Source organism: Prevotella pectinovora (assembly GCF_000834015.1).
GTDB classification, from domain to species: domain Bacteria; phylum Bacteroidota; class Bacteroidia; order Bacteroidales; family Bacteroidaceae; genus Prevotella; species Prevotella pectinovora.
The window spans coordinates 57,672-115,342 of sequence record NZ_JXQI01000021.1; the positions used below are offsets into that span (position 1 = coordinate 57,672).

At 49.8% G+C, this 57,671-nt stretch carries 46 protein-coding genes (2 of these 46 cut by a window edge); 21 read left to right on the top strand and 25 right to left on the bottom strand.

What is annotated here, in order from left to right; genetic code table 11:
- The 5 genes from ST42_RS02265 to ST42_RS02285 form a co-directional block, all read right to left on the bottom strand.
- Positions 1-410, bottom strand: partial view of an SRPBCC family protein gene (locus tag ST42_RS02265; RefSeq protein ID WP_044072103.1) — the 5' portion only. The gene continues 4 nt to the left of window position 1, outside the view; 410 of the gene's 414 nt are visible here — the first part of the coding sequence; its start codon is at positions 408-410; its stop codon lies off the left edge, out of view.
- Positions 407-1,042 carry an orotate phosphoribosyltransferase gene (pyrE, locus tag ST42_RS02270; protein ID WP_044072179.1) on the bottom strand — a complete coding sequence of 212 codons (636 nt, stop codon included), beginning with the start codon at positions 1,040-1,042 and terminating at the stop codon, positions 407-409. Before pyrE ends, ST42_RS02265 begins: the two co-directional genes overlap by 4 nt.
- Before the next feature lie 168 nt (positions 1,043-1,210).
- Complete coding sequence (locus ST42_RS02275; RefSeq protein WP_231556888.1) at positions 1,211-2,161, bottom strand: M28 family peptidase; 951 nt, start codon at positions 2,159-2,161, stop codon at positions 1,211-1,213.
- Between the two features lie 50 nt (positions 2,162-2,211).
- Positions 2,212-4,008: a membrane dipeptidase gene (locus ST42_RS02280; protein ID WP_044072104.1), complete on the bottom strand. Its 1,797-nt coding sequence runs from the start codon at positions 4,006-4,008 to the stop codon at positions 2,212-2,214.
- 169 nt (positions 4,009-4,177) lie between these two features.
- Complete coding sequence (locus ST42_RS02285; protein WP_022317159.1) at positions 4,178-4,702, bottom strand: Lrp/AsnC family transcriptional regulator; 525 nt, start codon at positions 4,700-4,702, stop codon at positions 4,178-4,180.
- A 530-nt stretch (positions 4,703-5,232) separates the two neighbouring features.
- Between ST42_RS02285 and ST42_RS02290 the strand changes: the two genes are divergently transcribed.
- Positions 5,233-5,931 carry a peptidylprolyl isomerase gene (locus tag ST42_RS02290; RefSeq protein ID WP_042520282.1) on the top strand — a complete coding sequence of 233 codons (699 nt, stop codon included), beginning with the start codon at positions 5,233-5,235 and terminating at the stop codon, positions 5,929-5,931.
- A gap of 761 nt (positions 5,932-6,692) precedes the next feature.
- Here the strand turns inward: ST42_RS02290 and ST42_RS02295 are convergent.
- The 3 genes from ST42_RS02295 to ST42_RS02305 form a co-directional block, all read right to left on the bottom strand.
- The gene (locus ST42_RS02295) at positions 6,693-7,688 is read right to left on the bottom strand and encodes an FKBP-type peptidyl-prolyl cis-trans isomerase (protein ID WP_044072105.1); all 996 of its coding nucleotides are present in this window, start codon (positions 7,686-7,688) and stop codon (positions 6,693-6,695) included.
- 120 nt (positions 7,689-7,808) lie between these two features.
- Positions 7,809-8,768 carry an FKBP-type peptidyl-prolyl cis-trans isomerase gene (locus tag ST42_RS02300; RefSeq protein ID WP_082028554.1) on the bottom strand — a complete coding sequence of 320 codons (960 nt, stop codon included), beginning with the start codon at positions 8,766-8,768 and terminating at the stop codon, positions 7,809-7,811.
- A 62-nt stretch (positions 8,769-8,830) separates the two neighbouring features.
- On the bottom strand, positions 8,831-9,436 hold the full coding sequence (locus ST42_RS02305) for an FKBP-type peptidyl-prolyl cis-trans isomerase (protein WP_042520280.1): 606 nt from the start codon (positions 9,434-9,436) through the stop codon (positions 8,831-8,833).
- 249 nt (positions 9,437-9,685) lie between these two features.
- Here ST42_RS02305 and ST42_RS02310 point away from each other — a divergent pair, with 249 nt between their 5' ends.
- Positions 9,686-10,390 carry a Sir2 family NAD-dependent protein deacetylase gene (locus ST42_RS02310; protein WP_044072106.1) on the top strand — a complete coding sequence of 235 codons (705 nt, stop codon included), beginning with the start codon at positions 9,686-9,688 and terminating at the stop codon, positions 10,388-10,390.
- Positions 10,391-10,424: 34 nt separating this feature from the next.
- Entirely contained in the window at positions 10,425-12,419 is a 1,995-nt protein-coding gene (locus ST42_RS02315; RefSeq protein ID WP_044072107.1) for an OPT family oligopeptide transporter, read from the top strand.
- A 1,384-nt stretch (positions 12,420-13,803) separates the two neighbouring features.
- Here the strand turns inward: ST42_RS02315 and ST42_RS02320 are convergent.
- The 3 genes from ST42_RS02320 to pckA all read right to left on the bottom strand — a co-directional run bounded on the left by ST42_RS02320 (position 13,804) and on the right by pckA (position 19,729).
- Entirely contained in the window at positions 13,804-14,040 is a 237-nt protein-coding gene (locus tag ST42_RS02320; RefSeq protein WP_044072109.1) for a hypothetical protein, read from the bottom strand.
- A gap of 22 nt (positions 14,041-14,062) precedes the next feature.
- The gene (locus tag ST42_RS02325; protein WP_156139276.1) at positions 14,063-16,888 is read right to left on the bottom strand and encodes a hypothetical protein; all 2,826 of its coding nucleotides are present in this window, start codon (positions 16,886-16,888) and stop codon (positions 14,063-14,065) included.
- 1,227 nt (positions 16,889-18,115) lie between these two features.
- A complete protein-coding gene (gene pckA / locus ST42_RS02335; RefSeq protein ID WP_042520274.1) occupies positions 18,116-19,729 on the bottom strand; it encodes a phosphoenolpyruvate carboxykinase (ATP) in 1,614 nt (537 codons plus the stop codon).
- A gap of 351 nt (positions 19,730-20,080) precedes the next feature.
- Between pckA and upp the strand changes: the two genes are divergently transcribed.
- Both upp and ST42_RS02345 read left to right on the top strand, forming a co-directional pair.
- Positions 20,081-20,740 carry a uracil phosphoribosyltransferase gene (gene upp / locus ST42_RS02340; protein WP_044072113.1) on the top strand — a complete coding sequence of 220 codons (660 nt, stop codon included), beginning with the start codon at positions 20,081-20,083 and terminating at the stop codon, positions 20,738-20,740.
- A gap of 546 nt (positions 20,741-21,286) precedes the next feature.
- Positions 21,287-21,604, top strand: a complete 318-nt coding sequence (locus ST42_RS02345) for a hypothetical protein (protein WP_044072114.1) — start codon at positions 21,287-21,289, stop codon at positions 21,602-21,604.
- 67 nt (positions 21,605-21,671) lie between these two features.
- Here ST42_RS02345 and ST42_RS02350 read toward each other — a convergent pair whose 3' ends face one another.
- Positions 21,672-22,961 (bottom strand): ATP-binding protein, encoded by a 1,290-nt coding sequence (locus ST42_RS02350; protein ID WP_044072116.1) that lies wholly within the window; start codon positions 22,959-22,961, stop codon positions 21,672-21,674.
- A gap of 1,040 nt (positions 22,962-24,001) precedes the next feature.
- Between ST42_RS02350 and ST42_RS02355 the strand changes: the two genes are divergently transcribed.
- The 9 genes from ST42_RS02355 to ST42_RS02395 all read left to right on the top strand — a co-directional run bounded on the left by ST42_RS02355 (position 24,002) and on the right by ST42_RS02395 (position 33,915).
- The gene (locus ST42_RS02355) at positions 24,002-25,450 is read left to right on the top strand and encodes a DUF6242 domain-containing protein (RefSeq protein WP_044072118.1); all 1,449 of its coding nucleotides are present in this window, start codon (positions 24,002-24,004) and stop codon (positions 25,448-25,450) included.
- Positions 25,451-25,651: 201 nt separating this feature from the next.
- Positions 25,652-26,350 carry a type IX secretion system protein PorG gene (gene porG / locus ST42_RS02360; RefSeq protein ID WP_042519267.1) on the top strand — a complete coding sequence of 233 codons (699 nt, stop codon included), beginning with the start codon at positions 25,652-25,654 and terminating at the stop codon, positions 26,348-26,350.
- Complete coding sequence (locus ST42_RS02365; protein WP_042519133.1) at positions 26,343-27,098, top strand: isoprenyl transferase; 756 nt, start codon at positions 26,343-26,345, stop codon at positions 27,096-27,098. Before porG ends, ST42_RS02365 begins: the two co-directional genes overlap by 8 nt.
- A 47-nt stretch (positions 27,099-27,145) precedes the next feature.
- A complete protein-coding gene (locus ST42_RS02370; RefSeq protein WP_042519131.1) occupies positions 27,146-29,767 on the top strand; it encodes a BamA/OMP85 family outer membrane protein in 2,622 nt (873 codons plus the stop codon).
- A gap of 27 nt (positions 29,768-29,794) precedes the next feature.
- A complete protein-coding gene (locus ST42_RS02375) occupies positions 29,795-30,310 on the top strand; it encodes an OmpH family outer membrane protein (protein ID WP_022316701.1) in 516 nt (171 codons plus the stop codon).
- A gap of 112 nt (positions 30,311-30,422) precedes the next feature.
- Entirely contained in the window at positions 30,423-30,923 is a 501-nt protein-coding gene (locus ST42_RS02380) for an OmpH family outer membrane protein (protein WP_042519127.1), read from the top strand.
- Between the two features lie 176 nt (positions 30,924-31,099).
- A complete protein-coding gene (locus ST42_RS02385; RefSeq protein WP_044072120.1) occupies positions 31,100-31,603 on the top strand; it encodes an OmpH family outer membrane protein in 504 nt (167 codons plus the stop codon).
- 79 nt (positions 31,604-31,682) lie between these two features.
- The gene (gene murI / locus ST42_RS02390; protein ID WP_022316704.1) at positions 31,683-32,522 is read left to right on the top strand and encodes a glutamate racemase; all 840 of its coding nucleotides are present in this window, start codon (positions 31,683-31,685) and stop codon (positions 32,520-32,522) included.
- A 214-nt stretch (positions 32,523-32,736) separates the two neighbouring features.
- Positions 32,737-33,915, top strand: coding sequence for an ATP-binding protein (locus ST42_RS02395; protein ID WP_044072122.1), 1,179 nt, complete (start codon positions 32,737-32,739; stop codon positions 33,913-33,915).
- Between the two features lie 27 nt (positions 33,916-33,942).
- Here ST42_RS02395 and ST42_RS02400 read toward each other — a convergent pair whose 3' ends face one another.
- From ST42_RS02400 to ST42_RS02415, 4 genes are all read right to left on the bottom strand, one after another.
- Positions 33,943-36,021, bottom strand: coding sequence for a helix-hairpin-helix domain-containing protein (locus ST42_RS02400; protein WP_231556877.1), 2,079 nt, complete (start codon positions 36,019-36,021; stop codon positions 33,943-33,945).
- Positions 36,022-36,168: 147 nt separating this feature from the next.
- Positions 36,169-39,132, bottom strand: a complete 2,964-nt coding sequence (secDF, locus tag ST42_RS02405; RefSeq protein ID WP_394358833.1) for a protein translocase subunit SecDF — start codon at positions 39,130-39,132, stop codon at positions 36,169-36,171.
- A gap of 258 nt (positions 39,133-39,390) precedes the next feature.
- Complete coding sequence (locus tag ST42_RS02410) at positions 39,391-40,476, bottom strand: endonuclease/exonuclease/phosphatase family protein (protein WP_022316708.1); 1,086 nt, start codon at positions 40,474-40,476, stop codon at positions 39,391-39,393.
- A 4-nt stretch (positions 40,477-40,480) separates the two neighbouring features.
- Positions 40,481-41,440 carry a rhomboid family intramembrane serine protease gene (locus ST42_RS02415; protein ID WP_044072123.1) on the bottom strand — a complete coding sequence of 320 codons (960 nt, stop codon included), beginning with the start codon at positions 41,438-41,440 and terminating at the stop codon, positions 40,481-40,483.
- A gap of 244 nt (positions 41,441-41,684) precedes the next feature.
- Here ST42_RS02415 and ST42_RS02420 point away from each other — a divergent pair, with 244 nt between their 5' ends.
- Positions 41,685-41,957 (top strand): HU family DNA-binding protein, encoded by a 273-nt coding sequence (locus ST42_RS02420; RefSeq protein ID WP_042519121.1) that lies wholly within the window; start codon positions 41,685-41,687, stop codon positions 41,955-41,957.
- A 578-nt stretch (positions 41,958-42,535) separates the two neighbouring features.
- Here the strand turns inward: ST42_RS02420 and ST42_RS02425 are convergent.
- Both ST42_RS02425 and ST42_RS02430 read right to left on the bottom strand, forming a co-directional pair.
- Positions 42,536-43,597, bottom strand: coding sequence for a glycosyltransferase family 9 protein (locus tag ST42_RS02425; protein WP_044072125.1), 1,062 nt, complete (start codon positions 43,595-43,597; stop codon positions 42,536-42,538).
- Between the two features lie 36 nt (positions 43,598-43,633).
- On the bottom strand, positions 43,634-44,242 hold the full coding sequence (locus tag ST42_RS02430) for a DUF4254 domain-containing protein (protein WP_022316712.1): 609 nt from the start codon (positions 44,240-44,242) through the stop codon (positions 43,634-43,636).
- Between the two features lie 118 nt (positions 44,243-44,360).
- On the opposite strand from ST42_RS02430, the gene ST42_RS02435 reads away from it, so the two are divergent.
- The 4 genes from ST42_RS02435 to rnc all read left to right on the top strand — a co-directional run bounded on the left by ST42_RS02435 (position 44,361) and on the right by rnc (position 48,414).
- A complete protein-coding gene (locus ST42_RS02435; protein WP_044065185.1) occupies positions 44,361-45,386 on the top strand; it encodes a 4-phosphoerythronate dehydrogenase in 1,026 nt (341 codons plus the stop codon).
- A 155-nt stretch (positions 45,387-45,541) separates the two neighbouring features.
- On the top strand, positions 45,542-45,778 hold the full coding sequence (locus ST42_RS02440) for an acyl carrier protein (protein ID WP_022316714.1): 237 nt from the start codon (positions 45,542-45,544) through the stop codon (positions 45,776-45,778).
- 361 nt (positions 45,779-46,139) lie between these two features.
- Positions 46,140-47,402 carry a beta-ketoacyl-ACP synthase II gene (gene fabF, locus ST42_RS02450; protein ID WP_022316715.1) on the top strand — a complete coding sequence of 421 codons (1,263 nt, stop codon included), beginning with the start codon at positions 46,140-46,142 and terminating at the stop codon, positions 47,400-47,402.
- Entirely contained in the window at positions 47,395-48,414 is a 1,020-nt protein-coding gene (rnc, locus tag ST42_RS02455; RefSeq protein WP_044065197.1) for a ribonuclease III, read from the top strand. The genes fabF and rnc overlap by 8 nt, the downstream gene beginning before the upstream one ends.
- 614 nt (positions 48,415-49,028) lie before the next feature.
- Here rnc and ST42_RS02460 read toward each other — a convergent pair.
- From ST42_RS02460 to ST42_RS02470, 3 genes are all read right to left on the bottom strand, one after another.
- Complete coding sequence (locus ST42_RS02460) at positions 49,029-50,111, bottom strand: C1 family peptidase (protein WP_231556879.1); 1,083 nt, start codon at positions 50,109-50,111, stop codon at positions 49,029-49,031.
- A 100-nt stretch (positions 50,112-50,211) separates the two neighbouring features.
- Positions 50,212-50,940, bottom strand: a complete 729-nt coding sequence (locus tag ST42_RS02465; protein ID WP_044072127.1) for a tRNA 2-thiocytidine biosynthesis TtcA family protein — start codon at positions 50,938-50,940, stop codon at positions 50,212-50,214.
- A gap of 73 nt (positions 50,941-51,013) precedes the next feature.
- Entirely contained in the window at positions 51,014-51,382 is a 369-nt protein-coding gene (locus tag ST42_RS02470) for a DMT family protein (protein ID WP_022316720.1), read from the bottom strand.
- Positions 51,383-51,682: 300 nt separating this feature from the next.
- Between ST42_RS02470 and ST42_RS02475 the strand changes: the two genes are divergently transcribed.
- Positions 51,683-52,261 (top strand): hypothetical protein, encoded by a 579-nt coding sequence (locus ST42_RS02475; protein WP_022316721.1) that lies wholly within the window; start codon positions 51,683-51,685, stop codon positions 52,259-52,261.
- 11 nt (positions 52,262-52,272) lie between these two features.
- On the top strand, positions 52,273-52,797 hold the full coding sequence (locus ST42_RS02480; protein WP_044072128.1) for a hypothetical protein: 525 nt from the start codon (positions 52,273-52,275) through the stop codon (positions 52,795-52,797).
- Positions 52,798-53,490: 693 nt separating this feature from the next.
- Here ST42_RS02480 and ST42_RS02485 read toward each other — a convergent pair.
- The 4 genes from ST42_RS02485 to ST42_RS02505 form a co-directional block, all read right to left on the bottom strand.
- Positions 53,491-54,045, bottom strand: a complete 555-nt coding sequence (locus ST42_RS02485) for an NADH peroxidase (RefSeq protein ID WP_042519110.1) — start codon at positions 54,043-54,045, stop codon at positions 53,491-53,493.
- A 250-nt stretch (positions 54,046-54,295) separates the two neighbouring features.
- Entirely contained in the window at positions 54,296-55,933 is a 1,638-nt protein-coding gene (locus tag ST42_RS02490; RefSeq protein WP_044072130.1) for an RluA family pseudouridine synthase, read from the bottom strand.
- Positions 55,934-56,053: 120 nt separating this feature from the next.
- Positions 56,054-56,287, bottom strand: a complete 234-nt coding sequence (locus ST42_RS02495) for a DUF4248 domain-containing protein (RefSeq protein ID WP_022316725.1) — start codon at positions 56,285-56,287, stop codon at positions 56,054-56,056.
- A gap of 707 nt (positions 56,288-56,994) precedes the next feature.
- Positions 56,995-57,671, bottom strand: the end of a protein-coding gene (locus ST42_RS02505) for an AAA domain-containing protein (protein WP_044072133.1). The gene runs 1,300 nt beyond the window's last position; only the last 677 of its 1,977 coding nucleotides appear in the window; its start codon lies off the right edge, out of view — the gene reads right to left on this strand; the stop codon is at positions 56,995-56,997.

Sequence of the window (57,671 nt, forward strand, 5' to 3'; positions counted from 1 at the left end):
CTGTTGTATGGTATCATTGCCAACACGTCGGCAATCTTTTCCAGTCCCTCCTGCAGCGGCTTCGACACCATTCCCTTGATAAAGGGGTTGATGTCGGCCTTTATGGTGAGACGCATCTTGCATGCCTCGTCGCCCTCAGGCACCACCTGTATCCACAGGTTGGCGGCAATCGGAGAGTTTGTGGTGGTAAACTTGATGCATTTGGGCTCTTCCCTCTCCACGATTTTCATCGCCACGCTTCCCATCGGAGCACTGATGCTCAGGCTGTCGCGGTCGAAGGAGAGGTCCTTTATCTTGTCCTCAGGCAGTTTGTCGCGCACTTTCTCCAGATTGCTCAGGTCGCTGAGCATGGCATATACGGCGGTCTGAGGGTAGGGGATATGCTTGATGCTGCTTTCAAACTTGCTCATAACTTCATCCAGTTAGCAGGGTCCTTGCGCCATTCGTTGAGCACTTCCACATGCTCTGGCTTGATATATCCTGTCTCCTTTGCCTGCTCCACCACGTGGTCGTAGTCGGTCAGTGTGATGAGCTTCACTCCAGCCTCTTCGAAAGCCTTCTTTGCCACGTCGAAGCCGTAGGTGTAAGAAGCTACCATTCCTACCACCTCGCAGCAGTCCTTGCGTATTGCCTCTACAGCCTTCAGCGATGAACCGCCGGTAGAGATGAGGTCTTCCACTACCACTACCTTCATGCCAGGTTTCAGCTCGCCCTCGATGAGGTTCTCCAGTCCGTGATCCTTTGGTTTGCTGCGCACGTAAACGAACGGCAGGTTGAGCTCGTCAGCCACGAGTGCACCCTGTGCGATGGCGCCGGTAGCCACACCGGCCACGGCCTCTGCCTCAGGGAAGTTCTCGAGCACGGCGTGCACGAGTTCCAGTTTCACGTAGTTGCGGAGGTCCGGATAAGACAGAGTCTTGCGGTTGTCGCAATAGAAAGGAGATTTCCAGCCAGAAGCCCAAGTGAATGGATTCTCTGGTTGCAACTTGATAGCCTTAACCTTCATGAGTTTAGAGGCAAATTCTTTTTTCAGTAAGTCCATGATTATTTCGTTTTTAGTTATGATACTGTTTATTTCTTTTATTCCGATTATTCCTTTATGGTATTGCACTCCTTGTCTTCAGGGCCTTGATGCCCTTTGTCTTCAGAGTATGGAAACTCTTTGTCTTTTAGAGCAATGATACCCTTTGTTCCCTGTGTGTTATACCCTTTATTTCTCTGAGAACAGCACCTGTATCACCGTCTGTCCCACAGCCTTGAGTGAGTTCTTGTCGATGTTGTCCATCGTGTCGGTCACGGTGTGCCATGTGGGTCCGAAGGAACTTTGCTGGCAGTTTGGATAATATGCGATGATGTCGATGGTGGGTATTCTCGCCTTTTCGTTCACCGGTCCGTGGTCGTCGGTGATGTATCCGCCTTCCGCCTTTGGGAACAGCGACTCATATCCTGCCACTTCAGCAGCCTTCCACACTTTGTCCACTATGTTCAGGGCGTATTGCTTCGAGAATCCCTCCTGGTAGAAGCGTGCTCCAGTGCCTCCCACCATGTCGAGCAGGATGCCGAAGCGGGCCTCATATCCCGGTTTGTGCGGATTTTCAGCCCAATACTGTGCACCGAGAGCCCAGGAGTCACCGTTGGTGTCTTGGTTGTCGCTCCACTGTGGCACTCCCCAGTCTTCGGCATCGAAGCATACGAAGTCCACTCCCATCTGTAGCGAGTCTGCCTTCTGTATCAGGCGCGCCACTTCGAGCATCACCGCCACGCCGCTCGCAGCGTCGTTGGCACCCATCACCGGTTTGCGCCAGTTGGTGCTGTCGGGGTCGTTGTCGGCCCATGGTCTGCAGTCCCAGTGGGCGCAGAGCAGTATTCTTGTGGTCAGCTCTGGCTTGTAGCTCGCTATGATGTTGGTGCTCTTGAGCACCGTGCCGTCGAAAGCCTTCAGGTCAGCCTTCTGCTCCGTCACCGTGCATCCGTATTCCCTGAATTTCGCCGCTATCCATTCGCCGCACTTGTCGTGAGCTTCGCTGTTCATCGTTCGTGGTCCGAACTCACACTGTTTTGCACAGAAGGCATAAGCCGAGTCTGCATTGAATGTAGGTCCCACCATGGTCATCGTCTCCGTTTCGGCATCAGCCTTTTTGCTGCTTTTGCATGATGCCATAGTGAGTAGCATTGCCGCCATGGGCAGCAAGATATGTGTTAATCTGAGTTTCATTGTATTCTGCTTTTTTGCACCTCAGCCATCACCCTGAGCCAGTTGCCGCCCCATATCTTTTCTATGTCGGCATGAGAGTAGCGTCGTCTGAGCAGTTGGATGGTGAAGTTTATGAGTTCCGAAGAGTCGGCGATGCCGCAGACCCCTCCGTCGCCGTCGAAGTCTGTTCCTATTCCCACGCTGTCGATGCCCATTATGTCGATGGCATGTTCCAGATGGTCTATGGCGTCGATGATGCTCGCCTCCTGTTCGTCGTTTCTTAGAAATCCGTTGTATAGAGTTATCTGCGCCACGCCACCCTTTCTCGCCAGTGCTTCGAGCTGGTCGTCGGTGAGGTTTCGCGGCACGTCACACAGAGACTTGCAGTTGCTGTGGCTGCATACTATCGGTGTGGCGCTGATGTCGAGGGCGTCGTAGAAACTCTGTTCGCCGGCATGACTGAGGTCCACCATCAGTCCGCAGCGGTTCATCTCCCTTATCACCTGCTCTCCCAGCTGGCTCACTCCGCCGTGAGTGTTCTCCGTGCGTCGTGCGCTGTCGCAGATGTCGTTGTCGCCGTTGTGACACAGGGTGATATACACCACTCCTCGCTTTGCGAAATGCTCCACGTTGCGTATGTCGCCGTTCAGCGCCAGTCCGTTCTCTATGCCGAGCATTATAGATTTGCGTCCGTTGCGCTTGTCGGCATACAGGTCAGCCGGAGTCCTTGCTATCGACACGAACTTGTCGTTTGCCCTCACTATGTCTTCAATCTTGTCGAAGATGAGGTCGGCATATTCCGTTGGTGTCTGTGCCGGCAGCGGTGCTATCTCGGCGAATGTCTCTCCCGGTTTTGGCTGTGGCAGATATGCCGCCATTGTCACGGCGCTTTGTCTGCCGTCTGTCATCTTGTGCAGGTCAACGAGGATGCGGCTGTCTCTCCAGTCGAAGTGTATTCCTTGTGGGAAGAACATCGGTGTGTCGCAATGCGAGTCGATTGTCATCACCTTGTCGTGCAGTCTCTTTGCCTCGTTGAATTCAGCGGCACGTTCCACGAGCCATCTGAAGAGCGGCAGTCCGTCGTCGCCGAGCCATTCCGGATGCCATTGCACACCGAGGATGCTCTTGTGTTCGCTGCTCTCCACAGCCTCTATCACCCCGTCTTCTGCCCATGCCGACGTCTCCATCCTCCTGCCGCAGCTGCCCACGGCCTGGTGGTGGAATGAATTCACGTAGATGCGCTCCCTCTGGAATATGTCGTAGAGCACGGTTCCCGGTTCTATCCTCACCGAGTGAGTGGGTTCGCCGCGCCATTCCGCATCCTGGTCGTGTTTCACCCTTGTCTGGGTCTTCCTTTCGGCATTGTCGGTCCCGCAGGAGTCGATGTCCTGTCTCACCTTTCCTCCCAGTGCCATGGCGAGTGTCTGTATGCCGCGGCAGATGCCGAGCATCGGAATCTGTCTGTTGTAAGCCAGTTCCACGGTGAGCAGTTCCGGCAGGTCGCGGTGTGAGTTTATGCCATGCAGTTGCGGCACCGGCTCCTCTCCACACCAGAGCGGATTGAAGTCGCCGCCGCCGGAGAGCAGCAGTCCGTCGATAGAATCAAGGGTGTTTATTATCACGTCGGTGTCATCGACGGGAGGTATGATTACGGGCACACCGCCAGCCCTCACCACAGCCATATAGTATGGCTCGGCGAGTGTAGCGTTTCCGTTTGCAAAGTTTCCGGTGATTCCTATCACCGGTTTTTTTCGTCCTTCAGGATATCTCTTGTATATCCCATTAAGGTGCGACTGGAAATCAAATGGTTCCACGTCTTGAAAGTATTTTTTTTAGTTGACAAGTAGACGAGTAGATTACTCCTTTTTACTAGACAAGTAGACGAGTAGACAAGGAAATTACCACTTCTTGTCTGTTAACCACTCTTCAGTTTGTCAATCCAATCTCCTCGTCAATTTGTCAACTTGTTAACTTGTCAACTCGTTAATCAATATCATCCTCAACAGATTGAGCCTTGGCTCTTCTGCGAGGTCCCACCTCTCCGAGATCTTTCGGTGCGATAGGAATCTCTCTCTTGATGCTCTGCTCCAGAGAGATGAGCGTCTCTGTAGACACCACTCCCGGAATTTCCTGCATCTGGTTGTTGAGCAGGTCCATGAGCTGTCCGTTGTCCTTGGCATAGAGCTTCACGAGCATTGTGTAAGGACCGGTGGTGAAATGGCACTCCACGATTTCCGGAATATGCTCCAGCTGCTCCACAACAGCCTTATACATGCTACCCTTCTGAAGGGTGATGCCCACATAAGTACAGGTAGAGAAACCGAGGCTCTTCGGGTCTACGTCGAATTTGCTGCCCGTTATCACTCCATCCTCTGTCAGATGCTGCACACGCTGATGGATGGCTGCACGTGAAACGTTACATTCTGCCGCTACGTCTTTGAACGGCATTCTTGCATTCTTAGAAAGGATACTAAGTATCTTTTTGTCAAGTCTGTCTATCTTTTCCATAAGAATAAATTACTATTTGGTTCTAATATTATGTTTTATCTTAAAAATGTGCTTTCTACATGGCATTTATAGCATTTTTCACAACATTTGAGCTATTTGCTATTTGCCAATAAGCAAAATTAGTGGTTTTTTATAAACCGCACAACATTTTGGCGGTTAAAATTAGTTTTTTTGCAACAAATTGGTTGTTTCCCTTCATTTTCCTTTAGGTTCGGCTAATTATTAGCCAATATCGCCTTGTCTCCGCTTTTTTTCTCTTGATATATGATAAGGTGAACGTTATGGTCGATACAGGAGGCGACGTTGCCTTGTAATCCAAAAATAATGACGAATACCTCGGCTATTTGGGAAAAAGGTGTAACTTTGTGGTCGCGGATTATGAAGGATAAGTAAAAACCGGCAAAATGCGCCTTATCAAAACGAAAGACTGCAAGCGGTTTAAATAAGACTCCGTTAAAGGTCTAATTACCGTTTTTATCCCTCATAGTCGGTCATTGACATTCGAAACTTTAAATAATACCTATTGATATATGAAAAATATTCTATTGATTATTTCGCTGTTTGCGATTTGTGTCGGCGTGAAGGGGCAGACAATGAAGGGGGATGTGCGTCCGGAGGTGCTCATCGAGACTACGATGGGAAATATACGGGTGGAACTGTATAACGAGACACCGCTTCATCGTGACAATTTTCTGAAACTCATCAGAGAGGACCATTTCTATGACTCGCTACTGTTTCATCGTGTGATACCCGATTTCATGATCCAGGGCGGCGACCCTTCCAGCAAGAATGCTCCCAAGGGGGCAATGCTCGGCGAGCATTCACTGGGCTACACCTTGCCGGCCGAGATCCGTTTGCCTCAGATTTTCCATAAGCGCGGTGCGTTGGCGGCAGCCCGCGAACCCGATGATGTCAATCCGAAGCATGAGTCGAGCAGTACGCAGTTTTATATCGTCTACGGCAGACGGCAGGGCGAGAAGGGACTGCAGCGGGGACGTGAGAATCTGGAAAAACTCTTCGGCGACAGTATCAGGATGACGAAGGAGATGGAGGATGTGTATACCACCGTGGGCGGCACGCCACATCTCGATGGAGCCTATACGGTGTTCGGTCAGGTGGTAGAAGGTATGGATGTGGTTGACCGCATCCAGCACGTTGAGCGTGATGCCAACGACAGACCGCTGGAGGATGTAAGGATTATCCGTGCCACGATATTGAGGGACAAGTAATACAAGTTGACGAGTAGACAAGTTGATGAGTTGACAATGAGATTCGCCTTTTAAACCTTGCAAACAATGATTGTCAGGTTTGGATATGTCCAAGAGCGTATGGAGGTTAGACAAGAGCCATGATATGATTTGAGACAAAAACCGGGATAAAACTAAGGTTGGTGAGGATATTCAAAACCAAGACCCATTATAACCTCAAACCCATCCTAACCTTCCCAAAGGGAAGGAACAAGTTACTATGCCAATCATTTCAGCCAATGAACTTCAGCCCCCACCTAACCTCCCCCGTAGGGGAGGGACAGTTACCATTGGCAGTATGATTATTGCCTGTTGTAAACGTAAGTTTGCACCACTATAACTATCAGAGTATCAATGGTTTATCGAAGACAGCGGTAACTGTCCCTCCCCTACGGGGGAGGTTAGGTGGGGGCTGATGACAATAACTTGAGAAACTTCCTTGTTCCCTCGTCATATAAATTATCCCGAATCGGTCGTTAGGGCTTGCTTGGATTTTGTTCTTTTAGAAGAGTGGATTTTGTTTGGCTTTTAATGAGTAATAGCGAGCTATTGCGAATTAAAAACAGACAAAAGACGCCTTATAAAAAACAAAAGACTGCAAGCAGTAATTAAAAAATACAATAAACGGCCTAATGACCGATTTGGGATTATACAATAGAAGAGGGCGTGTCATTGCGACACGCCCTCTTCACATAACTTCTTTTATTGGTGTATGGAATTTATCCCCAACCGTTTGTCTGGGTTTATTTCTTCTTGGCCTTTGGAGTAGCCTTCATAGTTATACCCTTCTTGGCAGTAGCCTTCTTAGTAGCGGTCTTCTCCTCGACCTTTACCTCAGCCTTTGGCTTCTCGATGTCTACAAGCTCAACGGTGAAGATGAGAGCTTCATAAGGTTTGATGTTGCGGCCGGAACCTCTCTCGCCATAAGCAAGGTCGTAAGGGATGTAGATTTCCCACTTGCTGCCTACAGGCATCAGCTGCAGAGCCTCTGTCCAGCCCTTGATCACCTGGTTCAGACCGAACGTGGTAGTCTGTGGGTTGCGCTTGTAGCTGCTGTCAAACACCTTTCCGTCGATGCTCTTGCCCTCGTATTTCACGGTCACGCGGTCTGTAGCCTTTGGCTTCTCGCCCTTGCCTTCAGTGATGACCTTATACTGCAGTCCGTCGGGCAGAGTCACCACACCCTGCTTCTTTGCGTTCTCGGCGAGGAAATCCTCACCCTTCTTCTTTGTAGCCTTCTCCATACACTCCTTGTTTGCCTTCTCAGCCTCAGTCATGTAAGCCTGTGCCACAGAGTCTGAGAGCAAGCTGTCGTCCTTCAGCAGCGATGCGATGAATCCCTTGTTGAAGAGCTCGGAGTTGATAGAGTCCTTATATTCCTTGAACTGCTCCTTGCGGTAAGGCAGCATTCCCTGCTCCACCATGAGAGCAATCTGCTGTCCTGCAGCGTAAGCCTGAACCTTAGGGTCGTTGATGTTCTTATACATGTCGTTGAAACCGCGAGCCACTTCGGCGATGTCCTTCTCCTCCACATTGTATTTCTGCTTCAGGAATGGCAGCAGTCCGTTTGTCTGTGCCTTTCCGGCAGCATAGCTCAGCGAGTCAGAAGAAGTGGCGAGTTTCACCACCTCCACTGTTTCAACAGTTTTCTTCTTCTTGTCCTTTTTCTTAGCGGCGAAAGCCGTTGTAGTGAGGCTGCCCGCCAGGATGACGAGTGCTAAGAATAATGTTTTTTTCATTGTTGTATTTTATTTTTTAGTTGACGAGTTGACAAGTTGACGAGTTGACAAGTTGACGAGTTGACAAAGAGATTTTCTTTGCCCTTTACTCGTCTACTTGTCCACTTGTTTTATTCTTGTTTATCGGTTCTGCTGTGCTTTCGTTGCAGCCTCAATCTGGGCGCGCTGCTCAGGTGTGAGCTGCTGTCCTGCAGGCTGTGCCTTTCCCTTCTCTGTGCTGATGAGCTCTATTTTGAAGATGAGAGTAGAGAATGGCTTTATCTTGCCGCCGGTGTCACGTGTGCCGTAAGCCTGCTCTTGAGGAATCATAACCTCCCAAACGCTACCTACAGGCATGTGTGTAAGAGCCTCTGTGAATCCCGGTATAACCTGGTTTACAAAGAATTCAGCAGGAATTTTCTGGCCGAAGTTGCCGTCGAACACCTTTCCGTCGATAGTCTTTCCTTCATACATGATCTTTACAGAAGAGTTAGCTCCAGGAATCTCTCCCTTGCCCTCCTTGATCACCTTGTAGCAAACGCCCTTTCCGAGCTTCTTCACGTCGGCACCCTTTGCATATTTGGCAGCGAAAGCCTCGTTCTGCTTCTTGTATGCACCGTATGTCTCCTCCAGAGCCTTGTTCTTTATCTCGGTCATCTTTCTCTGTGTCACATCCTGTGCCTTGTTCATAGTCATGATGCCGCCCTTGCCTGTTGTTCCGCTGATGAAACCGGCCATGAAGTTCTTCAGAGAGATGGTCTTTGTGGAGTCTTCGCCGAAGAGCTCGTGGTTGATGCCCCTCACCAGCTGGTTGCTGAGCTGTTGGCCAATCTGTATACCGGCATAGTATGCGGCCTTCTTCTTGTCGTCGCCGGCATTGGCACCCTCGTTGAGGCCCTTGATGAATTCGTCGATATATGCTGTGTCAACGCCAAGGTTGCTCACGAGATAGTCTTTCAGTCCGTTAGACTGAGCCATACCGATAGCGTAGCTCAGTGAGTCAACGTCGTTCTTCAAATCGGCCTTTGGAGTTGACTTTCCACAAGAGGCCAGACCTGCGGCTACTACAGCTGCCGCAGCAAACAATGTAATTTTTTTCATCGTCGTATTATAATTGTTATAGTTTTCTTTCTTGTCCTTTTCCTTATGCGATAAGGTCTTCCTTACATCACCTCGAGCAGTTCAACGTCGAAGATGAGCGTTGCGAATGGAGGGATAGAACCGCCTGCTCCGCTCTCGCCGTAAGCGAGGATATAAGGGATATAGAAACGATACTTCGCGCCCTCCTGCATGAGCTGCAGGCCTTCTGTCCATCCCGGAATCACCTGGTTGAGCGGGAACACCGCCGGTTCGTTGCGCTTGTAGCTGCTGTCAAACACCTGTCCGTTGATGAGAGTTCCCTCGTAGTGGCATTTCACCTGGTCGGTAGCCTTAGGCTTTTTGCCGTTGCCCTCTCTCAGCACCTCATACTGCAGACCGCTCTTGAGAGTCACCACACCCTCCTTCTTGCCGTTCTCGGCGAGGAATTTCTCTCCCTCAGCCTTTGCAGCCTTTCCCTGCTCGGCGCGGATGGCGTTGATGCGCTCCTCCTGCTGGCGGAAATACTCCTGAACGATTGTCTGTGCGTCCTTGTGTGGAACCTTCAGTACGTTACCGTTGATGACGTCTTTGATAGCGTCGGCGAAATCGTCGATGTTAAGGTCCGACGCACCCATCTGTGCCAACTGCTGGCCGATGCCCAAACCGAGGGCGTAGCTTACTTTGTCCATTTGCTTATGTATAATATTTATTGTTTATATTCCTGAATATGTATGCGTATGCGCTGTGCGCCACAATACATTCCAGATGCTGAAACACCGTTGATTATCACGGCGCTTCAGCATCAAAAGCGCACAAAGGTACTATTTTTATCTGACTAAGTATGTTGTATTAAAGAAAAAATGCTAATTTTGTGCATTCTTAATTTATTTTGAGCCTCCTTTAGTGTGGTTCCTTGTTGTTCAATAATAATTCTGACTATGAAGAAAATTGTAGTGCTGACAGGTGCCGGCATGTCGGCAGAAAGCGGACTGAGCACCTTTCGTGATGCCGACGGTCTATGGGAGAACTATCCCGTGGCGCGAGTGGCAACCCATGAGGCCTGGGAGACAGATCCCGACTACGTGAATGACTTCTACAACATGCTCCGCGGAAAACTTCTTGAGGCGAAGCCCAACAGGGGGCATGAGCTGGTGGCTGCCCTGCAGGAGAAATACGATGTCAGCGTGGTGACCCAGAATGTTGACAATCTGCATGAGCAGGCTGGCTCCAGAAAGGTGATACATCTGCATGGCGAGCTCATGAAGGTGTGCTCGTCGAGGGACCCCTACAATCCACATTTCATCAAGACCCTTGCTCCCGGCAATCTCACCGTTGCCCATGGCGAGAAGGCAGGCGACGGTTCGCTGCTCCGTCCCTTCATCGTGTTCTTCGGCGAGAGCGTGCCGATGATCGAACCGGCTGTTGAAGAGGTGGAGAAAGCCGACATGATGATCATCATCGGCACGTCGCTTGTGGTATATCCAGCCGCCGGACTCGTGCGCTATGTGCGTCCCGGAGCTCCGATATATCTCATCGACCCCAAGCCTTCGGTCTCAGACTCCCGTAGCGACATCCGTCAGATAGTGAAGGGAGCGTCGGCAGGAATGGAAGAACTCATGCAGATACTGGAGAAAGAAGGATAAGAAGTGTAAATCAAAACAATAATAACCAAAATCTATGGAAGAAAACAAGAAAGACAATGTGCAGCTTCCGGACAATGCGTTCCGAGAGCTGAAAGAGGGGGAACAGTATGAACCCGTCATGAGCCCCAAGAAAGTGTATCCGGAGGTAAACATGTGGTCTGTGACCTGGGGTATCGTGATGACGATGCTCTTCTCAGCCGCTGCCGCCTACCTCGGACTCAAGGTGGGCCAGGTGTTTGAGGCAGCCATTCCTATCGCCATCATCGCCGTGGGAGTGTCTACAGCCGCCAAGCGCAGCAAGGCATTGGGCGAGAACGTCATCATCCAGAGCATCGGAGCCTGTTCGGGAGCCGTGGTGGCAGGAGCCATCTTCACTCTGCCTGCCATCTATATCCTGCAGGCCAAGTATCCCGACATGGCAGTATCGTTCTTCAAGATTTTCCTCAGTTCGCTGCTCGGCGGTGTGATAGGAATCCTGTTCCTCATCCCGTTCCGCAAGTATTTCGTCAGCGACATGCACGGAAAGTATCCTTTCCCTGAAGCCACCGCCACTACCCAGGTGCTCGTTTCCGGTGCCAAGGGCGGAAGCCAGGCAAAACCGCTGCTGCTCGCCGGTATCGTGGGCGGACTCTACGACTTCATCGTCGCCACCTTCGGATGGTGGAACGAGATGTTCACCACGCGTGTCATCGGACTGGGCGAGACGCTTGCCGACAAGGCGAAGCTCGTGTTCAAGGTCAACACCGGAGCTGCCGTGTTCGGTCTCGGATATATCATCGGTCTGAAATACGCCTTCATCATCACCCTCGGTTCGCTTGCCGTATGGTGGGTGCTCGTGCCGGGAATGGGAGTTATCTTCCACGACCAGGTGCTCAACGCCTGGAACCCCGAGCTCACCACAGCCGTCGGCGCCATGTCGCCGGAGGAGATATTCAAGTATTATGGCAAGAGCATCGGTATCGGTGGCATTGCCATGGCGGGTATCATCGGCATCATCAAGAGCTGGGGCATCATCAAGAGTGCCGTGTCGCTTGCCGCAAGGGAGATGAAGGGAAAGGGTGACACCACAGCCGACGTGCCTCGCACGCAGCGCGACATCTCGTTCAAGATCATCGCCATCGGTTCTATCGCCACCATCCTCATCACCTTCCTCTTCTTCTGGTTCGGAGTGATGGAGGGCAACCTTCTCTTCGCCATCGTCGGCATCCTGCTCGTGGCATTGATAGCATTCCTGTTCACCACCGTGGCAGCCAACGCCATCGCCATTGTGGGTAGCAACCCTGTGTCGGGAATGACGCTGATGACTCTCATCCTCGCCTCTGTAGTGATGGTGGCAGTGGGAATGAAGGGCACCGGCGGTATGCTGGCGGCGCTCATCATGGGTGGTGTGGTATGTACCGCACTCTCTATGGCCGGCGCTTTCATCACCGACCTCAAGATCGGCTACTGGCTCGGCACCACGCCAAAGAAGCAGGAGTCATGGAAGTTCCTCGGCACCCTCGTGTCGGCAGCTACCGTGGGCGGTGTGATGATGTTGCTCAACGAGACCTACGGATTTGACAGCGGTCAGCTTGCCGCTCCTCAGGCAAATGCCATGGCGGCGGTAATCGATCCGCTGATGAATGGTGTGGGTGCTCCTTGGATGCTCTATGCCATCGGTGCTGCCATCGCCGTAGTGCTCACCTTCTGCAAGGTGCCGGCATTGCCGTTCGCCCTCGGTATGTTTATCCCTATCGAACTGAACACTCCGCTGCTCATCGGCGGTTTCATCAGCTGGTATGTTTCTTCGCGCTCAAAGAGCGAGAAGGTGAACAAAGACCGCAACGAGAAGGGTACTCTTATTGCCAGCGGATTCATCGCCGGTGGTGCCCTGATGGGTGTTGTCAGTGCGTTGCTGCGCTTCTTCGGAGTGAAGTTCGACTATGAAGGATGGTGGGCAAACTCATGGTCGCAGGTTGCCGCCCTCGCTGCCTACCTGCTTCTCATCATCTATTTCGTATGGGCTACGAAGGTGAAGGAAAAGAAATAATCCCCTTACGATCTGATGACCGTTTTGGAATACACACAAAACGGCCATCAGGTCATTCAATGTAATTTTTTTTATTGCTGTCTGCTACAACTTCTCTTTTTGAACATAAGTAAGACAGATTCATTTTTTTGATGATATTGAGCTAATGATTCTTGGATTTTTGTTTGGATCTTGCAGGATTTGCAAGTGCTTGGGCACTTCCTTTTTGGTGTATAAAGGGGGATTCGTAGACAAAAACCAGGATAAACACCTGTATCCTTTTGCGAGCCTCACGGCTTGATTCCTGTCGCACAGGTCGCCCTTACGAGAGCAAACTCTCGACTGTCACCCTGCACGCCATGAATCGGTGGCGACTATGTCGCCACCTCGCAAAAGCATACAAGCGATAAACCAAGATAAACCGGCTGCGCGTAGTAACTGTTCTCTATTCGTAATTCTGAGCCGTGGGGGATAATAATTATGACTACGCACATAGGCATCAGCCCCCACCTAACCTCCCCCGTAGGCAACCCATCCTGGCCTTCCCCAAGGGAAGGAACAAGTTACTCTGCAAATCAGCATCAGCCCCCACCTAACCTCCCCCGTAGGGGAGGGACAGATACACTTGACTGTCAATGGCTTATCAGATTAGGAGTAACCTGCATCTCCCCTACGGGGGAGAACGAGAGGGGGCTGATGATGATCACCGGAGAGACCTACTCCTATTCACGACATCAGCCTCCACTTAATCATATTAGCCCCCACCTAACCTCCCCCGTAGGGGAGGGACAGATACACTTGACTGCTTGACTGTCAATGGCTTATCAGATTAGGAGTAACCAGCATCTCCCCTACGGGGGAGAACGAGAGGGGGCTGATGATGTTCACCGGAGAAACCTACTCCTATTCGCGACATCAGCCTCCACTTAATCATATCAGCTCCCACCTAACCTTCCCCGTAGGCAACCCATCATGACCTTCCCCAAGGGAAGGAACAAGTTACTCTGCAAATCAGCATCAGCCCCCACCTAACCTCCCCCGTAGGGGAGGGACAGATACACTTGACTGCTTGATTGTCAATGGCTTATCAGATTAGGAGTAACCTGCATCTCCCCTACGGGGGAGAACGAGAGGGGGCTGATGATGTTCACCGGAGAGACCTACTCCTATTCACGACATCAGCCTCCACTTAATCATATTAGCCCCCACCTAGCCTCCCCCGTAGGATAGGCTGTCATAATCAGAGACACAAACAACGAAAAGCGGTTGAACAACGACATGGAAGTCGTCATTCAACCGCTTCATTTAACCCTAAACGGTCATTATGCCGTTCGGCGTTTTATCCCAAAACGGTCATTATGCCGTTTGGGGTTTATCCCGATTCTGTCATTATGCCGTTCTGGGCTTAATCCTCATCGCCCCAAAGGTTGAAGCCATTGTTGTCCTTGGCAGTCTCTGGCTGAGAAGTACCGTTCCAAATGCTGATGCCTTTGTCGCTGAAGTTGTAATTCTTCATCGTCACTTCATCCTTCTTGGCAGACAAGTCCTTATAGGTCTTCACTCCGATGCTCGTGTTGTTCATCACGTTCTCGGTGTGCACCTTAATCAGCGTTGTCTCTGGTGATATATATATCTTTTTCATTTTTATCTGTCCTCCCTCAGTTTTACTTTACGATAAATTTCTTTCCGTTCACGATGTATATTCCCTTTGGCAGACTGCGCGTGTCGGCGGCGTTCATCCTCTGTCCGCTCAGACTGTAGATGCCCTTTGTGGCAACCTCAGCATCGTCGTTTCCGCTGATGGCGTTCCAGATGGCAGTAGTCTCGCCCTGCTCCTCAATGCCGTTGATGTGCATAGTGAGCTGCGCTGCAGCTGCCGGGTTGGTAGAAGTGGAGATAATCCATGCGCGGAAAGCTCCTGCGTGAGGCTTGACAGTACCTGTCTCCACCTTGGTTGGGTCATACTGATAGAAGCTGTTTGTCTTGGCGTCGATGAAGTATGAATATTCAGGGAAGTCCACGTTGTTCCAAGAACCGGTGCATTTGAAACCAGAGTCCTCGATGTCAACCACCTTATTGCTTGTCAGAGTCACGTTGGCGAATTTCGGATTCGTCACATCCTTAGCTGGCTTCACGAGCACAGGAGTACCGCCGACAATCATCTGATAGAAATGTTCGAAGAGGTTGAGGTCTGTACCTGTAACGTCGCTGTAGTGCAACACCTTCACTCCATTACCGAACACGCTCTTCATCTGCTTCTGGCTCACGCTGAATGGCAATACTACGGCATACCACTTGTTGGCGCCGAATGAGCGGTTGAGAGTCACGTTATACTGCTTGTCAACTTCCAACTTGTTTATCGCATCGGTGTTGTCTGCATTTCCGTCGAGAGTCACATCTGTAGCAGTGTATGATGCATCTTTATCGAAGCAGAAACCAGAGAGGGCGAGCTTTGTTCTTGATGCGAAGAGATAGTAAGTCTTGCCAGCCTGTACAGGGAACTCGTATGTCACGTATCCCTCGCTGATCAGCATATATCCGGTATGGTCGTAGTTGGTGTCGCCGGTCTCGCTCATGCCGTCGCCCGTGAGTATGTCTGCGTTGTATTCCTCGTGGAGCACGATAATAGGCTGGATGCTCGTGCCGAGAGTCAGTGCCTTGCGCTTGTCAGCGTCGGCAACGGCAGAGTTGAAGTTTGTGAACGTAGTGTTTGTGCCGTCGATGATATTCTGGTAGTATTTCTCCAGCTTGTCCATGTAGTCCCTCGTATAGAAGTTGTCATTGGAAGCATTGTCTGTATTTTGGATCTTTGTCCAGTAAGCATTGTTCACCTTTGATGATGTGTAGGCATAATTGGCACGTATGCTCTTGCCTGTCTCGTCGAGGAAGTATACCGGGCGCTTTCTAACCTTCTCAGGGTATAGCTTTCCGCCGACGTTATGGATAGCTCCCTGCTGCTCCACGAATACTGTGAGTTTTCCGTTGGCTTCAGGCTCAAACTTGAAGAAGCTGCCCACTGCCGGCAGTGCGAAGGTCTTCTCGTGAAGTTGGCTTAAAGCCCTGCAGTGGAAATATTCTTCTTTATCGTTTTTGCCGATGCTGCCGTCGCCGAGTTCTGACTCCACGTCAGCAGTTCCATACAATGCCTTGCCTGATACGGTGTGGATAGAACCGAGGGTGTTGGCATCGTCGTTCTTAGAGAGAGCCTTGAAGTTAGTGCTTCCCTTTATGCCTCCGTATGTCATTGTTATGCCGTTAATATCCTCAACGGTAGTGCCAACTGCCTGTGATTCCAATTTATTCAGATATGTTGTGTTAGGGTCGAGCAGGAAGTATGTGCGTGATACGATGTCAGATTTTATTACTTCGTTATTGCTATTAGTATACTCTGCGTAAGCCCTTACTGTAGAAGTTTTTGTCAGATTCAATTTTACAGGCAATGATTCAGCTACAGTCCAAGTACTTGTGGTAACGGTGCCGTCATTGTTTCTTACCTCTGTTGCGTATTTTACCTTGAGTTTGCTGGAGAGATCCGTTGTCCATTGCTGGTCTGAAATAGTTACAATGAGACTTGTTGCCACTTTTGCCTGGTCGCCAGGAGTGATATCGGGAGTAGCGAGGCCGTAAGAACCATCGTTCTTGAACGACTCTGATGCCTGCTTATCACATTCTCTGTATTTGGTATCGTCGCCTGTTTTCACACGCTTCGTGAAGGCATTCACTGTCACATCGGCATTATTACTCCATGCCATCTTCACTGTCTGAGAAGTCCCTTCCAGCTTCACTCTTTTTGTATTTCCAGTCGAGTTAGGGTCAGAACCATCTGTGGTGTACCAAGTTTCGAGCGTCGTTCCTTCTTGCTCCTTTGCAGTCTGAGTGATGGTGAACGACAACTGTGAAGTCGTCGTTTCGTAGGTGTTCAGAGTGATTGTAGGGGCGGTTACGGAGAGAAGTCTCAATTCACCGGGAATATCCTGATAGTAGATAGTGGCACCGAAAACGAAGAGGTCTTTAGTAGCGCCAGAGAATGTCACGGTCTTATTGTCTTCGCTCCAATTTACAGTCATTTGGCGAGTTGAAACGGAAATATTTCCACTTCCTGTAACTGGGGTAGCTTCCGTTGGCACTTCTGTTTCCTTTTTGCTTATCTTAAGCTCAATCTTGCTGATGGTAGCAACGTTGGCGGTGATGGTAAGGGATTCATTTCTGCCTCCCGTGAACTTGACGCAGTTGTCTCGGAAAGACTTGGTGTTACTTAAAGTCGCCTCTATAGCTTCGTCGCCAGAAATGGATTGCTTGAATGCATTGTTTTCTATCACTAAATCGAATTTCTGTTCCGTCGTTGTTGTTCCTTCCGCCCACGATACTGTCATGGAGCAAAGAAAGAGAATTACGAATGTGGCGAGTCGCTGTAGCGACCTCCTGCATTTGTGCTGCTTGCTGCCGGTAGAACTCGACAGGCAAGTCGTCCCTGTTTGTAGATTCTTCATTTTTTTGTTGTTATATTAATTTATTGTTCTTCTGTTGTACCTGGTTCTCGCTTCTGATATACGTGTTGGGGGCACCGGGGTGGGCATCGTTTCTCCGCTTTGCGCCTTCTTGTGTCATTGTGGCAATTCCTTTTTGGGGAACTGCCGTCATGACGCTGTGCTTGTATGTCGAATTTTTTATGTTGTAGAGTCAGATAGATTCCCTTACCTTAGTCGACAGGTTTTTGCCTGTTTCCTTTTGACTTACGAGTAGATTCTCTATACGTCTGTTTTGACTTACGAATGGAGTCGCTTTTTCGTCTGTTTTTGTAATTCGGTGTGGGATAATCTGTTGCAAAGTTACACAGATGAATGATACGTTATATTATCGGATGCGTTTTTTTTAACGAAAACGTTTGCGCAGACGTTGTTTTTATCACGGAGATTATCGTGGTAGTGGTGTGTGGACATCGTCTTTATTATAATATGGATACATTATTATCACTGATTATTTATTTATTCTGTGGCGCTTTTCCTCTTTATATGATTTCAGACAAAACAAGATATGATTTTAGACAAAAACCAGGATAAACCTATAGTCAGTCACTGTGTTGAATATCAGCCCCCACCTAGCCTCCCCCGTAGGATAACCCATCCTAGCCTTCCCAAAGGGAAGGAACTTGTTACTCAGAATATTGTCATCAGCCCCCACCTAGCCTCCCCCGAAGGGGAGGGACAGATACCCTTGTTGTCTGATTATCAGAAGGCTATCAATAGTAAGAGTAACCTGCATCTCCCCTACGGGGGAGAACGAGAGGGGGCTGATGTTCACCGGAGAAACCTACTCCTATTCACGACATCAGCCTCCACTTAATCATATTAGCCCCCACCTAACCTCCCCCGTAGGGGAGGGACAGATACACTTGACTGCTTGACTGTCAATGGCTTATCAGATTAGGAGTAACCTGCATCTCCCCTACGGGGGAGAACGAGAGGGGGCTGATGTTCATTGGCTGAATTGATTGGCTGAAGTCTTGACAAAGCAGAGTAACTTGTTCCTTCCCTTTGGGAAGGTTAGGATGGGTTATTTTTGGGTTTAATCGCTGTGTCCCACCCTGTCAGAAACGAAAAAAATCCCGCCAGGCAAAGCCCGACGGGATTCTTATTCTTGTGAGATGTCCAACCAGTCAGTGCTTCGTGAGAAGCCGACAAGCGGGAACATCATGCGATGTATCGTCTGTTCAGCGATTAGAGCTGAGGACCAGCTGCAACGAGAGCCTTACCAGCCTCGTTAGTCTCATACTTCTTGAAGTTCTTGATGAAGCGGGCAGCGAGATCCTTAGCCTTCTCCTCCCACTGAGCTGCGTCAGCATAAGTGTCGCGTGGGTCGAGGATGTTGGTGTCTACGCCGTTGAGCTCTGTAGGAACAACGAAGTTGAAGAATGGGATAGTCTTTGTTGGAGCAGCGTCGATAGAGTGGTCGAGGATAGCGTCGATGATACCACGAGTGTCGCGGATAGAGATACGCTTGCCGGTACCGTTCCAACCAGTGTTCACCAAGTAAGCCTTTGCACCGCTCTTCTGCATCTTCTTAACCAGCTCCTCAGCATACTTTGTTGGGTGGAGCTCCAGGAATGCCTGGCCGAAGCAAGCAGAGAATGTAGGAGTAGGCTCTGTGATGCCACGCTCTGTACCGGCGAGCTTTGCTGTGAATCCAGAGAGGAAGTAGTACTTTGTCTGCTCAGCGCTCAGGATAGATACTGGAGGAAGAACTCCGAATGCGTCTGCAGAGAGGAAGATAACCTGCTTTGCAGCCGGGCCCTGAGAGTAAGGACGCTGGATGTTCTTGATGTGGTAGATAGGATAAGAAACACGTGTGTTCTCTGTTACGCTCTTGTCAGCGAAGTCGATCTTGCCGTCCTTGTCCACTGTAACGTTCTCAAGGAGAGCGTCGCGTGTGATGGCACCGTAGATGTCTGGCTCAGACTCCTTGTCGAGGTTGATAACCTTGGCGTAGCAGCCACCCTCGAAGTTGAACACACCCTCGTCGTCCCATCCGTGCTCGTCGTCGCCGATGAGCTTACGCTTAGGATCGGTAGAGAGAGTAGTCTTACCAGTACCAGAAAGACCGAAGAAGATAGCTGTGTTCTCACCGTTCATGTCGGTGTTTGCAGAGCAGTGCATAGAAGCGATGCCCTTCAATGGGAGGAAGTAGTTCATCATAGAGAACATACCCTTCTTCATCTCACCGCCATACCATGTGTTGATGATAACCTGCTCCTTAGAAGTTACGTTGAACACTACAGCAGTCTCTGAGTTCAGACCCAGCTCCTTGTAGTTCTCAACCTTAGCCTTAGAAGCATTGTATACGATGAAGTCCGGCTCCTGGTCGAACTCAGCCTCGTTCTGAGGACGGATGAACATATTTGTAACGAAGTGAGCCTGCCAAGCCACCTCAACGATGAAGCGAACCTTCATGCGGGTGTCCTTGTGAGTTCCGCAGAAACCATCAACAACGAACAGCTTCTTGTTGCTCAGCTCCTTCTTTGCAATTTCCTTTACTGCAGTCCAAGCCTCCTTGGAAGCACGGTGGTTGTCGTTCTTGTATTCCTCAGAAGTCCACCATACTGTGTCGTGAGAATTCTCGTCGTCAACGATGAACTTGTCCTTAGGCGAACGGCCGGTGTAGATACCAGTCATCACGTTTACGGCGCCGAGCTCAGTCTCCTGACCTACCTCGAAACCCTCGAGACCTTCCTTGGTCTCTTCGTTGAACAACACCTCATAAGAAGGATTGTACAGAACCTCAGTAGTACCTGTGATTCCATACTTCTCTAAAACTGACTTATCAAACTTTGCCATTTTATAATAATGTATTTAGTGTGAATATTTCTTTTTATCTTGAATAACTATTGAATCTGTCTTTGCAGAATACCTATCGATCTCTGTATACCTACTGTTTAAAACCGGGGCAAAGGTAGTAAAATTCTATTTTTCAACAAAGCGATGGTTGCCAAAATAACACTCGTCTAAACAATTTTAGGTTAAAGAAGTTTAAATGCAATGTCACTGAAAGTTATTTGTAAAATGCAAGTGTCAATTATTATTCTTTATTTCTTATTTTTGCACGATTCCAGAAACCGCTTCCGTCGGGACGCCCTCTCAGAAGCGGCCCCGCATGGATAAGAATAACGACAAAACAATATATTCCCTATGAAAGTAATAAACTTCAGTGATCAGAATTCCATCATCAACCAGTATCTGGCAGAGATGCGCGACAAGGACTATCAGCAGAACCGACTGCTCTTCCGCAACAACATACAGAGAGTGGGCGAGATGATGGCATACGAGATAAGCAAAACGCTTGACTATCAGCAGAAAACCGTGCATACGCCGCTTGCCGACGCAGAGGTCATCGTGCCGGTGGACGATGTGGTGGTGGCAACGATCTTCCGTGCCGGACTGCCCTTCCATACCGGATTCCTCAATGTCTTCGACCATGCCGGAAACGCCTTCGTCAGCGCATACCGCAAATACACCGACGAGGAACATACCCAGGTGGGCATACACATAGAATATCTTGCCACTCCCGACCTGACCGGCAAGACGCTCATCATCGCCGACCCGATGCTCGCCACCGGAGGTTCGATGGAGCTGGGCTGGGAGGCTCTCGTGTCGAAAGGCAGACCGAAGCACGTGCATGTGGCGTGCGTCATAGCCACGCCGGAGGGTGTGGACTATATCAAGACACACCTGCCGGAGGAGAACACCACGATATGGTGTGCCGCCATCGACCCGGGACTCAACGAGCATAAGTATATCGTTCCGGGATTCGGAGATGCCGGCGATTTGTGTTATGGCGACAAGCTGTAGGATACTACAGGATAGATTATAGGTTTTGACCGATTTGGGTTTAAAGAAGACTTCGTATCTTCTGACATAAGTTCCCCTGCCTTTCTTCCTCTGGAAGGGCAGGGCGTGTTATTTCAAAAGCCCGGTAGGTCATCATGACGTTTTGGGCAACCGCTTGGCGTAAAATCTGCCCAACCGGGGCAAGGTGCTTGCCCATGATGAGAAAGCATCGTGCCCCATGTGGGCAAGCACCTTGCCCGTTTTTTTGTTCAAATGACATGGTGGCAAGGGATATTGGAGATGGCGTACAGCTTGCCCCGAAACCTATTGTCATTCCGTGTTTTCATTTTTAGACCGGTGGAACATCGCCTTATGATGATGGACACTATATTATCACAGATATAACCTGTTGGCGGAATTAAATTAGCGCACGCTTATTAATGACCGATTGGGGTTAAAATTGGGCACGGTGCTTGCCCAACTGGGGTACGATGCTTTCTCATCATGGGCACGGTGCTTGCTCCGGATGGGCAGAATTGCAGTCAGACGTCTGCCCAATAAGTTAACATGCTATCTGACAATTCCTTCCATCAGCAAAACCATCCAGACAATTGGCTGACAATCGTAAGGTGGTCAATTGCTTGTTTGTCAGGATATTACGGCAAAAAACCAGATGGTCTGACAGTTTTTTCGGCAATTCTTGATTTTACGGAGAATCAAGCGATATTTACAACTTTTACTCATGTCTGTCAACATAAATTAATCCCGCCAACGGGTAGATATAATTTATTCCGTGGTGCTTTTCCTCTTTATATGATTTCAGACAAAACAGAATATGATTTAGACAAAGAAACGGGATGTGATTTTAGACAAAAACCAGGATAAACCCATAGGATGGGTTATCCTTCGGGGAGGCTAAGTGGTGGGGTAATTCGCGGTACCCACTATATATCTATACCCAATTGCCGACTGCATACAGAGGTCTGTTCTCCATCCAATCCTGATTCTGGTATGGCATCATGGAAAGGCGCAGACCTTTTAGTTCAGGGTGTTTGCCTATGAATGTTCTCAAGGATTTGGCATGCACGTTCACTTCAGCCTTAACTTCAATCGGAACAACAACAGCACCTTTTTGTACCACTAAATCGATTTCAACCCTCGAATCATTGCTGCTATAATAATATATAGACAAGTCCTCTGTCATCAACTGTGTCAATACAAACAGTTCGGTAAATGCACCTTTGTATTCCTTGAACAGGGTGTCAGCCACAATGATACTTTCAGCAGGAGCGTCTGACATTGCCCCCATTAACCCTATGTCAAGTACAAATAGCTTGAATACGGACATTTCCTCATAAAACTTCAAAGGAATCGAAGGTGTAGTAATTCTGTTGATTTGATATATTAGCCCCGCATCCAAGAGCCACTGTATGGCTATTTCGAACTCAGAGGCTCTTGCCCCTTTCTTTAAAACTCCAAATATGAATTTTTTGTTCTCCTTGGCGAGTTGCGCAGGTATGGAGTCCCATACCATATTGATGCGGGGCACTTCTTGAATTGGTGCATGCTTGGAGAAGTCTCTACGGTAATCGAACAGAATTTGCTTCTGGATGTTACGCACTTCCTCAAGATTCTTTGTCAAGGCAAATTCTGCCACAGCAGCCGGCATCCCTCCTACATAATAATACTGACGCAGACGATCAATCAAACGAACCGACAAAGAATCGATAATGGAGAAATCCTTTGAGGCTAGAACATCCACCAAAGGCTGTTCGTCTATAGCCATGAGAAACTCATCGAAAGTCATAGGATACATCTTTATCATGTCAACCTTACCTACTGGGAACGATGTGTCACGGTGAAGCGAAATTCCGAGTAGCGAACCAGCCACAGCTACATGATATTGGGATGCATCCTCACAAAAATATTTCAAAGAATTTAGAACCGTCGGATTCTCTTGTATCTCGTCGAAAATGATAAGAGTGTTCTCCGGTTCAATATTCACATGCAGAATGGCTGAAAGAGAGAGCAATATTCTGCTGATGTTATAGTCCTGAGAAAATATCTTGTCCAGCGTTTTGTTCTTGTCACAATTGACATACGCCATTTTCTCGTAGTAATGTGAACCGAACTCTTTTAAGATATATGTTTTGCCCACTTGTCTTGCTCCGTTGACAATCAATGGTTTACGGTTTTTCTTGTTTTTCCATTCAATGAGCTTTGATAAGATTTTTCTCTTCATATCTACATTTATTTGCACGAGTATTTGCTGCAAAGATACATTTTTTCGCACGAATAATCATCACGGTCACACATTTTTTCGCACGAGTCAATTATGTTTTTCGTTTTGCTGCTAATAAATGAGTAGACACATTACTATTTTGCAATACAACATGACATACCAAAAAGGAAGCACTGAAGCACTTCCTTTTCCTGAAGAATTCTCTTGTCCTATGGCATCAGCCCCCACCTAGCCTCCCCCGAAGGATAACCCATCCTAACCTTCCCAAAGGGAAGGAACTTGTTACTCAGAATATTGTCATCAGCCCCCACCTAGCCTCCCCCGTAGGATAACCCATCCTAGCCTTCCCAAAGGGAAGGAACTTGTTACTCAGAATATTGTCATCAGCCCCCACCTAACCTCCCCCGTAGGGGAGGGACAGTTACTATTGCTATTGATAATCTAATGATAATCAGACAACTACAAACGGCTATCATGTAGTCAAGGGTATCTGTCCCTCCCCTACGGGGGAGGCTAGGTGGGGGCTAAAGTTCATTAGGCGGAGTAATCTGTTCCTTCCCTTTGGGAAGGTTAGGATGGGTTGTCTTGGTGAAGGTCAGGATGGGTTGTCTTGGTGAAGGTCAGGATGGGTTGTCTTGGTGAAGGTCAGGATGGGTTGTCTTGGTGAAGGTCAATGGGTTATCCTTCGGGGGAGGTTAGGTGGGGGCTGATGGCAATATTCAGAGTAGTTGGTTTTGGTATTGAGTTAAGATTGGACTTCATCACCCTTGTGGTTTATCCAGGTTTTTTTCTTTAATCATACACTGAGATCAGCTGTTTACGGATTAACGGATATCAGGTGCTAATCAAATTCCCAGCAAGTTCAGATTGCCGATTTGGGTTAAAAGACCTGTAAAAGTCGGCTTGTGTCATAAGAATCGTACGTCGATTGACTAAAAAAACTCAATAAAACGGTTATTTTATATAATAAAGCATTATATAAGGTAGATTTTCCGATTATTCTGACTACATTTGCAGCTAAATTACACTAAAAGATTCTTATGAAACGAAACTTATTCCCGTTCACGCTGCTTCTGGCAGGAGTCATGATGCTCGCTTCATGTCTCAACGACGAAGATGACAGCATCAAAATCACATATTACGGCGATGCCGCCCTCACCTCGTTTTCCGTTGGAACGCTGACGAGGACATACCTCAACAACAAAGGTGAGGCATTGAAATCCACCGTCGACGGTACCGACAGCACGACAACGGTAGACGGAAGCAAATACAAGTTCACCATCGACCAGCTGAAGCGTGAGATATACAATGCCGACTCGCTGCCGGCAGGTACCGCCGTGAGCAAGGTTGTATGCTCGTTGGCGAGCAAGAATTCCGGAGTGGTGTATGTAAAGAGAATGGCAAGCGACACCCTCGACTATTTCACCGGAAACGATTCCATCGACTTCAAAGACAAGAGAGTGTTCAGGGTGTATTCCACCGACGGACAGTCATACAGAGACTATAACGTGGAAATCCGCGTACACAAAGAGCTCGCAGACTCCTTTGAGTGGCAGAGAGAAGATGTGTCGAACATCCTTCCAGACCTCGGCAAATACAAGGGAGTGAAGATCTTCGCCATGGGCGAAAACGTGTTTGCGATGGTCAACGACGGAGCCACCTCGTTCGTAATGCGCAAGGGAATCAACGACAACAGCCATTGGAACACGGTGACGCCCAACGTGAATACCGTGTTCTCGCCGGATGCCTACAAGAATGTGGCGACACTCGACGGGTGGATATATATGCTCACCAACGGCATTATGTTCAAGTCGAAAGACGGAGCGGAATGGCAGAACGTGAATGTACAGGGAGTGGAAAACCTGAAGCAGCTCGTGGGAGCGTCGGCAACAAAACTCTATGCCATCACACAGAACGGTATGGCATCGTCGAAAGACGGCGAGGTGTGGACCGACGTGGCACTCGACGGCGACAAGAACCTGCTGCCTACCGGAAGCATCAGCTTCTGCACCATGCCTTCGACGACGAATAAAGGCGTGGACCGACTCGTGATGGTGGGAAATTCCGCCAAGGCAGACACCGCCGCCGTGGTGTGGGGAAAGATTGAAGACTATGGCGAGGAGCAGGACTCATACTCGTGGTCGCTATATGAAGGAAACTACAAGAAGGAACTGCCTAATATGGCAGGACTATCAGTGGTGAGATACGACGGCAGACTCTATGCCATCGGAGGCGCAGGACTCGGCGGCAGCACCGCACAGCCATACGCACAGCTCTATTTCAGCAAAGACCAGGGCCTGACATGGCATAAGAGCACACTCTTCACACTGCCAGCCGACATGCCGAAGGACGTGGACCCCAACACGCTGAGCATGACGACAGACAAATACAACAACGTGTGGATAATCAGTGCCTCTACGGCACAGGTGTGGAAAATGCGCATCAACCGCCTCGGATGGAAGACCGAACAGACGGCTTTCAGCGAGTGACCGTTTTAGAAATGCACAGAGCATGGGCGGATATGGTATCCGCCAGCCGGCGAAAGGCCGGTTTGCCGAACGCCATGCCTAATATATAATAAGGTGTAAAGAACATACAGCCCCAGAAGGCAGAAAACATATAAAATGACAACATCGCATATCCAGAATATCCTATATGCTGCGCCCCGTGAAGCACGCTCTGCAGAAGTGATGAGGCTCGCGGAACGAGGATGGGCTTTGCTTCTCCTGCTCCTCCTGCTGCCGCTGACGATGCAGGCACAGGAAGACGACATGTATAAGATGGAGATAGGAGCCGGTGTGGGACTGGTGAGCTATGAGGGCGACTTCAACGGGAGCGTGGCAAAGAACGCACAGCCCGGAGCATCCCTCGTGTTGCGCCGCGTGTTCAATCCATATATGGGACTGAAACTTAATCTCCTCTACGGCAAGCTGAAAGGCGACTCCGACGGGGAGAAGACATACTATCCCGACTATCAGCAGGAGAAATACAGCTTCAGCAACACGCTGATGGACCTCTCGCTGACATACGAATACAACTTCTGGCCCTATGGCACGGGACGTGACTACAGAGGGGCGCAGAAGCTAACGCCATTCGTGTTTCTCGGTCTTGGAGCCACATACGTGAAGACAAGCGACAAGAGCGTCTTCACCGGAAACTTCCCGCTCGGAGTGGGAGTGAAATACAAGTTGGGAAAGCGGGTGAACCTCGGACTGGAATGGGCAATCCATTTCTCCCTCAGCGATGAGCTTGACGGAGTGAAGGACCCCTATATGATAAAGAGTAGCGGACTGTTTAAAAACACCGACTGCTACTCGGCTCTGCAGCTGACGCTGACATACAGCTTCATGCAGAAATGTAGAACTTGCAACAGTGACAAATATGACTGACAACCAGAACATTATACCCCTGGATATGGAGCGCATACCGCAGCATATCGCCATCATCATGGATGGTAACGGACGGTGGGCTACGGAAAGAGGAAAGGAAAGAAGCTACGGACATCAGGCCGGAGTGGAATCGGTGAGGAGAATAACATCGGAGTGTACGAGACTCGGAGTGAAATACCTCACGCTATACACATTCTCCACAGAAAACTGGAACAGACCTGCCGACGAGGTGGCAGCCCTCATGGGACTCGTGCTCACGGCACTGGAAGACGAGCTGTTCATGAAGAACGACGTGCGCTTTCAGGTGATCGGCGACATCGACCGTCTGCCGGAGGAGGTGCAGAAGAAACTGCAGGAGACCATAGACCATACCGCCGACAACAAGGCAATGACAATGGTCATAGCCCTCAGCTACTCGTCAAGATGGGAGATAACGAAGGCGGTGAAGGAGATATCAACGCTCGTGGCAGAAGGAAAAGCCAAGGCCGACGACATCAACGAGGACTTCATCAGCAAGCATCTCGTCACCAGTTTCATGCCAGACCCCGACCTGCTGATACGCACCGGAGGAGAGCTGCGCATATCAAACTACCTGCTATGGCAGATAGCATATTCAGAACTCTATTTCTGCGACACATACTGGCCCGACTTCGCCGAGGCAGACCTTCACAAGGCGATAGCCAGCTACCAGTCAAGGCAGCGACGCTTCGGAAAGACAGAGGAGCAGGTGGAACAGGAGAAAAACTGAGGCAACAGGAGAACAAGAAGACAAAAGATTATACGACATAAACAACGATGAATAAGTTATTAAAGAAAGTGCTGTTGTGCATAGCAGCGGTGATAATGGCATCCGATGCCTGTGCACAGGAGAAGATCGTAAACCCAGACATAACATACGCTGGATCACCACGCAACTGCGTCATCGCCGGCATCGCCGTATCAGGTGTGGACGGATACGAAGACTATATGCTGACAGGTATCTCAGGACTCACCGTGGGACAGGAGATATCTGTGCCGGGACAGGAAATCACCGACGCCGTGAAAAGATACTGGCGCCATGGACTCTTCTCAAAGGTCACCGTAGCCGCCGACTCCATCATCGGCGACAAGATATTCCTGCATTTCTATCTTGCCACCCGTCCGCGTGTGTCGGTAATCAACTACACGGGAGTGAAGAAATCGGAAAGAGAAGACATGGAGACGAAACTCGGACTGCTCAAAGGCAGCCAGATAACTCCAAACATGCTCGACAGAGCGAAGACCCTCGCCGAGAAATACTTCAAGGACAAGGGCTTCAACAATGCCGAGATAACGATAACCCAGATTGACGATATCTCCAACAAGAACCAGGTCATCCTCAATGTTGATGTGGACAAGAAGGAGAAGATAAAGGTGAGAAACATCACCATCGATGGCAACAAACAACTGTCTACCAAGAAGATAAAGGGTGGACTCTTCTCAAAGGGCGCCCTCGGCAAGATCCGTGAGGCAGGCAAACTGTCGAGCTTCCTGAAAGCCACCAAGTTCACGCCGGAGAGATATAAGGAAGGCAAGCAGGCGCTGCTCGACAAATACTACGAGCTGGGATACCGCGATGCCGCAATACTGGAAGACAGCGTGTGGGAAAACGACCCCAAGCACGTGAACATATATCTGAAAGTCACAGAAGGAAAGAAATACTATATCCGCAACATCACATGGGTGGGCAACACCGTATTCACCACCGACTATCTCAACCGTGTGCTCGGCATGAAGAAGGGCGATGTGTATAACCAGAAGCTGCTCGGCAAACGACTCAGCGAAGATGAGGACGCCGTGGGCAACAACTACTGGAACGACGGATACCTCTTCTATAACCTGCAGCCGACAGAGGTGAACATCGTGGGCGACTCCATCGACCTGGAGATGAGAATCTTCGAGGGACAGCAGGCACATATCAGCAGAGTGCGCATCAACGGCAACACAAGACTCTATGAGAACGTGATACGCCGTGAGCTCCGCACAAAGCCAGGCGACCTCTTCTCGAAGGATGCCCTGCAGCGTTCTGCCCGTGAGCTCGCATCGATGGGACATTTCGACCCGGAGCAGATACAGCCAGACGTGAAGCCGAACTACGAAACAGGAACCGTGGACATCTCCTACGACCTTGTGCAGAAGTCAAACGACCAGGTGGAGTTCTCGCTCGGATGGGGACAGACCGGTGTGATCGGTCGTGTGGGACTGAAGCTCAACAACTTCTCGATGCGCAACCTGTTCAACAAAAACCGTGAGCACCGCGGCATCATGCCTATCGGCGACGGAGAGACACTCTCGCTCGGCGCCCAGACCAACGGTTCATACTATCAGTCGTATAACGCTTCATACTCCACAAACTGGTTCGGAGGCAAGCGACCGATACAGTTCACCGTCGGTGCATACTTCTCAAAGCAGACCGACGTGAACAGCAACTACTACAGCAGTGCGCTGATGAACAACTATTACTACAACTTCTACGGATACGGAAGCTCAAACAACTTTAACTACGAGAACTATCTCGACCCAGACAAATATGTGGAGCTGTTCGGAATATCAGTGGGATGGGGCAAGCGCCTGCGTTGGCCTGACGACTACTTCACCCTCTCGGCAGAGGTGTCGTTCCAGAGATATATGTTGAAGAACTGGCAGTACTTCATCGTGACAGACGGTAACTGCAACAACCTCAACTTCTCGCTCTCGCTCTCAAGAACATCTACCGACAACCAGCTCTTCCCACGTCGTGGATCAGAGTTCCTGGCTTCTGTGACAATCACTCCGCCATGGTCAAAGTTCCAGAAGAAAGACTATGCCAACCTTGCCACCGACCCTCAGTCGCCTAACTACAAGGACGAGCAGCAGGAGAAATACCGTTGGGTGGAGTATCACAAATGGAAGTTCAAGGCACGTACCTTCACTGCCCTCACCAATGGCCAGAAGTGCCTCGTGCTCATGGCACGCGCCGAGATGGGACTCCTGGGATCATACAACAAGCACAAGAAGTCACCATTCGAAACATACTATGTGGGAGGTGACGGTATGAGCGGATACTCTTCAGGCTATGCAGAAGAGACCATCGGACTCCGTGGATACGAGAACGGTACGGTGGGATACAACAGCTATGCCTACGACCGCTTCACCATGGAGCTTCGCTATCCGTTCCTGCTCGGCAACACCACAATCTACGGGCTCACCTTCGTGGAGGCAGGTAACGCCTGGAGCGACACCAAGAAGTTCAACCCGTTCGACATGAAGCGCTCTGCCGGTATCGGTGTGCGTATCTATCTGCCGATGGTGGGACTGATGGGTATCGACTGGGCATACGGTTTCGACAAGGTGCTCAACGGATCATCGTATAAGAGAGGCGGATCGCAGTTCCACTTCATCCTCGGTCAGGAGTTCTAAATAATGGATAAAGAAAATATTAACACAATGAAGAAACTATTGTTTATCGCCGTGATGCTGGTTTCAGCATTGGGCATGAGCGCACAGAAGTTCGCTCTCGTCGATATGGAGTATATCCTCAAGAATATCCCTGCCTATGAGCGTGCCAACGAGCAGCTCTCTCAGGTGGCAAAGAAATGGCAGGCAGAAGTCGACGCCATGGGCACAGAGGTGCAGACGCTCTACAAGAACTATCAGAACGAGTCGGTATTCCTTTCGCAGGAGCAGAAGAAAGCCCGTCAGGAAGCCATCCTCGCCAAGGAGAAAGAGGCAAGCGAACTGAAAAAGAAATATTTCGGACCGGAAGGCGAACTGTTCAAGAAGCGCACCAGTCTGATGACCCCTATACAGGAGGAGATATACAATGCCGTGAAGGACATCAGCGAGCTGCGCGGATATTCCCTCGTGCTCGACCGTGCTTCAGACACAGGCATCATCTTCGCTTCGCCAAAGGTGGACATCAGCAATGAGGTGCTTACCAAGCTCGGATATTCAGCCAACTGATTTAGTGATGGATTATTTGGTGGGTAATAAAAAACATATTACATTTGCACCGCACAGAGAAAACGTGGAAAGACAAGAATAATATTAATAACAAAACAAATAAACAACGAAAATGAAAAAACTGATTTTAATGTTGATGTTGTTCGCTCCTATCGCAACATTCGCACAGAAGTTCGGACATGTCAACGCACAGGCCGTTATGGAGAGCCTGCCAGAGTTTATTAAGGCACGCGCTGAGGTTGAGGGTCAGGCAAAGGTCTATGACAACCAGCTCAAGGAGATGCAGACAGAAATCCAGAAGAAGGCTGAGGAGTATGACAAGACTCAGGCTACTATGAACGATACCAAGCGCAAGGAGACAGAGGCTACTCTGCAGGACCTCTACCAGAAGTTCCAGCAGGCTCAGCAGGATAACGCTCAGGCTATCCAGAAGCTCCAGAACGAGAAGCTCCAGCCTATCGTTACAAAGCTCCAGAACGCTATCAAGAACGTTGGCAAGGCTGGCGGTTATGTTTACATCATGGACCTCTCAAGCGGTATTCCATACATCAGCGACACTCTCAGCAAGGACGTTACTGCTGACGTGAAGGCTGAGCTCAACAAGCTGAAGTAATACAGACCGCAAATACGGTGGACAGTGTGTGAGGCGGATGACGGAAGTCTGAAGCCGGAGACGGCAGTCACCGTGGAGATATTACATACGGAGTGTGTCAAAAGTAGAGGACTGCGCCTTATAACGCTCCTTGCTTTTGACACATTCTGCTTTAAATCAACAACACCTATCAGATTATGAAAAGAATTTTCTTATTTCTCTTCGTTGCCATCTTCGGTTTTGCTGCTGAGGCACAGGATTTCAAGTTCGCTTATTTCAGTTATGGCGAAGCCCTCAAGTCGATGCCCGACTATGAGCTGGCTGCCACCAATGTGAACAAGCTGCGCAACCAGTATGACAACGAACTGAAGAAGGCAGAAGACGAGTTCAACGCCAAATATGAGGACTTTCTCGAGAACCAGCGCACCCTCGCTCCAGCCATCCTCGACAAGCGTCAGGCAGAGCTGCAGGAACTGTTGCAGAAGAACCTGAAGTTCAAGGAGGAAGCCAAGCGTCTGCTCTCTCAGGCAGAAAACGATGCCTTCGCTCCTCTCAAGCGTAAGCTCAATGCAACGGTAAAGAAAATCGGTATGGAGCGTGGCTATGCCTTCGTGCTGAATACCGACGGCGACGCCTGCCCGTATGTTGACAGTACCAAGGGCGATGACATCAGCGTGATAATCGCTGACGCTCTGAAATAATCCCCAACCGGTCCATAAGACTGATTGGGAACAGTTGCGTAACAGCTATGGTTTGCAATCATATAAACATCATACTACTATGATTGAATCTACAGGTAAAACAGGTCCTATCGGAGTGTTCGATTCCGGCTATGGCGGACTGACCATCCTTCATCAGATGCGTCAGCTGCTGCCGCAGTACGACTATCTCTATCTCGGCGACAACGCCCGTGCTCCGTATGGTCCACGGTCGTTCGACATCGTATATCAGTTCACTCGTGAGGCAGTGGAGAAACTGTTCAGCATGGGATGCCATCTCGTCATCCTCGCCTGCAACACCGCCTCCGCCAAAGCCTTGCGGTCGATACAGCAGAATGACCTGCCGCAGATAGACCCCAACCGCCGTGTGCTCGGCGTGATACGTCCCACGGCGGAATGTATCGGCAGCATCACGCAGTCGCGCCACGTGGGCATTGTTGCTACCGCAGGAACCATCAAGAGCGAGAGCTATGTGATGGAGATACACAAGCTCTATCCCGACATCACCGTGACGGGAGAGCCATGCCCCATGTGGGTGCCGCTGATAGAAAACAACGAATATGACAGTCCAGGTGCCGACTATTTCGTGGAAAAGCGCATCGGTAATCTGATGCGCCGCGACCCGCAGATAGACTCCATCATCCTCGGCTGCACCCATTATCCGCTGCTTCTGAACAAGATTCTGAAGTATGTACCGCGCGGTGTGCGCATCGTGCCGCAGGGCGAATATGTCGCCAACAGTCTGAAAGACTATCTCATGCGTCATCCTGAGATGGATATGCGCTGCTCCAAGCACGGCACCTGCCATTATCTCACCACAGAGAGTGCTGAGAAGTTCCGTGAGTCAGCACAGCTCTTCCTCAACGAGGATATCGATGTGGAGCGTGTCGTGTTGGGATGAAAAACATTTTTTCCTGATTTTCTTGCTTTTCCCATTTTTAAATCTTATGTTTGCACCTTGGAAAGTGCAGATGAATCCAGAATATGCACCTTTGAAGGTGCATTTCTTGTAATTAAGTGCACCTTGGAAGGTGCATTTTGTAGTATTATATGCACTTTGGAGAGTGCAAACTTTATTATGGAACCAACTTCGGCGGTATAAAAATAATACGGATATGGATATTACACTTGTTAACTTCATGAACGAACAGTTAAGTCTTGTAAGTTTAGACTTCAAACGCTATATGTATGAGAAGTTGCCTTGGGAGGCAAGGCTCGTAGGGTTGATGGGACCGCGTGGTGTCGGTAAGTCAACAATGATACTGCAGCGAATCAAGGAGATGGCAGAGGCAGATCAGCAACAAACTCTCTACATATCGGCAGATCACAGTTATTTCACCACGCATACCTTTGTGGATACAGCTGACGAGTTTGTGAGAGAAGGTGGTAAATGGCTGTTTATAGACGAAGTTCATAAATATGACGGCTGGTCGAGAGAATTGAAGCAGATTTATGATTCCCATCCAGAGCTGCATATATTCTTTAATGGTTCTTCAGTACTTGATATTCTTGAGGGTGAAGCCGATTTGAGTCGGCGTGCATTACTGTTTGATATGCAGGGGCTGTCTTTCCGTGAATACCTCGAATTGTTTCATGGCATCAAGACACCAGTCAGGAGTCTTGAGGATGTGTTGGATGGCAATACACGTATCGAAGGCATTCTCCATCCCATACCATTGTTCAACAAGTATTTGCGTGAAGGCTATTATCCATTCGCAGAAGAAGGCTATGTGCAGCAGAGACTGCAACAGGTGGTTCGCCTTACTATGGAAGTAGACATACCACAGTTTGCTAATATGTCGCCAGCTACGGGTAAGAAATTACGTAGGATGCTGACGATCATAGCCGGTAATGTGCCTTACAAGCCGGAGGCTACAGGTCTGGCAAATGAAATAAAGGTGAGCAGAAATGATATCCCTACTTATCTGCTATATATGGAAAAGGCAGGTATGATAGGTCAGTTGCGCGATGAGACAGGCGGAATGAGAGGCTTGGGAAAGGTGGAAAAGGTTTATCTTGACAACACCAATCTGATATATGCCATATCTGGCGAGAATGCCAACATAGGTAATGTCAGGGAAACGTTCTTCTACAACCAGACCCGTCTGGCATGTGATGTTACATCTTCCAAGGTATCAGACTTCGCCATAGGTAAATATACTTTTGAGATTGGAGGAGCAAAGAAAAGCCACCGCCAAATAAGGGATGTTGAAAATGCTTTTGTGGTGAGGGATGATATGGAATATGCAAATGGTGATATACTCCCGTTATGGAGTTTCGGACTATTGTATTGATTCCAATCTGTGGAACTCCAAATTATTTCAGAATTTCCAACGCAGCTGCAACTGTATGTCGGTGAGAGATGATGCATCCACCTGTTGCAGTGCCGTTCCCACTTGCGAACGGTCGAAATACGTGGTCGTGCCAGCCTTTGCCATCACGTATAGACGGTTGGTGGGCATATACTTCACGATGAGCGCATAGCGGATTCCTTCGCCGTAATACGACGGGAAGGAGAAATCATAAAGCATGCCGCGTTCATAGCTGTATATGCTGCTGTAGTAATCGTCGGTGTGGAAATATCCGCATGTGGCGTAGATGGCGAAGCGGCGTATTGCCGTGGTGCCACCGCCGAGAGAAGCCATATATCCGTTGCTGCGCTCTTTGAACACCGTTGTGGTGCCGTCTATCTGAGCCTTTATGCTCCAGCTGCCGCCATCGTATAGTGCCGCCAGGCGAGCACGCTGGTCTGTCTTGTAAATCAGTGCCGTCTTGTCGGCATTGTCTTTCTGCCGTTTCTTCAGCCGGTAGCGCCCTGTCAGCGTGAGGCGTCCTGTGGTGTAAACGGCAGAAAACAGGTTGTCGAAAGAACGTGATGCCGTTGATGCCTGATACCGTGCCCACGGGAAATAAGCTGCGTCGGCGTAATAGCTCAGCAGCAGACCGCCAAAGGGCTTCCAGTCAGCCCCCACATACACTCCGCTTTCGTTTTGCACTCTTCCTCCGTCGCTGTAGCTTTGAGAGAAGAGCGAATAATACTTGTATGAATAATATCTCTGCACGAGGCGCATGGTGAAATTAGACGCCAGGCGGTATGACATCGTGTTTATCGTAGCCCATGCGTGGCTGCTTCCCGTTGCTGTTTCTCCCCTGAAGGAGAACAGTCCGCTGCGGTAGCCATAGTCTACGCTCATGCCATAGAAACGTTCGCCCTGGGGATAATATCTGCGGTAAAGCGAATTGGTGTTCGGGCTGAGGCGCTTGTCGAGGCTCGTGTAGTATGCCGACACGCCGCCAACGAAATGCGACTTCATGAACGAGAGGTTCGCTCCGGCGGCAAACTGCGAAGCGTTGTTTTTCTTCTTCATCTCCGTCTCCGTGCGGTGGTATCCAGTCTTCAGTATCGTGGCTATAGAACCGTCGTCGTTGTTCAGCGTGGCGTCGATATACCGGTATGATACGAAAGCAGTGAGATCGAGACATGGAGAAATCCTCACCGTGGCGGCACCGCCCTGCATATAGTTGCCGGATGACCGTGAGGAATGCGGACGGATAGCAGTCCCCGTCTTGTTGAAAGAAGCCATTGAGGTGGTCTTTCCTATCGAGAAATCATTGTTCACGAGCAATCCCATTCCCATCTTCACCTTGTAGCGTCCGAGAGTGAGAGCCTTGAGGCGTCCGAGTTTCCTTATAGAGAGATAATATGAATAGAAGTCGTAGCCCATGCTGTTGCGGCCAGAGAAAAACGGTTCGCCGGCATCCTGCGCTCCCACGATGCCCAGTCTGAAATTGTCGGTATAGCGGTATTCGTAGCGAATGCTGTGGCGGTATTTATATCCCATATACCCGTTTTTGTCACCTTTCCGCTCGTAGAGAGGAATGTTGCCGGTGGCGGTGAGGATGTTCTCACCGTATTTGATGATGTTTTTGAGCGTCAGTGAGCTGCGCTTCTCCACGGGAGTTATCACTATGAAGTATGGCAACAGCCGTCGGTTGGTGAATGTCAGAGACCGTATCATGGCGAGTTCGGCTGTGGTTTTCATCTCCTGGTTTCGGTATATATATTCCAGGATGTCAGCCACCTCGTCATCGCTGAGGAATGGTATGCGCTCAAGGTCCTCGCGGGTGGCGTGGTTGATGTCAACCGGCGACTGTTCGAGGTCGCACAGCGCATCGTACATGGATTCCCACTGCGCCACATCCTCGTCGCTGTCGTCCATCATTTCGCCTATAATCGCCTGCCAGGCGTGTTGCTGTGATGTAGCCTCCTCTTGTGCCGATGAGCAGAGAGAAACGGCGAGAAACAGAATGACAAGCATCCCGTACCTACGGATTATTGATATAAACCTTGCGTTTGTGAGCATGTTGCGGTATGGTATTAGAATTGTGATTATATTCAATATGTTGCTTTTCAGCTTGTATGATACAAAGGTAATGAAAAAAACGGACAAAGAGGTCGGGCTTGATTATTTCTCAAAAAAAACATCACCCACAATCCTTCCGGATCATGGGTGATGCTGATAGGTTCTTATTTCAGAGAGATGCCGTTATGCCATCTCTTCGATAGCCTTGTCTCCACGCTGACCTTTGTCGCGGCGGCTCAATGTCATGTAGGCAATAGGAGCAGCAACGAAGATAGATGAGAGAGTACCGAATATCACACCGAGAATCATTGCGAACGCGAAGCTGCGGATGTTGTCACCACCGAGGATGAAGATACAGAGCAACACGATCAATGTAGTGAGAGAGGTGTTCACGGTACGGGCCAGTGTCTCATTCAGAGAGTTGTTGAATATCGTGAAGAAGTCGCGCTTCTTGTAGAGGCCGAGGTTCTCACGGATACGGTCGAATACCACCACCTTATCGTTGATAGAGTAACCGATAACGGTAAGGATAGCTCCGATGAACGTCTGGTCGATCTCGAGAGAGAAAGGAACGACGTTCCACAGGAGTGAGTAGAAGCCCAATACCACTACAGTATCGATTGCGAGGGCAACGCTGGCTCCGAGAGAGAATGCCAAGTTGCGGAAACGCAACAGAATGTAGAGGAAGATGGCGATGAGGGCGAAGATGACGCTGATGATAGCACCGTATGTGATATCCTTAGCCACCGACGGACCTACCTTTGCACTGCTGATGATAGAACCACCGGCACGCACGTCAGGATTCTTGAATGCCTCTACGCTCTTCTGGGTTACCATACCCTCCTTGCTCAACGCCTTGAAGAGGATTTCCTCTACCTCGTCGTCGATTGTAGGGCTGTTAGACTCTATCTTGTAGTTGGTAGAGATACGGATTGTCTTGTGGTCAGTACCCAATGCCAATGCGCTTACAGAACTGTTAGGGAACGAGGTCTGCAGAGCTCTTGACACATCCTCCGGCTCAACGGCCTTCTCCAGTTTCACAACGTAGTTGCGACCACCGGTGAAGTCGATGCTCTTGCTCAAGCCGCGAACGAAGAAGCTAACCACGAATACTGCAATGAGAATACCAACTATTGTGAAGGTCTTCTTATACATGTTCATGAAGCCCACGTGGTTGTTCTGCAAGAAGTTGCGGGAGAGACGTGTGGTGAAGTTCTGTTTCAGCCACTTGTCCTTAGCCAGGCGGTTTTCGTAAACGAGGCGTGTGAGGTATACTGCGGTGAAGAATGAGCAGCAGATACCGATGATAAGAGTAGTGGCGAATCCACGTACAGGACCTGTACCGAATACGAACAGGATAACACCAGTGATGATAGAGGTGAGGTTGGAGTCGAAGATAGCCGAGAAGGCATTTCCGTAACCGGCCTTGATAGCCTCACGCAGAGCCTTGCCCTTGCGAAGCTCCTCCTTCGTACGTTCATAGATAAGCACGTTAGCGTCGACCGCCATACCGAGTGTCAATACGATACCGGCGATACCAGGCATCGTAAGCGCCGCCTGGAACGACGTCAGGATTCCGAGTGTGAAGAAGAGGTTGACGAGCAAAGCGAAGTTTGCCATCATACCAGGGATGAAGTCATACATGAGAACCATGTAGAGCATCAAGAGGATGAACGCCACGGCGAATGAGATGAGACCCTGCTGGATTGACTGTGCACCGAGTGTAGGACCAACCACGTCTTCCTGCACGATACGTGCCGGAGCAGGCATACGTCCGGACTTCAGAGTGTTTGCCAAGTCCTTGGTGTCCTCAATGGTGAAGTTACCTGTAATCTGAGAGTTACCGCCTGAAATCTCGCCGTTTACGCGAGGTGCGCTATATACGGCACCGTCGAGAACGATGGCGATAGCCTTGTTGATGTTTGCCTTTGTCATCTCTGCCCAGCGGCGTGCACCGTCAGAGTTCATCGACATGCTTACGCTTGGACGGTTGCTCATCTGGTCGAACTCATCCTTGGCGTCGGTGATTACGTCACCCTCGAGAGGAGCGTGGCCGTTGCTCTGTGTAACCTTCAGTGCATAAAGCTCATAAACGTTCTTTACAGAAAGTCCGTCAGCCGGCTTCGCACCCCAAAGGAGCTTGAGGTCAGAAGGCAGAACCTGCTTTGCGGCAGCAGAATAGATAATCTTGTTCACGGCAGCAGTGTCGCGCACGTTGGCATAACCAACAACGCTGAGAGAACCCTGTGGCGCGAGCTGCAGAACTGCGAGAAGCGGATTTGTCTTCTTTGCCTGTGCCATCTGTGCACTCTCAGAGCTTGCAGCAGCCTTGGCAGCGCTGTTCTTGTTGGCGTTGACCTTGAGCTTTGCAGGAGAAGTCTTCTCGGCAACCTCAGCCTTCTCGGCAGCGTCGTCCTTCTTCTCAGTGGCAGCGGTGTCTTTCTTCACCTCGCCGCCGTTAGCCATTGTCTGGTCAAGCTGGCGCAGGTAAGGAGTGATTTCCTCGCTGTTGTATGTCTCCCAGAATTCAAGGTTTGCGCTACCCTGGAGGAGCTTGCGCACACGCTCAGGCTCACGAACACCAGGCATTTCCACCATGATGCGGCCTTCCTGGCCTTCGAGCTTCTGGATGTTAGGCTGTACGACACCAAACTTGTCGATACGGTTGCGAACGACGTTGTATGAGTTGTCGATAGCCGACTGCACCTGTGAGCGGAGAGCCTTCTCCACCTCCTTGTCGGAGCTCTGGGTGCTTACCTGTCCCTTGAGCTGCTGTGTGGCAAAGATTTCTGCCAGGCGGTGGCCAGGTGCGTTCTGACGATAATACTTGATGAAGAGAGAGATGAAGTCGCTCTGACTTGTCTCTTCCTCCTTCTTAGCCTGTTCCATAGACTTCACGAAGGCAGCGTCTGTCTTGTGGTCAGCCAGTGTCTCCACTACGTCCGGAACGGAAATCTCCAAGATAACATTCATACCGCCCTTCAAGTCAAGACCCAGACCGATCTGGGTTTCGAGACATCTCTGGTAGGAATAAATGCCGAGGTACTTCACTGAGTCTTTGTAATCCTGCTGAGCAATAGGATCTTTTATCTTTGCTGCCTCGCTGTCATAATAGTTTGTGGCAACGGAGAAAGACAAATAGAAGATGCTTGCAAGGGTCATCAAGACTGCCAGTACAATTACAATTCCTTTGTTTTGCATTTTGTTTTTATTGATTTAATTATAGTTTTTCAGATATATCCTGCATCATTGCCTTGCTGCTCTGAAGCGGGACTCCGCAGGGGCTCCCCTAGGCTTTGATACGTGAAGTTTCCTGTCGGGGCATGATGGCTTCCGTGTGAGAAAGCACAATACAGCCCTACATAGCGTGCAAAGATACTGATTTTTTTTAAACTTCTTAAACTGTCAGTGTGTTTTTTTATCATTATGCAGAGATTTCTTTACAAATCCCCACAGAGGATAGTGGTCGGAGACATTGATGCTCCTGTCTACGGTGAAGTTGTAGGGGTGCCAGTCGTTGGAGCACATCACGTTGTCGATGCGCACGTAGATACGGTTGTAGTGATAGGATATGCCGGGACCGTTGGCTGTCGTCACGTAGCAGTCGGTGAGGGTTCTGGCGAGCAGATGGTGGCAATATGAGATGGGGGTGTCGTTGAAGTCGCCGAAGAGGAGGATAGGTTCTCCCTTGCGGCTTTCTATATATCTGATGACACCTTCCACCTGAGGCACCCTGCGCTTGGCTGCTTCGCCCAGGCGCACTATCATGCGCTTGGAGTCCTGGCGTACGGAACGGTTCTCCCAGTCTCCCTTTACGATATTGCGGAATTCGCTGCGCTCTTCCAGGGTGAGGCCCGATGTCTCGAAGTGGCAGTTTATCACCGTGGTGCGGTCGCCGTCGATAAGCACCTCGTAGGCTCCGCACATGCAGCCGGAGAGTTCGGGGTTGATGCGCGTCTTCGACAGTATGGGGAATTTGCTCAGCACTATCTGCACCTCGCCGTTCACGCCGTTGCGCATGGTGTCGATGTATTCGTATTCCTTCTTGAAGGCGTCGCGTATGACATCAGAAAACGCCGCCTCCTGCATGCAGACTATGGAGGCGCCGCTGCCGTTCACGTAGTCGGCTATCTTCTGTATGCTTGCCGAGTCGCCGTTGTGGAACATATACACGTTGTACGACATCACCTTTATGGCGCCGTCGGGAGTGGAATGCAGCATGTTGAGTGGTGAATAGAAATGTGCCGGAATGTAGCACAATACGTATCCCGCTAACGGTATGAGCGTGAGGCGCTTCCATGTGAGCAGAAACAATACGAGGAAGCCGCCGTTTATGAGCAGGAATATGGGGAAGACAAGTCCGACATTGGCAAAGAGGGGGTGCTCCACGGGGTTCAGCTTGTAGCTATATCCCACGGCCAACATCACGCATACCGTGACGGCACTCGCTGCCGCCAGCATGTGCATAGTGAACTTCTTGACTTTGTCCATCCGCTTATTTCTTGCCGTTTTCAAAGAGTTTCCTCTTTTCCTTTTCGCTCAGACTGTCGTATCCGCTCTTGCGTATCTTGTCGAGGATATGGTCTATCTCCTCCTGTTCCTTGTTCTTGCGGGCGTTGTAGTCCCAGTCGCTTTCCCTGCTGCCTCCGCCGAAAGAAGAGTTGTCGTGACCCGGCTTCTTGAAGCGTGAGAAGAAATCTTTCAGTTTGTCGGCAATGCTTCTGCCGCCGGTGCTGCCATAGCCCGAACCATATCCGCCACCATAGAAACCGCCGCCGTATCCACCGTTGGGATGGCGCTGCCAATAGCGGATGATCAGATAGCCGAAGAGCATGCCGCCGAGGTGTGCGAAATGTGCCACGCTGTCGCCTGGCATTCTGAGGCCGAGCGAAAGTTCAAGCACGGCATATATTGCAACGAACCACTTTGCCTTGATGGGCACGGGTAGCGGGAATATGAATATCCTCTCCTCCGGAAACAGCATTCCGAAAGCCAGCAGTATGCCGTATATCGCTCCCGAGGCACCCACTGTGGTCCATGTGTTGAGCGCGAACTCGTTGGCATGCACCGCCGTCATCACGTCGCCGATGCCGAACTCCGGATATGCTCCCTTCATCGTGAGATAGAAGGAGATGAACTGTGCCACCATCTGTATCAGACCGGCTCCGATGCCGCAGGTGAGATAGTAGGTGAGGAAACGCTTCGGTCCCCACACCGTCTCCACGATGCGTCCGAACATCCATAGGGCGAACATGTTGAAGAAGATGTGCGACAGACCGGCGTGCATGAACATGTATGTCACGAGCTGGTACAGGTGGAAGTCTGACACGAGGAAGAAATGCAGTCCAAGCAGACTGTTGAGGTCGATATTCAGTCGTGAGAAGACGAAATATGCCGCGAACATCAGCACATTTATTATCAACAGGTTTTTCGTTATCGTAGGAATATTGCGCATAATATTAAAACGTCATTATTTGATTAATTCAGGTGGCAAAAGTACTAAAAATATCCGTGAAATGCTATTATAGAGGGGGATAAGACACTTTTTTTAATCTTATTCATAACTTTTTCCTGATTTTTATTTGAATTTAAAAAGGATTGCGCTATATTTGCGAAACATTTTCCTGCGTAAACCTTGCTTCGCCAGCGTATTACGCATGTATACGACAAATTTATTAATCAAATAAAAAACATCAATTATGAACAAGACAGAACTTATAGACAAAATCGCTGAAGGCGCTGGTTTGACAAAGGCTGACGCAAAGAAGGCTCTTGAGGCTACAACAGCGGCAATAAAGGATGCTCTCGTAGCAGGTGACAAGGTGGCTTTGATCGGTTTCGGTACATTCAGCGTTAACGAGCGTCCAGCTCGCGAGGGTATCAACCCTGCAACAAAGCAGAAGATTACAATCGCAGCCAAGAAGGTTGCCAAGTTCAAGGCTGGTGCTGACCTCGACGAGGCTCTGAACTGATTTTTTTCAGAAAGCAACGCTTTTGGCATGATTGCCAAGAAATAAAATAGGGCTTCCCCCACGGGAAGCCCTTATTTTGTTTCTTTATTTTATCCCAAGCCGGTCATTAGGGCTTATACGCCAACTCCAATATATCCATTGTCATCCATGATAATTGAACCAAAAACGGGCACGCTGCTTGCCCAACTGGGGCAAGTAGCTTTCTCAACTGGGGCAAGCACCTTGCCCCAGCTGGGCAGATTTTACGCCAAGCGGTTGTCCAATAAGTTCATATTGCAATATCCATATTCCTATTTGCAGGATTCTGCCGACTTATGCAATTCCTGTCGTCCGAATTCCATTCATCTGATTCCCTTTCGCCTGACAATTATCTCTCGTCTTCAAACCATCCAGACAGTTTGCTGACAATCGGTTGGTAGTCAACTGACTGTTTGTCAGAATATTACAGCAAAAAACCAGATGGTCTGATGGTTTTGGCGTTTTTTTAGTTAATTCCGTAAAACGGGTATATTTAGTGACGGTAAAATAATAACTTGGTACGATTTGAGTGAGAAATCAAGTTATTGTTTCACTGTCACTTACTTTCTCTTTTTCTGTAGTAGAACGATGTCCACCCGTCCGGCAATCTGCTCCGGCGTGATGCCGGTCAGACAAGGATAGTCGCCCTTCGCACATATCTTGTTGCCGTAGATGCTGCACGGTCTGCACGGCATGTCTATCATCACGGCATTGCTCTCGCTCTGTCCCCAGCCCATGAATCCGGCGTAAGGATGGGTCGCTCCCCATACGCTCACCACCGGTGTGCCCACGAGGGATGCGAGGTGCATGTTCGAACTGTCCATCGAGAGCATCACGTCGAGATGGCTCATCAGTATCAGTTCCTTGTCTATTCCGCCGAGCACACGGGACGCTATCTCCAGGCGGGGGTTGCGCTCGCGCCATGCCGCCATGGTGTCCATTTCCGACTTGCCGCCGCCGAACATCAGTATTCTTGCGTCGGGATGGCGGTCGGAGATGATGGTCAGCGTCTTTTCCATCTGCTCCTTAGGGTATATCTTGCCTTTATGGGCGGCAAACGGTGCCACTCCTATCCACTGCTGTTCCTCCGGCTTCACGTTGAACGGTTCGGAGAGCTGCGAGAGTTCGTTGCCGCCGTCGGCAAAGATGGATTCAAACTCCACTTTCACCGGATAGCCCAGCTGGGCGAATACGTCGGCATAGTTGCTGAATGGTGTGGGCTGCTGCACGAGCTGCTTGTTCTCCATCGCCGTGATGGCACGTCGTCCGGCTCTATGCTTGTTGATATGTGCCACTTTGAAACGGTCGATATTGAACCTCATGCGCAGATATTTCGACCGCAGCACGCTGTGCAGGTCGGCGATGGCGGTGAAGTTCTTTGCCATCAGCCGGCGGTAAAGGGCGTTCAGCCCCTTCACTCCATGGTACTCGTTCTTGAGGTCAGCTTCCATAAACCCCACGTTGTGTGGCATGTGCTCGAAGAACGGGCGCGCGAATTTCTGGCTAAGCATCGTAATCCTGACGTCAGGATACTGCTTGGCCAGTGAATAGACTACGGGGACCGTCATTGCGACGTCGCCCATAGCCGAGAATCTTATTACCAGTATATGGTCGGTTTTCATTCGTGTGCAGAAGGCTGCGGAGCGTGGGCTCCCGCCTTATTTCTTGTTTGCGTAGAGGATAGGGTTAGTAGAAGGGTCGTTGTACATCTTCATCTGTCTGTACACCTTCATGTATTTCCTTCCCGCCTTTATGTCGTCGAGAAGCTGGTCTATGGCAGTGCCGAGGTCCACCTGCTGCTCCAGCAGCACGTTGAGCTTCTTCTGGCACTTGTCGATATGCTCATCGGATGCGTCGCTGCGGTCCACCTGCTCCTTCATGTGGTATATCTTGAGGGCGAGGATAGAGAGGCGGTCAACTGCCCATGCCGGACTTTCCGTATTGATGGTGGCGTCAGCCAAGGGCTTCACGTCATTGTATATCATGCGGAAATAACTGTCAATCTGCTCCACGAGGTCCGTGCGGTCCTGGTTGCTCCTGTCGATGCGGCGCTTCAGGTTGAGAGCCTCTACGGGGTCGATGTGCGGGTCGCGGATGATGTCCTCGAGATGCCACTGCACCGTGTCTATCCAGCACTTCAGATAGAGGCGGTTCTCAATGGAGTCGCGGTCGTACGGGTTGTTTATCTGTGTGTCAACATTGTCTTTCACATGGTAGTCGTTGATAGCCAGATTGAACACCTTGTTACATAGTTGTGAGAATGTCATGACTTTACGTTGTTTAAATTTGTGGCAAATCTAATAAAATAATTTTATATGACCAACTAAAACACAATAAATAACCCATCACGAGGTTATAAAGGCAACATTAAAGGTTTTATGAATCATGAAGATTATTGTTGACGACAAGATTCCGTATATTAGGGAGACGCTTGGCGAGATAAGCCCAGACGTTACCTATTTGAAGGGTGCCGACATATCTGCCGGCGACGTTGAGGACGCTGATGCACTGATAGTGAGAACTAGGACATGCTGCGACGAGAAACTGCTGCAGGGGAGCAAGGTGCAGTTCGTCGCCACCGCCACCATCGGCTACGACCACATTGACACAGAATACATGCAGAAGGCAGGGATAAGCTGGATGAACTGTCCGGGATGCAACTCCGGCAGCGTGGCGCAATATCTGCGTTCTACCCTCATCCTGCTGTGCCGCGAAAAGGGCATATCGCCAGAGAAAGACATCGTCGGTGTTGTGGGCTACGGTCATGTAGGCAGCAAGGTGGTGGCAGAGGCACGCGCCATGGGCTTCAAGGTGCTCGTGTGCGACCCACCGCTTGGCGACGGCGGCAGCACGGCAGAACATTTCGTTGACATGCGGCAGATAGAAAGAGAATGCAGCGTCATAACTTTCCACGTGCCACTCACTAAGGGCGGCAACCATCCCACTTTCCATCTTGCCGATGAGGCTTTCTTCGGCAGACTTGCCAAGTGTCCGGTGATAATAAACACGAGCCGTGGCGGTGTGGTAGACAACGGAGCCTTGCTCGCTGCCCTGGACAAGGGGATGGTGAAGGATGCCGTCATCGACACATGGGAGGGAGAACCCGACATCTCCCTCGCATTATTAAATAAGGTATATATAGGTACGCCCCACATCGCCGGATACAGCGCCGACGGCAAGACGAACGCCGACAATATGGTGATTGAGGGCCTGTGCCGCCACTTCGGGATAGAGAACCGATGGCATATCCTTCCGCCTTCTCTGCCAGACGGTTTCAAGGCAGGCGACAGTGAAGATGACACGAAACTCGCACTCTATAATCCTCTGGAAGACAGCCGGCGACTCAAAAACGCTCCTGAGAAATTTGAGGAATTGCGTGGAAATTATCCTTTAAGAAGAGAAAAATTGTAACAAAACACGCTATTTTCTGCACAGTTATACCCTCTGTGTGCAAAAGAAAGTGCTTTTTTGTTGAATTTATTTGCACAAGTTATAAAAAATGCGTTCCTTTGCACCCGATTTACGAAATTGAATATAATTTAAACACTTTAAAAACATTAACTATTATGTCAGAAATTGAATCAAAAGTAAGAGCTATCATCGTAGACAAACTTGGTGTTGATGAGGCTGAAGTTAAGCCAGAAGCAAGCTTCACAACAGACCTCGGTGCTGACTCTCTCGATACAGTAGAGCTCATCATGGAGTTTGAGAAGGAGTTCAACATCACTATCCCAGATGACAAGTCTGAGTCAATCGCTACTGTAGGCGACGCTATCGCTTACATCGAGGAGAACGCAAAATAATTATCAGAAGTGATATAAATCGAAGGTGAAAGAAGTGAGATGAGACCGGTCTATGGATCTCACTTCACTTCTTTCACTTTTTTTTCTATTAAAGTTGATAAGTTGGCAAGTTGGTGGGTGCAAGCGGAAGGACAGGCAAATTATGCCGTCATAGGGCTTGCTGATCTGAAAGTCAAAATGTCAGTGAATCAACGGGTTTTCGAATTGCGGGGCAGAAGTCTCATGTCTATAAATTCATGACCATTAAGATAGCGAGTCAACGGCTTTGTGTGTTGGCCGGAAAAACGAGCAGTCATATAGTTTCCAATTGTCTTCTCGTCATCCCGACGTTCGTCAACCTTAAAAATAAAACAATTGAAATATGGAATTAAAAAGAGTAGTAGTAACAGGACTCGGTGCCGTTACACCAGTGGGAAACAATCCTGAGGAAACTTGGAAAAACCTTCTCGAAGGCGTAAGCGGAGCCGCTCCTATCACACATTTCGACGCATCCCAGTTCAAGACACAGTTCGCTTGCGAGGTGAAGGGATTCAACGTCAACGACTATATCGACCGCAAGGAAGCCCGCAAGATGGACCGCTACGCTCAGCTCGCCATGGCTTCTGCAGTACAGGCTGTTGAAGACAGCAAGATGGATCTGGAGAGCGTAGACAAGAACCGCATCGGTGTTGTCTATGGTGTAGGTATCGGCGGTATCAAGACATTCGAGGACGAGGTGGGCTACTATGCCACACATCAGGAGAATGGTCCGAAGTTTAACCCGTTCTTCATCCCTAAGATGATTTCCGACATCGCAGCCGGACAGATTTCCATCCGCTACGGTTTCCACGGACCTAACTATGCCACTACATCAGCCTGCGCTTCTTCAACCAACGCTCTGGCTGACGCATTCAACCTCATCCGTCTTGGCAAGGCAGATGCTATCGTTGCCGGTGGAGCAGAGGCTGCCATCTGCGCTTGTGGCGTAGGCGGTTTCAACGCCATGCACGCCCTTTCTACACGCAACGACGATCCGGAGCACGCTTCACGTCCATTCAGCGCAAGCCGCGACGGATTCATCATGGGTGAAGGTGCTGGATGCCTTATCCTTGAGGAACTGGAGCACGCCAAGGCGCGTGGCGCCAAGATCTACGCCGAGATGGTGGGCGAGGGCATGAGTGCCGACGCATACCACATCACCGCTTCTCATCCTGAGGGTCTCGGTGCATGTCTCGTGATGCAGAATGCTCTCAAGGACGCTGGCATGACACCAGAGGACATCGACTATATCAACGTACATGGCACATCAACACCTGTGGGCGACGTTTCAGAGGTGAAGGCTATACAGAAGCTCTTCGGTGAGCACGCTTACAAGCTGAATATCAGCTCTACCAAGTCTATGACTGGCCACCTGCTCGGCGCTGCCGGTGCCGTTGAGGCCCTCGTGTCTGTATTGGCTGTCAAGAACGACATCATTCCTCCTACTATCAACCACGAGGAGGACGACAAGGACGAGAACATCGACTACAACTTGAACTTTACCTTCAACAAGGCGCAGAAGCGTACCGTACGCGCTGCCCTCAGCAATACGTTCGGCTTCGGCGGACATAACGCTTGCGTAATCTTCAAGAAGTATGATGATTAATAATTTCATTGACCGCATGAGGCTTCCTTTCAGCAAGGACAAGGAGCTTCGTGCGGCTCTTTACGAAATCTTCGGTTTCTACCCACACAGGATACAATTCTACAAGCTCGCCCTGATGCACAAGAGTGTGACCAGGCGCAACGAGAAAGGAAAGCCACTGAACAATGAGCGTCTCGAATTCCTTGGCGACGCTATCCTCGACGCTATCGTTGGCGACATCGTATACCGCCACTTCGAGGGAAAGCGCGAAGGCTTCCTCACAAGCACACGCAGCAAGATAGTGCAGCGCGACACTCTGAACCGTCTCGCCACCGAGATGGGCATCACCCAACTGATAAAATTCGGCAAACATACTCCCTCCCACAACAGCTACATGGGTGGGAATGCGTTTGAGGCCCTTGTGGGAGCGATGTATCTCGACAGAGGCTACGAGGCTTGCATGCGATTCATGGAGAAGCGCATACTATCACAGCTCATCAACATCGACAAGGTGGCATACAAGGAGATAAACTTCAAGAGCAAGCTCATAGAATGGTGTCAGAAAAACAAGGTGAAACTCGACTTCAAGCTTCTGGAGCAGAGCCGCGAGGGCAAAAACAGTCCTATATTCAAATACCAGGTGCTCATAGAGGGTCTTGAGGGCGGCGTAGGCGAAGGCTATTCAAAGAAGGAGAGCCAGCAGCTTGCCAGCAAGATAACGCTGCAGCAGCTGAAACGCAAGCCGCAGTTCATCGACGCCGTGTTCACCGCCAAGGGCAACCGCACCAAGATGGAAGAGGCACCGGTGCTCACCGTGCCCGATACGGAGCAGAAGACCGACTTCATAATTCCTCAGGCGAAGGACGAGGGCACAGCCCCTGTATATTCCGACAAGGTGGAGGAGAAGAAGGTGGTCGTAAAAGAGAAGAAGGAGACCGACGAGTTTGATTTCTCCGACATCCAGGCCACTCCCAAGGAAGTCACTTCAGAGGATATCATCGCGGCTTCAATGGCAGAGGCATACAAAGAATAAGATTCTCACAACCGGCATGCCCCCTGTGTGTATCAGGGCACAGCCGCATGCAGCGCAAATACGGGAAGAGAGCGTACGAAACCATAACGTACGCTCTCTTCCCGTATTTGCATATCCCAAATCAATCATTAGGACATTGATTTTGGAGAGAAAAACCATGTGCCGTCGTCTGGAATACCCCCAGACTTCAATCTGATGCTCAGAAGACTGTTTTGGTATTTTTACCTTCAGATATTTCTTTATTGCGATTATAATTATTTTATTTGCAATAAAACAAAATAGAGGATAGTTTTTTCATTAAACCCAAATCGGTCATTAGGACGCTCAATGTAATATTTTACAACTGCTTGCAGTCTTTTGTTTTTTATAAGGCGTCTTTTGCTTGTTTTTAATTCGCAATAGCTCGCTATTACTCATTAAAAGCCAAACAAAATCCACTCTTCTAAAAGAACAAAATCCTGGCCAGCCCTAATGACCGATTTGGGTTAAAAAGCAGCATGATATGGACACACCTGTAATACTCAATCCATTTGTAGCGGGAAGATCTTTTGCAACGTGGCTGGCAAAGGACTATTTGGGAGATACAGGCAGTCTGTATCCGTCGCCCTCTGTCATCAGTCTTCCATAGCCGGCAGAACGATGTTGTTGAGCATTACGGCGATGGTCTTCAGCCGCACATAGTCGAACGACATATACATCAGTCCGCCATACGGATTCTCCGTGCCCCACGAGTTCTTGCAGATGAAATACTTCCTGTCTTCCTTGTCGCGGGCAATGCCGATTATTGCCATACAGTGGTCGTCGGTGGTGCGGAAAGTGTCAAACTCCCTCTGCCTCATCGTCTGAGAGCAGTTGCGCTTTGCCAACGGCACATCTGCCACACCGTCGGCGAATGAGAATCCCCGTTCACTGATGTCGCCCTCCCAACATACGGGATGGCCAGACCTGACAGACTTCTCCATCAGTTCCATCAGTCTGTCGATAGGCAGGTTGACGAAGCGTTCGTCGTTGTAGTTGTCAGTCAACTTCAATGCCACCTTCTTGTTCATCGGTTCGTGGGTGAAGCTGGTGAACGCCATATATTCGTCGGGCATACACACGCTATGCGCAAACTCCAGCGGCGTATATTCCATTCCCAGCATATACACATGCTTGGGCAGCGGATTGATGCTGCCGTCGAGCACGTTGTCGGCAGCCTGTCGGGCTTTTACAAGTCCCGATCCCCTGCCGACCTGTGCCACGAGTGTAGACCGCAGTTTGCGTGCCGCCACATTCATGTTGGCGTCCGTGTGGTAGGAGTCGTAGGGCATCAGTCCGTAGGTCTGTATCAGTCTCACCAGCTGCGGCATCGTTCCGCGGAGCGTTATGTCGCTGCTGCCGTGGCTCAGATAATACCTGTCCGCCTGTTCCTTCATGAAATTTCGTGCCACATAAGCCACAGAGAGGTTCACCGAGTCGCCCCTCTGGATATGTTCCGTCTCTATCGTGGCAAGCATGGCGTATGCCCAGCATAGCGAACTGTGTCCCTGGTCTTTCACGGGTGTCATGCCGAGCCTCACCTCCGTGCGGAATTTCATCGGATTCAGCATCGTCTTTTTCTCGGTTTCGTCGCATGCTGTCATCACCACCGCTGCCAGGGCGATGATGAGCATCATGGCTATATTTGCGTTTGTTCTTTTCTTGATGTCTTTGTACATGGCATTCTCTGTATATGATGTTATTCTTCTATATAGTTGTTCTGCACAGGTCGGTAACCGGCGGCCAACCGACGGGAATGGACAAGCATCTTCGCTTTTGTCATTCCACGAGCTTTCCCTCAGCCTTCAGGGCGTTCCACATCGAGAAACGGGCCTCCGGCGCTATGCGCTCCATCTCCTCGAACAGGTGTGCCACGGTGGAGCGGTGGGAGTCGGTCTCATAGGGACACAGCTTCTTCTGTTTTTCATATCCGTTCGTCTCCGCATAGTGGCGGATGTCAGCCTCTTCTTCCATGCATAGCGGACGGATGATGGTGATGGGCATCTTGCGCATCGTGAGGCGTGCCGGCATAGTGGAGAAATGACCCTGAAACATCTGGTTCATCAGTGCCGTATGCAGTATGTCGTCCTGATGGTGGCCCAGCGCAATCTTGTTGCATCCCAGTTCCTGAGCTTTCAGGAACAGCTGCTTGCGCCTGTTCCAAGAACAGAGGAAGCATGGCGACTTGCGGTTGTCGGTGGTCATGTCGAAGTTTGTGGTCACGAGGTGGAGCTTCACGCCGAAACGCTGGCAGAAGTCTTCCAGATATCTTGTGTCGCTCTCATATCTGATGTTCTGCATCCTGATATGTATGGCGTGCACCTCAATCTTCGGACGGTTTATCGCCTGCTGTCTGCCTAGCATCTCTACCAGAAATAGTGAGTCCTTGCCGCCGGAGAGTCCGATGAGCACGCGGTCGCCGTCTTCTATGAGTTCAAACTCCTTCAGCGCCTTGCGGTAGCGGCGCATGAGCTTGGCTTCGAGCTTCTGTTCTTCGGTAGGTTTCATGTTCTTTTCTCTTGTCTATGTCGTTGTTTATGATTTCCTGTGCCGCCAGCCTTCGCCGGGCATCCGTCTCTCCTTATTTCAGAAACACCAGATACACCGCCGCCACGAGGAAGAAGAAGGCGAGGTAGTGGTTCCAGTGCAGCCCCTGGTTGCCGAACATCATGTTTATCATCACGGTGAACACCAAGAGGCTCACACACTCCTGTATCACCTTGAGCTGCACGAGGGTGAAAGGTCCGCCGTTCTCCACGAATCCGATCCTGTTTGCCGGCACCTGGCAGCAATATTCAAAGAAGGCGATGAGCCACGAGAAGGCGATAACGCCAATCAGGGGCCAGTTGCTCGATGTTCCCGTCTGCTGCAGTTTCAGGTGTCCATACCATGCCAGTGTCATGAAAATATTGCTTGCCAAGAGGAGCAACACAGTGTATAATCCGTTCATATTTTGATTTATCCTTTTAAATCGGCAAAGTTATGAAAATTTGCTCAAAAACAAGAATGTGGCAATGTTTTCGTGATGTTGCTGACGAAATATGTGGCAACAGGTATAGGTGGATAAAAAAGAAAAATCTCGGTTTAACAAGATCTCAACGGGAATGCCTACTCCTTTTTAGGGGATTCCCTAACAAATATTATGGTTTTTATCCTTGCGCTGTTCTGCCATAAATAGTAAATTTGCAACGTGATAATAAACAGCGGGGCTTCGGCACCGGAGATATTAACGACATAAAGACATTGTATCATGAAAAAGTTTTATTCCATAATCACCATTATAATGATGGTACTGACAGCCACGTTGACAACGGGCTGCACCGACGAGAATGAAGATGTGGCGTATAACCTCTGGGGTACATGGGAGGGAAACATGTATATGCAGAGCCAATACAACGGCAGAGTGTATCAGTCGAGCTATTCGGTGTTGGCGTTCGACAAGAACCCATATCAGTATGCCAGCGGAACGGGTTACTGGATTGACTACTACAGCAATGCCCCATGGGACTACTATTCAAGCCGCATACAGTGGAGGGTGACGGGCAACCAGGAGATACAGATATACTCTCAGAATGAGGGCCGCACATATTATATCTACAACTATAGCATGGGCAGCTATCGCTTCACGGGATGGATAGACGACGGACAGAACGACCCCGTATACTTTGAGCTCAGAAAGACATCGGAGCCAGACTGGGGCGACTACGACTGGGACGGATATTACTGGGATGACTATTACTACGGTTACAACTACTCTCCGGCTCGCTCGAAGTCTGTTGTTGAGGCTCCAGTGAGGGGAATAACCAGAAATGATGATACGAACAAATAAATGATACAAACATGAAACAGGTAAAGATCTTCACGATGATGGTGGCGATGCTGCTTATGGCAATCACAGCATATGCCGGAGTGAACAGCAAGAACACGATGCCAAATATCACCTATCCCTATGTGGACAACTGCAACACCCAATACTGCAAGATAGCCTCGATAACCTACGGCAGCACGATAACGATGGTGAAGCTGGTATACAATGTGGCGAAGGTGAATTTTGAAGACACAAAGAACATCGTCATGACCGACTCCAACGGCAAGGAATACAAGCTGAAATTCATCAACGGACTGAAGGCCGGACAGGAAATGGAAATCGAAGGCAAGAGATTCATTACCCTCGTGTTTCCGAAGATAAAGAAGACTCCGACAAAGGCAAACATCGAATGGGCTGACGGCAATGGATTCATGTTCGAGGGAGTGGACCTGACACAGAGCGGACCGATACAGAGCGTGTTCGACAAGGATGCCCTGGAGAAGGAGCTGAACAGCAAATACGGCAACGGAATGCACTTCCAGGAGGTAGACGAATAACGGTGTCTGCCGGACCTGCTGCATACAGCTTACGCCAAACGGACATAAAGCATATATGTTATTTTTTCATTACGGCTTGTAGCCTCATGCCAAACCGGGCATCAGGCTCCAGGCAATCCCGGAAGAAAGATTTGGGATAAACAACGAGGACTGCGTGGCGGAAATGATTTTCCAATCACGCAGTCCTCTTTATTGTTGGTTGTAGTCAAGCTGACGAGGATGTTTGTCTGTCTCTGACAGCTGTTGGCAAACCAGGATATCTGTCAGCCAGTGTGCCTGGAGCCTCTGCGCCAACCTCCCAGATAGTGCCGACATGCGACATCAGTCCGCCGCTGATACCTACATATTAATTTTATGAAATAAACCCAAAACGGTCATTAGGCCGTTTATTGTATTTTATATTTACTGCTTGCAGTCTTTTGTTTTTTATAAGGCGTCTTTTGCTTGTTTTTAATTCGTAATAGCTCGCTATTACTCATTAAAAGCCAAACAAAATCCACTCTTCTAAAAGAACAAAATCCAGGCAAGCCCTAATGACCGATTTGGGATAAATGAACAAAAAGACAAACGGTGCTTCTTACGCATAGAAACAAAAATGAGGTATGCTGCACAGAAATAATTCTGTGCCGCACACCCCATCAGTAGACTACCCCTTAAGTCCGGATATGGACTTAAGGGCTATGTCAGCAGTGGTTATTTGAAATATCTCTTGTAGAGGCCCATGAAGCCTGCGCAGTGGCGGGCCTCGTCCTTAGCCATTTCGTGAACGGTGTCGTGAGTAGCGTCCATACCGGCAGCCTTGGCGTTGCGGGCGATGCGGAACTTGTCCTCACATGCTCCACGCTCAGCAGCGATGCGAGCCTCAAGGTTGCTCTTGGTGTCTTTCAGCACGTCGCCAAGGAGCTCAGCGAATTTAGAAGCGTGCTCTGCCTCCTCGAAAGCGTAGCGCTTGAAAGCCTCGGCAATCTCTGGATAGCCCTCACGGTCGGCCTGGCGGCTCATTGCGAGATACATACCCACCTCACCGCACTCACCGTTGAAGTGAGTCTCGAGGTCCTTTATCATTTCCTCGTTGGCGCCCTCCTTGCGGGCAGCGCGCAATTCGTGTACTGTAGCGAAAGTATCTTCTTCACCCTCTACCAGCTCTTTGAACTTAGATGCTGGAGCCTTGCATACCGGGCACTGCTCTGGAGCAGCGTCACCCTCATAAACGTAACCGCAAACGGTGCAAATAAATTTCTTCTTCATAATGTCTTTGTTTTTATATGTTACTTATTTTCTTTTCTGAAAGCGTATCCTTTGATAATCGCTATTATAGTTCAGTGCTTTTCTTCATTGGCAAAGGTAGGAATTATTTCAATATGCTGTACGCTTTTTCTTGATTGAATTTTTCTATTTTGGCATTAATTATATTGATTTAACCCCAATCTGCCCTTTGTAGTCCGTCTGTATTCTGACAAGTCCTTGGCTCAGGAAAATGTCTCTTGTCCGGCATCAGTCAGAGGTGGAGTCCGCCACGGGATTCCAGTTCCATTCTCTTGCCCGTCAGCGGATGATGGAATGACACGTATTCGGCATGCAGATACATCCTGCCGCCTGTGGGGTGGCCGTATAGGGTGTCGCCAAGTATCGGCGTGGCGAGTCCGTCGGCATGGGCGCAGTGCACTCGCAGTTGATGTGTCCTTCCGGTGAGAGGATACAGCAGGATCTCCGTCTTGCCGTCGGCGGTGGAGATTATCTCATAGCGGGTTTCGGCAGGTTTGCCGTGCTCCTGGTCCACCACCTGTCGCGGACGGTCTGTCGGATCGGCGGCAAGCGGCAGACGGATTGTGCCTTGGCGTGGAGCGTGGGGGATGCCGTCGAGTATTGCCCTGTAGCGTTTCTCCACCGTGCGTGATGCGAACTGTTCGTGCAGATTGCGCAACACGGTGTCAGACTTCGCCACTACGAGGAGTCCGCTGGTCGCCATGTCGAGTCTGTGGGCAGGCATCAGAAACTGGCTGCCGCCACGCTCCCGCTTCAGAATGTCAACAACAGACTCACGTGCCACGTTGCCCGGCACGGAGAGAATGCCGGCAGGCTTGTCAACCACTATCAGACTCTCGTCTTCATAAACTATATGCAGATCTTCGCAGCTCCCTGCGGCGCTGTCGTGCGGGTCGGCGTCCACATTGAGGCCCTGCAGCATGTGTGTGAGGATAGGTTTGCATTTGCTGCGGCAGGCAGGGTAGTAGTGCAGGTGGTGGCGAATCTCGGTCTTAGGCGACTTCCCCCACCAGAATTCCGCCATGCACACAGGATGCAGACCATGAAGATAGGCATACTGCAGGAGCTTTGGAGCGCAGCAGTCGCCGGCTCCCGATGGCGGCACCCTCTGTGGCGTGGCGGCGAAGATTGATGTCAGGTCGCAGCGTTCGCCACGGGCGTTGAGCATGGAATATTGGCCGAAGAGCCATTGCTGCAGACGGTCAGACTTCTCCTTGCGTTCCTGTCGCAGTGTGGCGATGCGGTTGTCGAGTTCTGCCGTCTGGCGGCGTGGTTCGGCGAGTGCTTCGTCCCATCTCTTCTTGATGCGGCGCAGTTCCGCTTTCTGATATTGGCTCTCTCTGACCATCTGCTCCTGCTGCTGGGCAGAGAGGGACTGGCCGGATGCTCTCAGGGCTGCGCGTCTCTCCTTTGCCTCCGCCATATACTGTCGGAAAGCCTGTATCTCGTTGTCGGCGGCAGTCTGCAGTTTGGCAGTCCTGTCTTTCAGAGCGGTATATTCCGCAGATTCCTTGATGCGTGCTATCTCATGGTTGATGGATGAAATCTCGCGCTCGTGGGTCTTGAAATATCCGTCGGGCTGCTGACTGTCATATACCGACGGCACGAAATATGGCAGGTCGTTCCTGCCTGCCAGCAGTCCGGAGTATGCGGCAAGGAATCCGAGGTCTCCTATGGCGTCTGTCACCACAAGCACACCGAACATCTTTCCTTTCTCCACTTCGTCTCTCCACTGTCCGTTGCTGCCAATGTAGCGTTGCAGTTCGCCGGCAGCCAGCAGGCATAGCGGGTGTGGCGTGTAGTTGAAGGGATAGGTGAAGCGCTCGGGGCGCTCTATATCGGTGTGCAAAGGGTGGAAAATCTCGTTCATACGGCAAAGTTACTGATTATCCGCCAACATCAGCGACGTGACGGGTGGAAAATAATCATGCCGATGGAAAATAATGCAGAAAAGCGGAATGGGGACACCAATGTCTGCCGGTGCCGCCTGTCATGGTTCACCGAGACGCTCCACGATGAGTTTCACCTCCGCCGGTGTGAACGACCGTACGGGCGGCATCTTGCCGTTTTTCAGCAGACGTCTTGACAGTTCCGGTTCCAGACTTATCCACCGGCATAGTTTGCGGAATGCCGACTCTGGTTGCAGGTTGGGACAATACATCTGCGCCAATTCTGTGCGCCCGTAGGCGCGAACCTTGAAATTCATTGCTTCGTTGTTTTTCATGATAAAAATTATTTTTAGTGGATTAAAAATGCTTCTCCCGTCGTGTTCCGACCACTGCCGGCAGGGGAAACGATATTGATATAAATATAAATCAGGGACCGCTGCCACTGATAATAGTTTCGTTGTTCCACTGTGTATATATGTGATAATGCAAAGTTAGCAATTATTCCGCAAAGCGCAATGGGATTCTGAAAAAATATTTTCATGTTCCCTTGTCTGCCCGTCATCTTGATTATCCCTGATTTGTCATTAAGACGACCTGATGGACGATTGGGGGTTATATAATAAGGTGAGACAATTTGTTGGGTTGTCTTTTTGCAATCGTTTTCGTTACAAAAGCAAACATTTTATTAGTTTTATTCGTTTGTTTCTTCAAAATGTATTACTTTTGCATCAGTTAATACAACATGACACAAATATCATTCGCTATGTTCCGGGAGCGGAACACTGTCTGACCCTTGACAAACAAGGATAATGACAGCACAGACATCAAAAACAGATAAGATACAACAAAAGAGACAACGCAAATGCGATTCGATAAAAAGGAACGAAGAATATAGGAATAGGAAAATGAATGAATTTTTTATAGGTCATAAAGTTAGAACTGAATATAAAAGGGAAAAAGACAGTAAGTAAGGATGCACACAACACGAATACAAGTATGAAATGGAGCAGGATGTTCGTCATCCCGCTCCATTTTTCTTGATTCATACTCTGTCGGCATCCTCTTCTCCGGCATCCTCTTCGCCCGTGACATAAGCATAGAGCTTCTTGTAGAACGCCGTGTGACCGAGAGTCTCGGCATTGCCCATGATTACGAGTTTCATTCTGGCACGCGTTATCGCCACGTTCATGCGCCGCAGGTCGGAGAGGAAACCTATCTGCCCCTCCTGGTTGGAGCGCACGAGAGATATGAACACGATGTCGCGCTCCTGTCCCTGGAATCCGTCCACCGTGTTCACCGCGATGAGCTTGCGGTAGGGACGGAAGAAGTCGCTCTGCTTTATCAGCTGTCTGAGATACTGCACCTGTGCCCTGTATGGCGAGATGATGCCCACGTCGATACTCTCTTCGAGGATGCGCTCCTTGCCGATCTTCTCGAAATAAGTCTGCAGGGTGTCGAGGGTGAGACGCGCCTCGCGCTTGTTTATCCTTCCGAAACTCTCACCCACAAACTGCTCGTAAGCCTCTGTGCCGGAGGTGTCTATCCATACCATCGGCTCGTCGTAGTCCAGTATTCCCCGGTGTATCACCTCAGGAGCCGGTTCCACCATTCCGCCATAAAACCAGTCGCTCGAAAAGCGCATTATCCTTTCGTTCATGCGGTATTGCATTTTCAGCAGCGTCACCACCTCGGGCTTCTTTTCCACGATGCGCTCCATCA

Bases quoted from the DNA above. Each gene is read 5' to 3' on its own strand.
- ST42_RS02310 (WP_044072106.1), top strand. From the start codon at position 9,686: ATGAAGAAAATTGTAGTGCTGACAGGTGCCGGCATGTCGGCAGAAAGC.
- murI (WP_022316704.1), top strand. From the start codon at position 31,683: ATGATTGAATCTACAGGTAAAACAGGTCCTATCGGAGTGTTCGATTCC.
- ST42_RS02355 (WP_044072118.1), top strand. From the start codon at position 24,002: ATGAAACGAAACTTATTCCCGTTCACGCTGCTTCTGGCAGGAGTCATG.
- ST42_RS02325 (WP_156139276.1), bottom strand. From the start codon at position 16,888: ATGAAGAATCTACAAACAGGGACGACTTGCCTGTCGAGTTCTACCGGC.
- ST42_RS02385 (WP_044072120.1), top strand. From the start codon at position 31,100: ATGAAAAGAATTTTCTTATTTCTCTTCGTTGCCATCTTCGGTTTTGCT.
- ST42_RS02465 (WP_044072127.1), bottom strand. From the start codon at position 50,940: ATGAAACCTACCGAAGAACAGAAGCTCGAAGCCAAGCTCATGCGCCGC.
- ST42_RS02375 (WP_022316701.1), top strand. From the start codon at position 29,795: ATGAAGAAACTATTGTTTATCGCCGTGATGCTGGTTTCAGCATTGGGC.
- ST42_RS02295 (WP_044072105.1), bottom strand. From the start codon at position 7,688: ATGAAAAAAACATTATTCTTAGCACTCGTCATCCTGGCGGGCAGCCTC.
- ST42_RS02320 (WP_044072109.1), bottom strand. From the start codon at position 14,040: ATGAAAAAGATATATATATCACCAGAGACAACGCTGATTAAGGTGCAC.
- ST42_RS02380 (WP_042519127.1), top strand. From the start codon at position 30,423: ATGAAAAAACTGATTTTAATGTTGATGTTGTTCGCTCCTATCGCAACA.
- ST42_RS02300 (WP_082028554.1), bottom strand. From the start codon at position 8,768: ATGAAAAAAATTACATTGTTTGCTGCGGCAGCTGTAGTAGCCGCAGGT.
- ST42_RS02275 (WP_231556888.1), bottom strand. From the start codon at position 2,161: ATGGCATCATGCAAAAGCAGCAAAAAGGCTGATGCCGAAACGGAGACG.
- ST42_RS02290 (WP_042520282.1), top strand. From the start codon at position 5,233: ATGAAAAATATTCTATTGATTATTTCGCTGTTTGCGATTTGTGTCGGC.
- ST42_RS02350 (WP_044072116.1), bottom strand. From the start codon at position 22,961: ATGAAGAGAAAAATCTTATCAAAGCTCATTGAATGGAAAAACAAGAAA.
- rnc (WP_044065197.1), top strand. From the start codon at position 47,395: ATGATTAATAATTTCATTGACCGCATGAGGCTTCCTTTCAGCAAGGAC.
- ST42_RS02470 (WP_022316720.1), bottom strand. From the start codon at position 51,382: ATGAACGGATTATACACTGTGTTGCTCCTCTTGGCAAGCAATATTTTC.
- ST42_RS02485 (WP_042519110.1), bottom strand. From the start codon at position 54,045: ATGAAGAAGAAATTTATTTGCACCGTTTGCGGTTACGTTTATGAGGGT.
- ST42_RS02460 (WP_231556879.1), bottom strand. From the start codon at position 50,111: ATGTACAAAGACATCAAGAAAAGAACAAACGCAAATATAGCCATGATG.
- ST42_RS02430 (WP_022316712.1), bottom strand. From the start codon at position 44,242: ATGACATTCTCACAACTATGTAACAAGGTGTTCAATCTGGCTATCAAC.
- porG (WP_042519267.1), top strand. From the start codon at position 25,652: ATGAGGCTCGCGGAACGAGGATGGGCTTTGCTTCTCCTGCTCCTCCTG.
- pckA (WP_042520274.1), bottom strand. From the start codon at position 19,729: ATGGCAAAGTTTGATAAGTCAGTTTTAGAGAAGTATGGAATCACAGGT.
- pyrE (WP_044072179.1), bottom strand. From the start codon at position 1,042: ATGGACTTACTGAAAAAAGAATTTGCCTCTAAACTCATGAAGGTTAAG.
- ST42_RS02395 (WP_044072122.1), top strand. From the start codon at position 32,737: ATGGATATTACACTTGTTAACTTCATGAACGAACAGTTAAGTCTTGTA.
- ST42_RS02475 (WP_022316721.1), top strand. From the start codon at position 51,683: ATGAAAAAGTTTTATTCCATAATCACCATTATAATGATGGTACTGACA.
- ST42_RS02490 (WP_044072130.1), bottom strand. From the start codon at position 55,933: ATGAACGAGATTTTCCACCCTTTGCACACCGATATAGAGCGCCCCGAG.
- ST42_RS02415 (WP_044072123.1), bottom strand. From the start codon at position 41,440: ATGCGCAATATTCCTACGATAACGAAAAACCTGTTGATAATAAATGTG.
- ST42_RS02480 (WP_044072128.1), top strand. From the start codon at position 52,273: ATGAAACAGGTAAAGATCTTCACGATGATGGTGGCGATGCTGCTTATG.
- ST42_RS02410 (WP_022316708.1), bottom strand. From the start codon at position 40,476: ATGGACAAAGTCAAGAAGTTCACTATGCACATGCTGGCGGCAGCGAGT.
- ST42_RS02315 (WP_044072107.1), top strand. From the start codon at position 10,425: ATGGAAGAAAACAAGAAAGACAATGTGCAGCTTCCGGACAATGCGTTC.
- fabF (WP_022316715.1), top strand. From the start codon at position 46,140: ATGGAATTAAAAAGAGTAGTAGTAACAGGACTCGGTGCCGTTACACCA.
- ST42_RS02365 (WP_042519133.1), top strand. From the start codon at position 26,343: ATGACTGACAACCAGAACATTATACCCCTGGATATGGAGCGCATACCG.
- ST42_RS02495 (WP_022316725.1), bottom strand. From the start codon at position 56,287: ATGAAAAACAACGAAGCAATGAATTTCAAGGTTCGCGCCTACGGGCGC.
- ST42_RS02345 (WP_044072114.1), top strand. From the start codon at position 21,287: ATGCTATCTGACAATTCCTTCCATCAGCAAAACCATCCAGACAATTGG.
- ST42_RS02435 (WP_044065185.1), top strand. From the start codon at position 44,361: ATGAAGATTATTGTTGACGACAAGATTCCGTATATTAGGGAGACGCTT.
- ST42_RS02425 (WP_044072125.1), bottom strand. From the start codon at position 43,597: ATGAAAACCGACCATATACTGGTAATAAGATTCTCGGCTATGGGCGAC.
- ST42_RS02440 (WP_022316714.1), top strand. From the start codon at position 45,542: ATGTCAGAAATTGAATCAAAAGTAAGAGCTATCATCGTAGACAAACTT.
- ST42_RS02370 (WP_042519131.1), top strand. From the start codon at position 27,146: ATGAATAAGTTATTAAAGAAAGTGCTGTTGTGCATAGCAGCGGTGATA.
- upp (WP_044072113.1), top strand. From the start codon at position 20,081: ATGAAAGTAATAAACTTCAGTGATCAGAATTCCATCATCAACCAGTAT.
- ST42_RS02285 (WP_022317159.1), bottom strand. From the start codon at position 4,702: ATGGAAAAGATAGACAGACTTGACAAAAAGATACTTAGTATCCTTTCT.
- ST42_RS02420 (WP_042519121.1), top strand. From the start codon at position 41,685: ATGAACAAGACAGAACTTATAGACAAAATCGCTGAAGGCGCTGGTTTG.
- ST42_RS02305 (WP_042520280.1), bottom strand. From the start codon at position 9,436: ATGGACAAAGTAAGCTACGCCCTCGGTTTGGGCATCGGCCAGCAGTTG.